Consider the following 56212-nt stretch of genomic DNA (forward strand, 5'->3'; position numbering starts at 1 on the left):
ATGAGATGCAGCCCCGCCACGGCGCGGGAACGGCTGACGGCGATCTGCACCGCCTGCGCCGCCTGGCCCCGGGCCGCGAAGGCCGCCAGCGCGGCGGCCAGCGTTTCCGGCGCGATGGCGGACACGCAGATGCGCGCGGCGGGGTTCTTTTCCAGCGCGGCGGCCAGGATGGCATCCATATTGCCTTTTGTACCGCCCACAAACACCGCGTCCGGGGCGGGCAGGTCGGCCAGGGCGGCGGGGGCCAGCCCTTCCCGCAGATGCAGGTTCCAGGCGCCGAACCGCCGCCGGTTCAGACGGATCAGGTCGCAGGCGGCGGCATTCTGCTCCACCGCCCAGACCGCGCCGCCCCGGGCGGCCAGCGCCAGCTCGATGCTGACGCTGCCGGTGCCCGCGCCCACGTCCCAGCAGGTTTCGCCGGGCTGCACCCGCAGACGGCTCATAGCCGCGGCCCGCACCTCCCGCTTGGTCATGGGCACCTTGCCCCGGCAGAACAGCTCGTCCGGCACGCCGGGGCCCATCACGCCCGGGCGGGGCGCGGCCTCGGCCAGCAGCACGCTCAGACCGTCAAAGGACATGGCAACGCAATCGGCGGCGGTGGTATGGGTAATGCGCTCGCCGGGCAGGCCCAGCCGCTCCCCCACCGTGACCGGCAGGTCGGGCAGGCCGGCGTCCCGCAGACGGGCCGCCACCCAGGACGGGCCCTGGGTGCCGCCGGTGAGGAAGAACACCGGCTTGCCTTCGGCCAGTTCCGCCGCCGGGTCGCACAGCACGCCGTGGGCGGACACCAGCCGCCAGTTCTGCCAGGGGCGGCCCAGGCGCGCGGCCAGCAGCTGCACGCTGGACACACCGGGCAGCACCCGGGCAGGGATCTCCGCCGCCTGCAGCAGGGGCAGCAGCCCCGCCGCGCCGGAGTAAAACCCGGTGTCCCCGCTGAGCACCACCCCGGCGCGCACGGCGCCCGCCTGCCGGGCGGCCAGCAGCGCGTCCCGCACGGCGGCGGGACGGGTGGCGGCAGTGCGCCGGGCGGTGCAGCCGGCGGGCAGCGCGGCCAGCAGCCGCTCGGCCCCTACCAGCCAGTCCGCCCCGGTCAGGGACGCGGCGGCTTCGGCGGTGAGGGTTTCGGCCCCGCCCGCCCCCATGGCGATCAGATCGACCTGCATTGTATCATCTCCCTGCATTGCTCGCGCACTTCTTCATAGCTATACTCCGGGCCGTCCTGCGCAGGGCGGCCCAGCACCACCAGACGGGCGCCGGTGGCCCGGGCGGCTTCGGCCTTATCGGCAAAGCCGCCCGCCGCGCCCCCGTCCTTGGTGACCAGCCAGGCAATGCGGTACTCCCGCAGCATGGCTTCATTAAAGGCCCGGGAAAAGGGGCCCTGCAAGGCCAGGATGTGGCTGTGTGCCAGGCCCGCCGCCTCGCAGGCGGCCAGGCTGGCTGCCGTGGGCAGCACCCGGGCCCAGACCCGGCTTGCCAGGTCACGGTAGCAGCCCACCGTGTTGGCCCCGGTGGCCAGCAGGATATTGCCCGCCTGCCCCGCCAGAAAGCGGGCGGCAGCATCGGCATCCGGCAGCAGCACGCTGCCCGGGGGCAGGGTGCTTTCCGGCCGGGCCAGCCGCAGCCGCCGCACCCCAGCCTGTTCGCAGGCGGCGCGGATGTTGGCGCTGGCCGCGGCGGCGTAGGGGTGGGTGGCGTCCACGCAGAGGTCCTGCCCGGCCAGGGCCGCGGCCATAGCCGGGACCTCCATGCGGCCGGTGAGGACGGTAAGGCCGGGGATAGCCGCCAGCTCCTCCGCGCCCAGGGGTGTGGCCACGCTTACCGTGACCGCCGCCCCCATGGCTGCCAGATCCGCCGCCAGCAGCCGCCCCTCGGTGGTGCCGCCAAACAGAAAGATCTTCATTCCTTGGCCTCGTAGCCCCGGGGGGTGACCATCTTGTCCCCCAGCTGCCGGGTGGCGGCATTGCCGATGAACACGGTGGTGAACATATCCACCGATTCCTCCCGCAGCCGGGCCAGGGTCATCACCCGGCTTTCCTGCCCGTCCCGGCCGATGTTGCGCACCCAGCCGCAGACGGTGTCCGGGCTTTTGCCCGCCGCCAGCAGGATGTCACAGGCGCGGCGCAGATAATCCGCCCGCTTGCGGGAGGAGGGGTTATACAGGCAGACCGCAAAGTCGCCCTCCCCCGCGCAGCGCAGCCGGGTTTCGATGGTGGGCCAGGGGGTGAGCAGGTCGGACAGGCTGATCACGCATAAATCGTGCATGAGCGGCGCGCCCAGCACCGCCGCGCCGGCGGTGGCGGCGGTCACGCCCGGCACCACCTCCAGCTCCACGCCGGGGAACTCGCCGGCCAATTGGTAGATTGGGCCGGCCATGCCGTAAACGCCCGCGTCCCCGCTGCACACCATCGCCACGGTGCGCCCGGCGGCGGCGATTTCCAGCGCCCGGCGGCACCGCTCGATCTCCCGGGTCATGGGGGTGGTGTACACCTCCTTGTCCGGGTAGAGGGGACGCACCAGATCGATGTACACGGTATACCCGCAGAGCACGTCCGCCTTTTCCATGGCGGCCCGGGCCGCCGCGGTCATTCCTTCCGGGCCGCCGGGGCCCAGGCCAACAATATACAGTTTATTCATCCTGCCACCGCCAATCCGGGGCAAAGGGCGCCAGGGCCAGTGCCATGGTCACGCCGTTGCCCGCCTGTTTTTGAAGATAGAGTTTTCCGCCCGCGGCCAGCACGGCGGCCCGCTCGCAGACGTTGTCCACGCCGGTGACCCGGCGCACAAAATCCGAGGAGGTAAACGCCCCCGGCGCGTTTTGCAGCTGCTGCGCCGAAAACACGGTCAGCGGCCAGCCGTGGGCCCGGCAGAACGCCGCCAGCCCCGGCTCGTTTTGTTTCAGGTCGATGGTCGCCACTTCCCGGATGGCCGCGGCGCACACATCCCCCGCCGCCAGCAGGGCGGCCAGGGCCTGTTCCAGGGATTCCCGGGACGTGCCCCGGCGGCAGCCCACGCCCAGCACCCCGATGGGGGGGATCAAACGCAGCGCGCCGGTATCGGCACCGGAAAGGCCCAGCGACACATCCGCGGCGCTTTGCCCATCGGTCAGGGTCACCCCTTCGGGGGGCGTACCGGCAACCGGCCAGCGGCTGGCCACCGTGACCGTTCCCCCGGCCAGCAGTTTGCCGGAAACGGTGCGGATGCGGCCCACGTCCAGCAGGCGAAAGCCCTGCACCCGGGCCCACTCGTCCACCGCGAACCGCCCGTTCACGTCGGTGGCGGTGGTGATGACCGGGGTGCCGCCGCAGGCGGCGGCGATGCGCCGGGCCAGCCGGTTGGCGCCGCCCAGGTGGCCGCTGGCCAGCGGGATGGCAAACCGCCCCGCTTCGTCCACCGCCACCACCGCCGGGTCGGTGGCTTTGCTTTGCAGGTGGGGCGCGATGGCCCGCACCGCGATGCCCACCGCCCCCACAAACACCAGCGCGTCGGCACTGGCAAAGGCGTCGGCGGTCCAGCCCACCAGGGTGACGGCGCCGCCGCAGCGGACGGCCTCGCCCCCGAGAAGCCCGGCCAGCCGCTGCGCCAGCGCCAGCCCCTTATCGGTAAAGGCCAGCAGCCGGACGGTCATTTCGACGCCTCCCGGAATCCGGTGGCAAAGCCCGGATCATACAGGCAGCTGCGGTCGTATTCCGTGCCCAGGAAATCCCCCACCAGCACCAGGGCGGTGTGGGTGATGCCATGGGCTGCGCCGGTTTCGGCCAGGCGGCCCAGCGGGCAGCGCAGGACCTTTTCCTCCGGCCAGGTGGCCTTATAGACCAGGGCGGCGGGGGTGGTTTCGGTGTACGCGCCTTTCAGCAGTTCGGTCTGCAGCGCGGGCAACATCCCCGCCGAGAGGAACACCACCATGGTGGCCCCATGGGCGGCCAGGGCGGCGATGCTTTCCCGTTCGGGCACCGGGGTGCGCCCGGCCATGCGGGTGATGATGACCGACTGGCTGACCCCGGGCAGGGTATACTCGGCCGAGAGGGCCGCCGCCGCGCCGCAGAAGCTGGACACGCCGGGGGTGTCGTCGTAGGGGATGTGTTCCGCGTCCAGCACGTCCATCTGTTCCCGGATGGCCCCGTACAGGCAGGGGTCGCCGGTGTGCAGCCGCACCACGTCCTCCCCCTTGCTTTGCGCGGCGCGGATGACATCCAGCACCTGTTCCAGGGTCATGTGGGCGCTGTTGTAGACGGCGCACCCCTCCCGGCACAGGCCCAGCAGCGCCGGGTTGACCAGGCTGCCCGCGTAGATGACCACATCGGTTTTGCGCAGCAGTTCCTCACCCCGGCGGGTGATCAGATCCGGCGCACCGGGGCCCGCCCCCACAAAATGTACCATGGATCATTCCTCCTCTTTCACAATGATGGTGGCGAAATAGCCCGCGTCCACCGGCGCGGCGTCCTGGGACAGATCGGGCCGGACCATCTCGTCCGGCAATCCGCAGTTGCAGACCATGCCGCTGTGCTCCAGCAGGCCATGGGCGGCCAGGCGCTCCAGCACGGCGGGCATCTGGCGGCCGCTCTTCATCAGCACCTTGGTGCCGGGCAGCGCCAGCGCCTCGTCCAGCGCGTCCAGATCGCCGCCGGGCAGAATGTGCAGCGGGGTGCGGATGCCGGTCAGGCTGGTGTTCAGCCGGGCGGCCACCGCGCAGAAGCTGGTGACGCCGGGGATCATCCGGGTTTCATAGCCCTGTTCTTTCAGAATTTTGGCCAGATAGAGGGCGGTGGCGTAAACCGACACATCCCCCAGGTTCAGCATAGCCACGTCCTGCCCGGCGTCCAGGTACTGCCGCACCTGCGCCGCCGCGGTTTCGTGGGCGGCGTGCTGGGTGGCCTTGTCCCGGGTCATGGTGAAGTGCAGCGGCAGGATGGTCTTGCCGGTCAGGTCCGCCGCCTGCTTGGCGATGGAGAGGGCCAGCATCTCCCCGCTGGAGGTCTGGGGCGCGGCCACCACCGGGCACCGCTCCAGGGTGCGGATGGCTTTCAGGGTGATAAGTTCCGGGTCGCCGGGGCCCACGCCCACGCTGTAATAGACGCCCTTTGCCGGTTTCATTGCAGTTTCATGTTCCATGCCTGTACGATCTCCTTTGCGCCCGCGGTCATGCCCAGCAGGCCGTATTGATTGGTGAAAAGTGCCGCTCCGATCTGATAGGCACCGCCGGCGCGGCGGGCAAGCCGCTGCTGGATGGCTTCCAGCAGGCTGGCCAGCACCGGGCCGCGCAGACCCGCTTTGTCCAGCACCTCCAGCGCCGCGTCCACGGTGGGGGTTGCCAGCAGCGCCCGGCAGGTTTCGGTATCCGCGCCGCAGACGGCGGCGTGGGCGCAGAGCAGTTCGGCCCGGCAATCGGCGGTGCGGCTGTGGGTGTTCATCACGCTGCCCGCCAGCTTGACCAGCTTGCCCGCGTGGCCCACCAGCAGCACCTGGGTAAAGCCCTGCACCGCCGCTTCGTCCAGCGCGTCCCCGATAAAGTTGGAGCAGCAGACCACCGGCACCGGGGCCGGGCCCAAAGCCTGCAGAAAGGCTTCCCCGTAATGGCCGGGGGTCAAAATCACCCGGTTTTCTCCCCGGGCGGCTGCCTGCCGCAGATCCAGGGCGATGGTGTCCAGCAATGCCCGTTCGCTCATGGGCTCCACAATGCCGGTGGTGCCCAGGATCGAGATGCCGCCCACAATGCCCATATGGGGGTTGAAGGTCTTTTGGGCCAGCTGCTCCCCCCCGGGCACACAGATGGTCACTGCCAGGCCGCCCGTTTCGCCGCAGGCGGCGCGCACCGCCTCCACCTCGGCGGCAATCATCGCCCGGGGCACCCGGTTGATGGCCGCCGCGCCGGGGGGCTGATCCAGCCCGGGCAGGGTCACGCGGCCCACGCCGGGGCCGCCGTCAATGGTGATGTCCGCCCCGGCTGCCCGGGCTACCCGGGCTTCGATCAGCGCGCCATGGGTGGCGTCCGGGTCGTCCCCGCCGTCCTTGACCACAGCGCAGACCGCTTCCGTTCCCTCCATCCCGCACCAGGCGGGCCGCACCGTTACCGTCAGGCCCGCAGGTGTGAGCAGGGAAAGTTTTTCCGGCGCGGCGCCGGTAAGCAACAGCCGGGCCGCGCCCGCCGCCGCCAGCGCCGCGCAGCTGCCGGTGGTATAGCCGCAGCGCAGCAGCTTGTCCCCGCTGCGGACATAGTGTTCAAAGGCCATCGCGCATCAGCTCCTCCAGCCGGGCGGCGTACAGTGCCCGCACCGCTGCCAGCCGGGCCAGGCCCTGCATATGGCAGCGTGCTTGGATGCCCGCCGCGGCAAGACGGCTTTTCCAGCTGTCCGGCTCCTCGCCGGCCATATCGTTGAGGGCGTGGTCCCCGGCCACCAGCATAAAGGGGGCCAGCTGCACCCGGGCGATCCCGTCGGCCTGCAGCTGGGCCAGCACCTCGTCAAAGCCCGGCCAGCCCTCCACCGTGCCCACATAGACCCGGTCCGCCCCCTGCAGGCGGAACGCCGTCTGCAGCGCCGGGTAGACCATATTGGCAAAATGGGCGGTGCCGTGCCCCATGAGCACCAGCGCCCGGCCCTCTTCTATGGGATAGCTTTCGGTCACGCAGGCGGCCAGCGCCCGCAGCGCCGCGTCGTCCGCCATGAGCGGGCGGCCCAGTTTCAGGGTTTCAAACCGGCCGGATACCGCCTGTACCTGTTCCCGGATAGCCTCGTATTCGTAGCCGTACAGCAGGTGGGTGGGCTGCACCAGTACCCGTTCAAAGCCTTCCTCCGCCAGCCGGTCCAGCACCTCGGGCAGGCTGTCCACCGGTTCGCCCCGGGCGGCCAGGATCCGCCGGATGGTGGGGCTGGTATAGGCCCGGCGGAAGGTATATCCCGGGGCGGCGGCGGCCAGTGCCGCCTCCGCGGCCCCGATCTCCTCCCGGGCGCGGGCCACGCTGCTGCCGAAGCTGACAGCGATCAGTGCTTGTTTCATCCTGCGTCTCCTTTCGGCCCCACGGCCTGTTCCAGCTGCTCCACCGTGCGGGGCAGAGGGTTCAGCCCCAGCGCCCGCCCCGCCCGGAACAGCACCGGCTGTTCCAGGCCGCAGGTAGCCAGCAATGTGCGGTCGGCAAATATGGTTTCCGGCGTGCCGTCGGCGGCCAGCTGCCCGTTGTGGAACAGCAGCACCCGCTCGGCCCAGCGCCAGGCAAAGTCTACATCGTGGGTGGCCACCACCAGCGCCAGCCCCTGCCCGCTCAGCCGGGCCAGGTTCTGTTCCAGCAGGCGGGCGTGGGCCGGGTCCAGGCTGGCGGCGGGCTCGTCCAGCAGCAGAAGCCGCGGGTCCATGGCCAGCACATCGGCCAGGGTCACCCGCTTTTTCTCCCCGCCGGACAGGTACTGGGGCGCCCGCTGCCGGTAAGCCTCCAGCCCGAACGCTGCCAGCGCCTCGTCCACCCGGTGGGCCACCTCGTCCTCGGGCAGGCGCAGGTTCATGGGGCCAAAGCTGACCTCCTGCTCCACGGTGCCCGCCAGCAGCTGCACGTCCGGATCCTGGAACACCAGGCCCACGCCCCGGCGCAGACGGTTCAGATCCGCTGCCCGGCGCACCGGCACCCCTTCGAATATGACCTGCCCGGCCCGGGGCTGCAACACCCCGTTGGCCAGCAGAAAAAAGGTGGACTTGCCCGCGCCGTTATTGCCCAGCACCGCCACGCGCTCCCCGGCGGCCACCGAAACGGTCAGCCCCCGCAGCGCGTCCCGGCCGGGCTCGTAGGCGTAGGACACATCCTCAAATCGCAACAGTTCCTGCAAAAATGGTTCTCCTCTCTCAGTCGCCCAGCCAGAGTGCCAGCAGCATCGCCGCTGCCGGGGCGGCAAACGGGATCAGGTGGGCCGGCCGCATCGGCTTTGGGCGCACAAGGAAGCGGATATCCCCTTCCCAGCCGCGGCTTTCCATCGCCTGCTGGCAGACCCGCGCCCGGCCGAAGCTGCGTCCCAGCAGGTTGGCATACACAAGGCCGGTGGTGCGCAGGCTGCGGCCCGCCCCCTCATACCCCAGCCGGCTGGCGGCGGAGATATGCATCCGGGCGGCGGTGTCCAGCATGACAAAGATATACCGGTAGATCAGCACCGCCAGATCCAGCACCGGCCCGGGCACATGCACCCGGCGCAGCACCTCCAGCACCTCCGGCAGCGGGGTGGACAGGCTCAGCCAATACAGGCAGCCCAGCGCGCCCAGCGCCCGGGCTACCACCAGGCGGGCCGTGGCCTGCGCCGACGCGTCCAGCACCAGCCAGCCGCCAAAGAAAGGCACGCTGACCAGCCCGCCGGGGGCCGGGGCCCAGTGCCAGAGCAGCGCCGCGGCACTGAGCAACAGAAAGGCTGCCGGCAATGCCAGCAGCCCCAGATACCGGCGTACCCCCGCGCCCCCGGCCATGCACAGCAGGGCGGTATACACAAACAGCCCCAGCGGCGGCCAGGAGGTGCGGCAGCACAGGGTCAGGATCAGCAACACGCAGCAGCCCGCGGTTTTCAGCCCCGCGTTCAGCCCCGCCCAGCGGGAGGTATGGGCCAGCCGGTCGATATGGGCGGCGGCGCCATGGCTGTGGCCGCCCAGCGCCAGGGCCAGCCCCAGCGCCACCGACAGGCCCGCCGTCCAGGGCCGGGGCAGGCTGCCCGCCAGCAGGCTGGCGCCCACCAGCGCCGCCAGCACCCCGGCCAGCAGGCTCATCGGCTCAGGAATCGGAATCCGGCGCATATTTCTTGCGGGCGGTGTAGTAGCCAAAGCCAAAGGCCAGGATGCCTACGCCGATACCGGTCTGCAAACAGAACAGCAGGCTCTCAATTTCACCGGGCAGCTCGCCCCCCAGGGCGGTTTCCAGCGGCGGGGTGAACCAGGGCTCGTATTCCTCGCCCCGGATCTCGTTTACCATCTGGCTGCCCGCGTCATCGGTGCCGCTGAACTCCGCGCCCCGGGCCACCGCAAAGGGCAGCACGGTCATGACCACCACGATCAGAATCAGGATCAGGGCGGTTTTGATGTTCTTAATCATGGCGCACCTCCTCCAAAAAACCGATCTGGCGCAGCTCCGGGGCCGCGCAGCTTTCCAGGCCCATGATGACCAGCACGGTCAGGATGCCCTCGATGATGGCCAGGGGCAGCTGGGTGGGGGCAAACACACCCAGGAACTGCACCGCGCTGCCCAGCACGCCGCCCTCGGCCGCGGGATAGGCCAGCGCCAGCTGCAGGCTGGTGACACAATAGGTAAGCAGGTCGCCCAGCGCGGCGGCCAGGAAGATGGACACTTTGCGCCCGGCGCGCAGCCGGCGGCAGAGCTTGTAGATGCCCCAGGCGGCCAGAGGCCCGGCCACCGCCATGCTGAAGGTGTTCGCGCCCAGGGTGGTAAGCCCGCCATGGGCCAGCAGCAGCGCCTGGAACACCAGCACCACCAGCCCCAGCACGGTGGCGCTGGCAGGCCCGAACAGAATGGCCGCCAGGCCGGTGCCGGTCATGTGGCTGCAGCTGCCGAATACCGACGGGATCTTCAGCGACGATACCACGAAGATAAATGCCCCGGCCATGGCCAGCAGCAGCATCTGCTGCCTGGCGGCCTTTTTCAGCCGGATCACGCCCGCCGCCAGAAACGGCAGGCAGATGGCCCCCCATGCGATGCAGAATACGGGGGGCAGATAGCCTTCCATGATGTGCATAGCGTGGGCATACTGCGGTACAATCAGCACACCCGCCGCCGCCAGGGAAAGCGCCATGAATCGTTTTTCCTGTCTTGTCATACTGGTCCCTCCTGTGGGTCCGTTTTTGTGTGTCGCGCCAAAAAGGAAAGGCCTTTTCCACATACAATGGAAAAGGCCTGGTAAACAAAGCGTCCTTAAAACGGCGCACCCTGGTTTTTGCGCGGCATACGTTTTGTCCGTCCGCCCCGCGCCCCCTGCCCTTCCGGCAGTATACGTTGCAGGGCAGGTCTTCCGGCTGCGGCCTGTCAGCCCCGGCTTCGTCTTCCCGTGTGTACCCACAGTGACGGCCGCCTTACCTTATAAGGCGGCACAAGCCGGAACCAGGCCGTTACGGCGGCGGTCCCGCACAGGTCTTGCACCTGTTTCCCTATTCTCCCGGCCGCCTTGCGGCGGCAGGCACCCTGCAATCTTTGTTTCCTAAACAGTAGCACGATGCGGGGGCTTCCGTCAAGAGCCTGTGCCTATCCGGACAAAAAACCACCGGAATGTTCCGATTTCTACAAAAATGTTCCCCGGTGCCGCTCCGGCTCCGGTACAAACGCCGCACAAAAGGGCTTGACAAGCGCCGCTTTATCGGGTAAAATCATTGCATTGAACAATCCAAATGCGTGGACGGAGATAAAGCAGGATCGGCCCGACCTGCAGAGAGCTGCCGGCAGGTGCAAGGCAGCGGCGGGTTTTCTGTGTACTGGCTCCCGAGCAGCATGGCTGAACCCTTTCTGTGGGCAGTAGGCCGTGACGGAACCCCACCGTTACAGGGGGAGTGGTTCGCCGTATTTATTTCCGGCCGACCATGCCGAGCGGCCCCTTTGCAGGGGCAATGAGAGTGGTACCGCGGGCGCCTTTGTAGAATTTACAGGCTCTCGTCTCTCGAAGGACCAGGCGTTCTTCGGGAGACGGGGGCTTTTTTCGTACCCGGCTTTCGGCACGCCGCACATCGCACAGAAAAAGGAGAGAATGCACCATGATGGACGTAACGAAGTATCACATTGGCTACTACAACCCGCCCAAGACCGAGTACCGCTGGGTACACAAGGATCACATTGAAAAAGCCCCGGCCTGGTGCAGCGTGGATCTGCGGGACGGCAACCAGAGCCTGATCGTGCCCATGAGCCTGGAAGAAAAGCTGGAGTTCTTCAACCTGCTGGTGAAGATCGGCTTCAAGGAGATCGAGGTGGGCTTCCCCGCCGCCAGCGAGACCGAGTTTGAATTCCTGCGCACCCTGATCGAGCGGGACATGATCCCGGACGATGTGACCGTTCAGGTGCTGACCCAGTGCCGCGACCACATCATCCGCAAGACCTTTGAGGCGGTGAAGGGCGCGCCCAGCGCGGTGATCCACTTCTACAACTCCACCAGCGTGGCCCAGCGGGAGCAGGTGTTCAAGAAGAGCAAGGAAGAGGTCAAGAAGATCGCCACCGACGGCGCGAAGCTGGTCAAGCAGCTGGCCGGTGAGTACGAGGGCAACTTCCGCTTTGAGTACAGCCCCGAGAGCTTTACCGGCACCGAGCCGGAGTACGCGCTGGAAGTTTGCAACGCGGTGCTGGACATCATGCAGCCCACCCCCGACAAGCCCATGATCATCAACCTGCCGGTGACCGTGGCCATGAGCATGAGCCACATCTACGCCAACCAGATCGAGTACATGAGCGACAACCTGAAATACCGGGACAGCGTGGTGCTGAGCCTGCATCCCCACAACGACCGGGGCTGTGCGGTGGCCGACACCGAACTGGCGCTGCTGGCCGGGGCCGACCGGGTGGAGGGCACCCTGTTCGGCAACGGGGAGCGCACCGGCAACGTGGAAATCATCACCCTGGCCATGAACCTGTACAGCCACGGCGTTGACCCGAAGCTGGACTTCTCCGACATGCCCGCCATCGTGGAACTGTACGAGCGGGTGACCCGGATGCACGTCTACGAGCGTACCCCCTACGCCGGCGCGCTGGTGTTCGCGGCCTTCAGCGGCAGCCATCAGGACGCCATCGCCAAGGGCATGGCCTGGCGGGCGGAGCACGATCTGCACGAGTGGACGGTGCCCTATATCCCGGTGGATCCCACCGACATCGGCCGCACCTACGACGCGGACGTTATCCGCATCAACAGCCAGAGCGGCAAGGGCGGCATCGGCTATCTGCTGGAGCACCGCTACGGCTACAATCTGCCCCCGAAGATGCGGGAGCATTTCGGCTACACCGTCAAGAGCATCTCGGATCACGCCCACAAGGAGCTTACCGCCCCGGAGGTGTTCCAGGTGTTCCAGAACAGCTACCTGAACAAGACCAGCCCGCTGAACGTGGCCGAGGCCCACTACATCCAGAAAAACGGCATCTACGCGGTGGTCACCCTGGAGACGGGCGGCGAGCACCGGGAGTACAGCGCCAGCGGCAACGGCCGTCTGGACGCGGTGAGCAACGCCATCAAGGCGGGCACCGGGATGGACTTCTCCATTGAAGCCTACACCGAGCACAGCCTGACCACCGGTTCCACCAGCCAGGCAGCCACCTACGTAGGGCTGAAATGGGGCGACGGCACCGTGACCTGGGGCGCGGGCACCGACAACGACATCATTGTGGCCAGCGTGAAGGCCCTGGTAAGCGCCATCAACAACAAGTAAGCGCAGCGGCCGCGGGCCGTTTTGCGGAGAGGAGAGTATACAAATGGGCATGACCATGACGCAGAAGATCCTTGCCGCCCACGCGGGGCTGGACGAGGTCAAAGCCGGCCAGCTGATCAACGCCCGGCTGGATCAGGTTCTGGGCAACGACATCACCACCCCGGTGGCCATCAACGAGTTTGAAAAGGCGGGCTTCACCGGCGTGTTCGACCGCAGCCGCATCAACATCGTGCTGGACCACTTTGTTCCCAACAAGGACATCAAGAGCGCCCAGCAGTCCAAGCAGTGCCGGGAGTTTGCCAACAAATACGACATCATCAACTTCTTTGATGTGGGCAAGATGGGCATTGAGCACGCGCTGCTGCCGGAACAGGGCATCGTGACCGCCGGCGACTGCATCATCGGCGCGGACAGCCACACCTGCACCTACGGGGCGGTAGGCGCGTTTTCCACCGGCGTGGGCAGCACCGACATGGCCGCGGGCATGGCTACCGGCATGGCCTGGTTCAAGGTGCCCGCCGCCATCCGGTTCAACCTGACCGGTAAGCTGGGCCCCCGGGTCAGCGGCAAGGACGTGATCCTGCACATCATCGGCATGATCGGGGTAGACGGCGCGCTGTACAAGAGCATGGAGTTCACCGGCCCCGGCGTGGCCACCCTGTCCATGGATGACCGGCTGTGCATCTGCAACATGGCCATTGAGGCGGGCGCCAAGAACGGCATCTTCCCGGTGGACGAGGTAACCACCGCCTACCTGACCGGCCGCAGCCGCCGGGAATGGACGGTCTACGAGGCCGACCCGGACGCGGAGTACGAGCAGACCGTTGAAATTGACCTGGCCGCCATCGAGCCCACCGTGTCCTGGCCGCATCTGCCGGAGAACACTCACACCGCCAAGGAGAGCGAGGCCATCGCCATCGACCAGGTGGTGATCGGCAGCTGCACCAACGGCCGGCTGGAGGATATGCAGGCCGCCTACGAGATCCTGAAGGGCAAGACCATTGCCCCGGGCGTGCGGGGCATCATCATCCCCGGCACCATGCAGGTGTACAAGGCCTGCCTGCAGAACGGCTGGCTGGAAGCCTTTATCGACGCGGGCTGCATCGTGTCCACCCCCACCTGCGGGCCCTGCCTGGGCGGGTACATGGGCATCCTGGCGGAGGGTGAGCGCTGCATCTCCACCACCAACCGGAACTTTGTGGGCCGCATGGGCCACGTAAAGAGCGAGGTCTATCTGGCCAGCCCGGCCACCGCCGCCGCCAGCGCGCTGACCGGCCACATCACCGATCCCAGGGAGGTAGAGTAAATGAACGCACAGGGCACCGTTTTCAAATATCCCGATAACGTGGATACCGACGTGATCATCCCCGCCCGGTATCTGAACAGCCAGGACGCGGCCGAACTGGCCCGCCACTGCATGGAGGACATCGACCCGGATTTCGTGAACAAGGTCAAGCCCGGGGACATCATGGTGGGCGGCTGGAACTTCGGCTGCGGCTCCAGCCGGGAGCACGCGCCCCTGGTGATCAAGACCAGCGGCACCGCCTGCGTGATTGCCAAGAGCTTTGCCCGCATCTTCTACCGCAACGCCATCAACATCGGCCTGCCCATTCTGGAATGTGAGGCCGCGGCCGACGCCATCGAGGCAGGCGACGAGGTGGCGGTGGATTTTGACACCGGCGTGATCACCAATCTGAGCAAGGGCGAGACCTACCAGGCCCAGCCCTTCCCCCCGTTCATCCAGGATATCATCCGGGCGGGCGGACTGATGAACAGCATCCGGCAGAAAGGCGGTAACAAGGCATGAACAAGACGATTGCGGTGATCCGGGGCGACGGCATCGGCCCCGAGATCGTGAACGAAGCCATCAAGGTACTGGACGCGGTGGCCGCCAAACACGGCCATACCTTCACCTATGACGAAGTAGATATGGGCGGCGTGGCCATCGACAAATGGGGCGATCCCCTGCCCCAGGCCATGCTGGACAAGTGCCTGGCCGCCGACAGCGTGCTGCTGGGCGCGGTGGGCGGCCCCAAGTGGGAAGGTCTGCCCGGACCCCAGCGGCCGGAAAAAGGCCTGCTGCGCCTGCGGGCGGGCATGGGGCTGTACTCCAACCTGCGCCCGGCCAAACTCTGGCCCCAGCTGGCCGACGCCAGCCCGCTGAAGCCCTCCATCGTGGAAAAGGGCATCGACTTCATGGTGGTGCGGGAACTGATCAGCGGCATCTATTTCGGTGAGCACAAGACGGTGGAACAGAACGGCGAACAGGTGGCCACCGACGTGATGCTCTACGCGGAGCATGAGATCGAGCGGATCGGCCGCATCGCCTTTGAGACCGCCCGCAAGCGCCGCCATAAGGTGACCTGCGTGGACAAGGCCAACGTGCTGGACACCAGCCGCCTGTGGCGCGCCGTGATGCACCGGCTGCAGCCGGAGTATCCGGATGTGGAATACAGCGAGATGTTCGTGGACAACGCCGCCATGCAGGTGGTAAAGGATCCCAGCCAGTTCGACGTGATCGTGACCGGCAACATGTTCGGCGACATCCTGTCCGACGAGGCCAGCATGATCACCGGCAGCATCGGCATGATCCCCTCCTCCAGCCTGGGGGACGGCACCCGGGGCATGTACGAGCCGATCCACGGTTCTGCCCCGGACATTGCCGGGCAGGACAAGGCCAACCCCATCGGCACCATCCTGTCCGCCGCCATGATGCTGCGGTACAGCTTCGACATGGCCGCCGAGGCGGACGAGATCGAGGCGGCGGTGAACAAGGCCCTGGACGACGGGCTGCGCACCGCCGACATGATGGCGGAAGGCTGCACCCTGGTGGGCTGTGCCGCCATGGGCGATGCGGTCACCGCCCGGCTGTAAGCAGACAGTTTTTTGCTCTTTTTGGCGCGGCAGTCCTCGCAGGCTGCCGCGCCTTTGTTATTTTATCTACAAAGCGCACAAAAATGATTGTGCAAAGTCACTTTTTTGCACACAACTTTGAAATTCGCGTAAAAGCCCTTTTCCGGCGGGAACGATTCCGGTATAATAGGAATGTATCCGTTTATTATTTTTTCGCCACGCGGCAGGCTTGCGTCGGGCCCCGGCGTTTTTTCTTGTTCGTACAACGAGGTTCCCGCTCTATGAACAAATCTTCCTACCCGCTGGAGATTCAGGCCGAAATTGACGGAATCGTCGCCCGCTGGCAGGTGCTGCATCAGCGGCTGATCTGGACCCTGGTAGCCATTGCGTCGGCGGTGGAGCTGATCTATCTGGTGGCGCTCAACCGTATTGACGGTTTTCTCAGCATTGGATTGGGGCTGTATTTTCTCAAGTATGTCATGGCGCCCATTTTGATGAGCCTGGCGCTGGCGCTGGCCAGCAGCTGGGTCAGCCGGTGCGGCCGGTTCTCGGTCAAAGCACGCTGCTATGCCACCACCCTGGCCATGACGGCGGTCTGTCTGGTGCTGTACACCATCCACAACCTGTTCCCCGTGCTGCGGATGCTGTTTATCCTGTCGATCCTGCTCACCGCCACCTATGGCGACATGGCCCTGACCACCGTGGCTGCCCTGGCCAACGCCGCCGCACTGATACTGGGCGACCTGGTGTTCTGCTGGGATGCAGGCCGTCAGCCTGTAACCAGCGACCCGGTGGCTCTGCTGGAGTTCTTCCTGGCGCTGGTGCTGCTGGTGGGCAGCTATCTGAGCTGCCGGGCCATCATCTATTATGAGCGTGAGAAGAACCAGGCCACCGCCCGCCAGCAGATGGAGCAGCGCCGCCTGCGCCAGGAACTGAGCCGGGATTCCCTCACCGGGCTGGGCAACCGCAAAGCCCTGCGGGAGGCGCTGGATCGGATGGTGGAGGACGCCCGCCCGCGGGTGTTTGCCATGATCGACCTGGACCACTTCAAGCAGCTGAACGACACCTACGGCCACCTGGAGGGTGACCGGTGCCTGCACGTTTTTTCCCAGCTTCTGGAGGAAGTGTGTGCCGGCTCTCCGGCGTTCCGGTACGGCGGCGACGAGTTCTGCGTACTCTTTGATCTGGATGACCCGGAGCAGGCCGCCGCGCTCTGCCGGGAACTGGACAAGCGGCTGGAACAGCGCCGGGATCTGGTCACCCGGGTGCGGTGCAGCTTCGGTCTGGCCCGGTTCGAGCCCGGCATGACCGCCCACGAACTGCTGCAGCGGGCGGACGAGGCCCTGTACCGCTGCAAAAACCTGCCGGAACCTTTGTGTATCTATTCCTGATGCAGCAAAAATGCCCCCGCCGGGGAACGCTGTCCGTTCCCTGCGGGGGCCTTTTGTCGGTTATACAGGCACGGCCGCCAACACCTGGCCAATAGGGGCCGCGATCACCAGATCGGCCCGGGCGTCCTGGGGGGTGGGGGTCTTGTTGATCACCACCATCCGGCCCCGGTACCGCTCCACCAGCCCCGCCGCCGGGTAGACCGCCAGCGAGGTTCCGCCCACGATCAGCAGATCGGCCCCGGCGATATCCGCCATCGCCCCGGCCGGCACCCGCTGGTCCAGCGCTTCCTCATACAGCACCACGTCCGGCCGGATCATGCCGCCGCAGCTGCACCGGGGCACGCCTTCGCTTTCCAGAATGGTCTGCAGCGGATACGCCTTGCCGCAGCGCACACAATGGTTGCGGTGCACGCTGCCGTGCAGCTCCCACACCCGGCGGCTGCCCGCCGCCTGGTGCAGCCCGTCGATGTTCTGGGTGACCACACTGGTGAGTTTACCCTCCGCTTCCCACCGGGCCAGCGCCAGATGGGCCGGGTTGGGTTTTGCGTCGGGGGCCAGCATCCGCTGCCGGTAAAAGCGGAAAAACTCCTCCGGCATCCGGGTCAGAAAGGTATGGCTCACGATCTGTTCCGGCGGCCAGGGCCACTCCTGCGCGTACAGCCCGTCCTGGCTGCGGAAGTCCGGGATGCCGCTCTCGGTGGAAACCCCTGCCCCGCCGAAAAACACCGCCGACCGGCTGGCTTTGAGCCAGTTGCCCAGCTGCTGTATTGCCTGCGTATCCATCATGGACGCACCGCCTCCTTTTTTCTTCAGTATACCACGGCGGTGCCGGCGGGGAAAGAGCCGTCTTGCGCCGGGGTGCGGGGGGTGCTACAATGAGAAAAAAACACGGAGGGATCCCCCATGATGGATACCAAGGAAGCTATGCAGCGGATGGCCGAAGGCCGGCTGTACCTCTCGATGGACGAGGGCATTCTGGCAGTGCAGCTGGACTGCCTGGAAAAGCTCTATGACTTCAATGCCACCCGTCCCCACGATCTGGAAAAGCGGCGGGAGATGCTGGCCGGGATGCTGGCCGAGATCGGTGAGAACTGTTATGTGGAGCCTCCCCTGCACGCCAACTGGGGTGGGGCGCACGTACATTTTGGCAGCAACGTATACGCCAACTTCGGCCTGACCCTGGTGGACGACGGTCATATTTACGTGGGTGACAACGTGAAGTTTGGTCCTCATGTGACCATTGCCACGGCGGGCCATCCCATTGACCCGGAACTGCGTCCCACCGGCCTGCAGTACAACGCAGATGTACACATTGGTTCCGGTGTGTGGGTCGGGGCCGGGGCGGTGATCCTGCCCGGCGTGACCATCGGCGACAACACGGTGGTGGGCGCGGGCAGCGTGGTCACCAAAGACCTGCCCGCTAATGTGGTAGCCGTAGGCAACCCCTGCCGGGTGATGCGGCCCATCGGCTCCAAGGACAAGGAAACCTATTTCCGCGGCCGTCCCATCGACGTGACGCTGGAAGATCTGAAATAAACTGCGCCGGGCGGAGAAGGGTTCTCCGCCCGGCGTGTTTTTACACCTCCCTTACTGCCAGCCGGGCTATCGGCTCCGCGCAGGATTTTCCTCCCTCCTGTTTCAATTCCCGCCAGGTGCGCCGGATCAGCACCGCGGCAATGATAAAGGTCAATATATCCGACACCGGCATGGAGTACAGCACCCCGTCCAGCCCGAAAACCGGGGCAGCAGCAGGGCAAATCCCACACCGAACACAACCTCCCGCACCATGGACAGGGCAGTGGAGGCCAGTGCCTTACCCAGGGACTGCAGGTAAATGAACGTTCCCTTGTTGATGCAGGCAAATACCATCATGCACAGATAGATCCGGAAAGATCGGACGGCAAACTGCGTATAGTACACGCTCTCGTTGGCCGCGCCGAACAGGTCGATCAGCTGTACCGGCAGCAGTTCCACCACTAGCAGCGCCACCGCGCCCACCGCAGCTTCCGCCGCCAGCACCAGCCCCGCCGCGATGCTCAGGGTCACGGCACAGCCCACGCTCTGCCCGGCGGTGCGGCGTTCCCCTGCGCCCAGGCAGATGCTTACAAAGGCGCAGCAGCCGTCCCCGATCAGCACGGCCACCGCCAACGCCACCACCGTCAGCGGAAATACCACCGTATTGGCCGCATTGCCGTAAGAGCCCAGATATACGGCATTGCCGATAAAGATCTGGTCCACAATATTGTACAAAGCCGCTACCAGCAGCGATATGACACAGGGCACTGCGTAACGGACCATCAGCCGTCCCACCGGCTGTTCGGTCAAAAAGGAATTGCTTGTTTCCTGCATGGGTCTCTACCTTCAAAAAAAGCGGGTGGCCGTTTGCTGGATTTACGCCTGCGGCCACTCGCTTTTGTGTTTATTGTTTCGGTTCCAGATAATCGCCCACCGGGCTCTGGTTGTATTGCTTGATGATCCGGATGATCACCGAGCCGTCCGGCTGGGTGGTTTCCTCCTCAATCCGGTAGCGGGTCCGGCTGGCATCCAGCGACTCCTTGTACCGCTTCACCTCTTCCTGCACCATCCGCGCCGCATAGCTGCGGGGCTGGTCCTCCTTGAGCTGAAAATGCAGGGTCTGGCAGATGCAGGCCGCCTTGATCCGTTTCATTTCTCATCCACCTCCAGAATAAAATAAAAAACGTGCAGCGTCCAACCGGATTTACGCGGTAAAAACGCTACACGTTGTAACTTTATTTTACAAAGAAATCTGCCGGAATGCAAAGGCGATTTTCCACAAAAATGCCGGTTTCGTTTCTGCCCGGATTGGGGCAAAGCGCGCACAGCCTCACCGCAGCATGGCGCTGCGGTTCACCACACCGGCGCTGTACAAAAACAGCACGTCCTGATCGGTGAAGGTCACATACTGGGGCAGCAGGCTGCTGGCCAGGTAGCGGATATCCACCAGGGTAACGGTGCGGTACTGCTCCAGCAGCAGCGGCGCCAGCGCGCTGGCAAAGCTGTCCCGGAAGATGATCAGTTCCCGGTCGGTTTTGGCCTCCGGGCTGGTAATCGTGATCAGCGGGCTGGCCCCGTGAAGGAACAGATCATAGGGGGTCCCGGTTTCCAGCGCACTCTCTGTATACACGGCGGTGTCGTCCGGGTTCTGGATGTCCTCCGCCCGGGCCGCGTCGGTGGCGGCGCTGGTAAGCCAGGTCACCGTTTCGGAGGGCGTGTCCGCCGGGATGCGGTCCCGGTAGGCCCCCACAAAACCGTCCGCAGTATGGGCGGTGAAATCCCCCATACTTATCGAAAAGCCCATAGCCTGGCCCAGCGCGTCCAGCACCCCCTGCAGGGATTCCTGCCGCCAGTGACCGTCGGTCTTGTAGTAATCCTCCCGGGTCAGGGTACCGGTCAAATCGATCTGCTGCCAGCCGTCCAGCCCCTGCGCCGCCGTTTCAAACAGCAGCGCATAGTCGGTATCGGTCCAGCCCTCGTCCTGCAGATAGTAGCCCTTGTCCGGCACGATGGCCCAGAACACCCGGTTCTGATCGGTCAGGTACTGCTCCCACAGGCTCTGCAGCTTGGCGGCAAAATTCCCGGCCGAGCGCACATCCGTCTCGCCCAGATCCTCCGCCCACCAGCCGTCCACCTGATACATGCCGTCGGCGTTGGGGGTGTGGCTCAGCTGACGCCACAGGGCCATGGCCGGGCGCCACAGCACCACCCCCGCCACAACAACGCAGGCCGCCGTCAGGGCGGCGGCCCGCAGAAGTTTCTTGTTCATTACGCCTGGGCCAGCGCCTCAAAGCTGGCGGTCAGGGCGTCGGCGGTGGCCTGGTCGGCCATCACCATAAAGACCACGTCGCCGATCACGGCGGTGTTCACGGTCTCGGCCTCCACGCAGATCCACTTGCGGGGGTCAACCTTCTCCTTCACGCTGTCGGCCAGGGCCTGGGCGCCCTCGGCATCGTTGGCGCGCAGAACCACCATGGAGTAGGCAATGCTGCCCACCATGGACTCGGACACAGCGCCCTCTTTATACTCGCTGCGCTCCACACCGGTCATATAGACGGAGTTGTCCTCGGTCAGTTCGCTGGTGGTGAGCATCATGGGGTACTCCAGATCTTCCGGCGCGCCGGCGTAGATCTTGTCCACGATCTCGCTGGGGGTGCCCTCCAGGGTCACGGCGGGGGCGGCGCTGCTGCCGCCGTTGTTGGAAGCGCCGCAGCCAACCAGAGCCAGCAGCACCAGGATCAGAGCCATCAGTACCGAAATCTTCTTCATTGTGTTTTCTCCTTTAATGTTTCTTTCCAAAGCCGCGCGGCAAGCCGCCTTACCGGTAGGGTTCCCGGCCAGGGCGCGGTCCATGCGCCGCGCTTTGCGGTTTCACGGTCAATACGCGCGGCCGGGACGGATTATTGCGCCCTTGGGAAAAATTTCTTGCCGCAGGCAAAAAAATATCCCGGAAACCAGGTTTCCGGGATATTTTTGGTGGGCGGTAAGGAACTCGAATCCCTGACCCCCTGCACGTCAAGCAGGTGCTCTACCAGCTGAGCTAACCGCCCATGTGAATCAGCCTGTTCATTATAGCTGACTCTGGCGAAAAATGCAAGAGGTTTTTGCAATTTTTTTATTTTTATTTTTTCGCCGGTTTTGTGAGGCAGGTCCGGCGCACTTGTAACCGGGGAAACGGGGCGTTATAATAGGGTATAAATATGCAGCCGGCCGGATAGAGGGCCGGTACAGGGAGGGACTTTGGGATGGAACATCCGATTTTTGGTTTTATTGGATGCGGCAACATGGGCGGCGCGCTGGCCCGGGCCGCCTGCGCCGGGCCGGCAGGTCCCGGGCAGGTACTGCTGGCCGATCACAGCAAAGCCCAGACGCTGGCCCAGGAACTGGGCTGCACCGCGTGCACCAACGAAGAGGCGACCCGGCAGAGTGATTTTCTGTTTCTGGGAGTCAAGCCCCAGATGATGCGGGACATGCTGGCCCAGCTGCAGCCGGTATTGGCCCAGCGGGCCGGGCAGCTGGTGCTGGTGAGCATGGCCGCCGGGCTGACCGTGGCCACCATCCGGGAGATGGCGGGCGGCGATTACCCGGTGATCCGGATCATGCCCAACACCCCGGTACAGGTGGGCGAAGGCATGGTGCAGTACACCGCGCAGGATGTATCCGACGCGCAGCTGCGGGATTTCTTGCAGGCGATGGAGAAGGCGGGCCGGTTTGACCCGCTGGCGGAGCATCTGATCGACGCAGGCAGCGCGGTAAGCGGCTGCGGCCCGGCCTATGTGTGCCTGTTTGCCGAAGCGCTGGCGGACGGCGGCGTGGCCTGCGGCCTGCCCCGGGACAAGGCGCTGGAATACGCGGCCCAGACCCTGGCGGGTACCGCCCGGCTGATTCTGGAAAGCGGCAAGCATCCCGGCCAGCTGAAAGACGCGGTGTGCAGCCCCGGCGGCAGCACCATCCAGGGGGTGCGGGAACTGGAAGCAGGCGGGCTGCGCAGCACCGTGATGGAAGCGGTGCTGGCGGCCTTTGAAAAAAACCGGGAGCTGGGCAAGCAGTAAGGAGTAGCAACCATGCGCATCGTAGTAAAAGTAGGCACCTCCACCCTGGCCCACGCCACCGGCCAGCTGAACATCCGGCACGTGCAGACGCTGGTGCGGGTATTGAGCGACCTGAAAAATGCCGGGCACCAGCTGATTCTGGTGTCCAGCGGCGCCATCGGCATGGGGGTGGGCAAGCTGCTGCTGCCCGGCCGCCCCTCCGATATGGCCACCAAGCAGGCGGCCGCCGCGGTGGGTCAGTGTGAGCTGATGTATACCTATGACAAGCTGTTCGGGGAGTACAACCATACCGTGGCCCAGCTGCTGGTAACCGGCGAGGACATCCAGGACGAAAAGCGGCACAAGAACTTTGAGACCACCCTGAACCGGCTGCTGGAGCTGGGCGCGCTGCCCATCATCAACGAGAACGACACCATCGCCACCCAGGAGATTGAGATTGGCGACAACGACACCCTGGGCGCGGTGGTGGCAGTAAGCGTAGGCGCGGATCTGCTGGTGCTGCTTACCGACATCAACGGTCTGTACACCGCCGATCCCCACACCCATCCGGACGCGCAGCTGATCCCCCGGGTGGACGTGCTGACCCCGGAGATTCTGGCGCTGGCCGGCGGCGCGGGCACCAAGCTGGGCACCGGCGGCATGGCCACCAAGCTGCGGGCCGCCCAGCTGGCGGGCGACGCGGGGGTGGAAATGGTAATTGCCAACGGGGCCAACCCGGAGGTTTTGTACGACATTGTGGACGGCAAGCCGGTGGGAACCCGCTTTGCCGCCCGGAAGGAGGGCTGACCCATGACCACACAGGAGATCCTGCAGGCGGCCAAAGCGGCCAAAGGGGCCTTTGCCGCCGCTGATACCGAAACCCGCAACCGGGCGCTGGAGGAGATGGCCGACGCCCTGCTGGCCGACCGGGAGGCGATCCTGGCGGCCAACGCGCTGGATCTGGAGGCCGCGCAGGGTTCCATCAGCACGGTGATGCAGGACCGGCTGCGGCTGACCGACGCCCGGCTGGAGGAGATGGCCGCCGGGGTGCGTGAGGTAGCGGCTCTGCCCGATCCGGTGGGCCGTGTGCTGGTCCGGGTGGAGCGTCCCAACGGGCTGGTGATTGAAAAGACCGCTGTGCCCATGGGGGTGGTAGCGATCATTTATGAAAGCCGCCCCAACGTGACCAGTGACGCCGCCGCCCTGGCGGTGAAAAGCGGCAACGCCTGCGTGCTGCGTGTGGGCAAAGAGGCCTGGCGCAGCGCCGACGCCATCACCCGGGCGATGCGCCGGGGTCTGGCAGCGGCCGGCCTGCCGGAGGACGGGGTGGCCCTGGTGCAGGACACCACCCGCGCCAGCAGCCGGGAACTGATGGAAGCAGTAGGTCTGGTGGACCTGCTGATCCCCCGGGGCGGGGCCGGGCTGATCAAGGCCTGTGTGGAGCAGGCCAAGGTGCCCTGCATCCAGACCGGCACCGGCATCTGCCATGTGTACGTGGACAAGGCCGCCGACCCGGACATGGCCCTGGATATTCTGGAAAACGCCAAGACCAGCCGCCCCAGCGTATGCAACGCGGCGGAGGTCTGTCTGGTGGACAAGGCGATCGCAGCTGAATTTTTGCCCCGGATGAAACAGCGTCTGGTGGACGACCGGGCGGCGGCGGGCCTGCCGCCGGTGGAACTGCGGCTGGACGAAGCGGCCGCGGCGATCATTCCGGGCACCCCGGCCGGGCCGGATGACTTCGACACCGAGTTTCTGGACTACATTCTGGCGGTGCGGGTTGTGGACGGCGTACAGCAGGCGGTGGCACACATTGCCCGCCATTCCACCGGCCACAGCGAGGCCATTGTGACCGGCGATGAGGCGGCGGCCAATGCCTTTGTGACCGGGGTGGACAGCGCCGCGGTGTATGTGAACGCCTCCACCCGTTTTACCGACGGCGGGGTGTTCGGGCTGGGATGCGAGATGGGCATTTCCACCCAGAAGCTGCATGCCCGGGGGCCCATGGGTCTGGCGGAACTGTGCAGCTACAAATATGTGATTCACGGCAACGGCCAGGTGCGGTAACCGTCCTGGAAACCGCCGTACAGGGGAGGAACCGGCTGGTTCCTCCCCTGTTTTTTGGGCATGTTCTTGTTCTGTCCACAAAACGTTTATTCCCTCTTGACATGGGCCGTGTATAGTAAAAGACAAAGCCTGCCGGAATATCGCGGTGGGGCGCGCGGCATACTGACGCTGTGCACACCGGAACCTCCGGCGGCCTATATCCAAAAAGAAGGATCTTTGTTTATGGAACTGTACCATGCTTTTGTCCGCACCATGGACCCCGCTTTGCCGGTATACAGCGGTGTTCTGGTGGAGGACGGCTATATTCTGCGCACCGGAGACTTTGCCGTGCTGCGCGCCACCCATCCTGACGCGCGGGTGGAAGACTGGGACGGCGCGGCCCTTCTGCCCGGCTTCATAGACGGCCATTCCCATCTGAGCGCGGTGGCCTGGGACCGGCTGCTCTGGGATGCGCGCCCCTCCCCGGAGGGAGTCTGCGACAATCCGGCGGCCCTGCGGGAAAGCGGGCAGGAGTATCTGCGCACCCACACCCTGCCCCACGATACCTGGATGCTGGGCTTTGGCTGCGACAGCGCCCGGCTGGGCCGCCTGCCCACCCGGGAGGATCTGGACGAAATCAGCGGCCAGATCCCCATTCTGCTGACCGCGGAGAGCGGCGAATGGAGTGTGGCCAACAGCCAGGCTTTACGCCTGCTGGGCTACGACCGGCCGGAAGAAGCCCCCTCTCCCCTGCCCGCCGCCCTGTTGGCAGAGCCGGCCATCTCCGCCCGTGTCAAGGGCCCGGGACGTGCCCAGCTGCTGCTGGCGGTGGCGGATGCCGCCCGGCTGTACGCCTCTTTTGGGGTGACCACCATGCAGGACGCCCGTTCCACCGCGGCAGAGCTGAACCTGCTGGCCGAAGCCGGGCACCAGGGGCTGATCGGCGGCGAGGTAGCCTGTTATCTGGACGAGAAAACCGCCCCCGACCATCTGCCCTGCCAGCCTCCCGCGCAAAACCCCTATCACGACCGGTGCCGGATGGCCGGGATCAAGCTTATGCTGGACGGGGCGGTGCACAAAAAGACCGCCTGGCTCAGCCATCCCTACCAGTCCCCGCCCGCGGGCCAGGGGCCGGACTACCGGGGCGCCCCGCTGCGGGAGGATGGGGAGATCACCGAACTGCTGGCCCATTGTATCCGCTGCCACTGGCAGCCGGTGATTCACGCCGACGGAGATGCTGCCATTGACCAGCTGCTGCGCTGCTGGCAGGCGGCCCGGACCGAAACCGGCAGCCGGGAAGAACTGCGGCCGGTGGCGGTACACGCCCAGACCGTGCGCCGGGATCAGCTGGAACAGATGGCGGAGCTTGGCATACTGGCCAGCTTTTCCCACGATCCGGTGTATTACTGGGGCGACTACCACGTACACTCGGTGCTGGGGGCCCAGCGGGCCGCCAGCCTGAGCCCGCTGGCCTGGACGCTGGAAGCCGGGGTAGGCTTTACCCTGCATCAGAACGCACCCGCCGCGCCGCCGCACACCCTGTTTTCGATTCAGAATGCCGCTGTGCGCCGCACCCGCAGCGGCCGTCCGCTGGGGCCGGAGCAGACCGTACCGGTGCAGGCTGCGCTGGAGGCGGTGACCATCCAGGCAGCCCGGCAGCTGTTTGAAGAGGGACGAAAGGGCAGCATCACCCCCGGCAAGCTGGCGGACTTTACCCTACTGGAAGCCGATCCGCTGGCGGTGTCCCCCGACCGGATCGCCGATATCCGGGTGCTGGCCACCGTCAAGGCCGGACGGTTCATCTACCGGACCTGAAGCACAGAAAAATCCCCTCCGGAGAAATCCGGAGGGGATTTTTTGTAGAATCAAATCAATTTTATACAATCAGTATTATTTCTTTTCTTCTTGCTGCGCGGCAGGGGCGGGGCCGGGCCTGCCAGAACCCGGGAAGAGGGTGCGGTAGTCGATACCGCGGCTGCGCAGCCGGGCGTGGGTGGTGGCGCGAAGCAGGCTGTAGCAGACAGAGGCCAGCGGGATCATCACCAGCATACCGGCAATGCCCATCAGGCTGCCGCCCACCGTGACCGCCGCCAGCACCCAGATGGAGGGCAGGCCCACACTGCTGCCCACCACGTGGGGGTAGATCAGGTTGCCCTCGATCTGCTGCAGGCAGAGGAACAGCACCACAAACCAGAGCGCCTGGATGGGATCGTCCACCAGGATCAGGAACGCGCCCACACCGCAGCCGATGAACGCGCCAAAGATGGGGATCAAGGCGGTAAAGGCGATCAGCACGCTGATCAGCAGCACATAGGGCATACGGCACAGGGTCATGGCCACAGCGAACAGGGAACCCAGAATCACCGCTTCGGTGCACTGGCCGGAGATAAACTTGGAGAAGGTGCGGTGGGCCAGGCCGGCCACCTCCACCACCCGGTCGGCCCGGGGGCGGGGCGCAAAGGCGTAGAGCAGCATCCGGGCCTGGGTGCCCAGACGCTCTTTCTGGGTCAGGATATACACCGCAAAGCAGAAACTGACAAAGAAGTCAAACACGCCGCTCATCACGTCGCTGGCGGCATTGATGGTACCGCCCAGAATGGCCACGCCGCCGGTGGTAATCCATTCGGTGGCTTTCTTCACCGCGTCCTGCCAGTTGATGGCGGTCATATCCCCTATCGTTTCATTCAGCGCGGCGGCCAGATCCGGATAGGTATCCATCAGGTCGGAGACCCATTGCTGCGCCGAAGCCCAGAACAAGGGCAGCTGATTGCCGATCTGGGTCACGGTGGTGCCCAGCTGCGGGATCACCAGCCCCAGCACCAGCGCCACCACCGCCACTACCGCCACCAGCACCAGCAGCATGGCCAGCGCCCGGCGGCGGCCGGGCTTCATCTTGGCGGGCAGCAATTTTTCAAAGGCCCGCATGGGTACATTCAGGATAAAGGCGATGGCACCGCCGATCAGAAACGGCCGCAGCAGCCCGGTGACCCAGTTGATCAGGTCCATCAGGGTTTTGTGGTTCTGCAGCGCCCAGTACAGCAGGATGCAGCCCGCCGCCAGCAGCGCGATGGTACGCACCGTGCGTTTATTCAGTTCCATTGGACAATCCTCCCGGCCGGCAGAACCGGCCGTGTTTTATAAAATAGCGGAATCTACTATTCAGTATACCAGATTCCTTGCAAAACGGAATGGTTTTTATTTATTTTCTTCAGCCCAGCGCCTCCAGCGCGTCGTTGAGCAGCTGACGGGTCTCCTCAATGCGGGCGTTGGCCTCCGCCAGCTGGGCCTGACACTCCGAGCAGTCGGTGCCGGAATCATCGGCGATCAGGCGGCAGCGGTCCTCCAGCAGGGCGGTCCACCAGACCGCACCCCCCAGACGGAAGGTCACCCAGACAAAGCCGCCGTATTCCTCCTCGCTCAGGGCTACCGCCGGGTAGGTGCCCAGCGGCAGGTACCCCACCACGTCGTTCACGTCCGGCGAGTTGAAGTATTCGCACCGCTCACTGAACACCTCCAGCAGCTGGTTCTCCAGCGACATCATCACCGGGCCGGAGGGCGCCGGGAACCCGTTGAACCCGCCCTCCTTGATAAAGGGCAGAAAATCCACATAGCTGCGGTTCATATCCACATTGCCCTGAATGCCGCTGACCTGCCCGCTGCTGGAATACTGCCACATGGTATAGCCGCCCTGATAGCCCACATAGCCCCGGTAATCCGCGATCCAGAGCGGATAGTCTTTCAGTGCCTCGGTGTCGATGTAGTTGGTTGCAAAAAAGGTATAGGTATAATATCCCGCATACCAGCCGTTCTGATACAGAATATCCATGGCCAACCGGGTCAGATCGGTGACCTGCTTGCGGGAGAGAGAGACAAAGCTGGAGTCCTCCATATCCACGAACACCGGATATTCCAGCTGATAGCCCTCCAGCGCGGGCAGGAATTTGTTCAGTTCCCGGATCACCGCTTCTTCTGTCTTGGCGTAGGTATAGTAATAGGCCCCCACCTTGAGCCCGGCGGCATGGGCCCCCTCCACGTTCCGCTTGAAGTACGGGTCCACATAGACGCCGCTGCCGTCGGTGGAACCCACCCGCACAATGGCAAACTGCTGCCCGGACGCGGCCACCCGGGCCCAGTCGACCACGCCCTGATAGCGGGACACGTCGATGCCGTTTTCAAAGATCGCTGCCATATCCACTCCCCCTTTTGCCCATTGTATGCGGGCAGGAGGCGGGAGAGTGACCGGACGGGGCAAAAAACTCAGATTACCAGGCCGCCGTTGACCCCCAGCACCTGGCCGGTGATAAAATCCGAATCCGGCCCGGCCAGGAATACCAATGCCCGGGCCACCTCTTCCGGTGTGCCCAGACGGCCCACCGGGGTTTCCTCCGCCAGGGCGGCCTTGTCCTCAGCGGAAAAGCCCGCCATCATATCGGTCTCCACCACGCCGGGAGCTACACAGTTGACGGTGACCCCGCTGGGGCCCACCTCCTTGGCCAGCGCCCGGCCCAGCCCGATCACGCCGGCCTTGGCGGCCGAATAGGCCGCCTCGCAGCTGGCCCCCACCTGGCCCCACATGCTGCTGACCAGCAGGATGCGGCCCCACTTGTTGTGGATCATGGCGGGCAGTGCCGCCCGGCAGCAGTAAAACGCGCCGGACAGGTCCACGTCCAGCACCCGCCGCCAGTCGGCGTCGGTCATATCGGTGAGCAGACCCTGCCAGGCCACCCCTGCGTTGCAGACCAGAATATCCGGAGCGCCCAGGGCCTGCTCCACCGCCGCGAACAGCCCGCGCACCGAATCCGGGTCGGACACGTCCGCCGCGAAGCCCCGCACGCCGGGCAGCTCCTCTTCCAGCGCGGCGGCGGCCTGCGCGCTTTTTTCATAACAAAATGCCACCCGGCAGCCCCGGGCATGGAAAGCCCGCACAGCGGCGGCCCCGATACCCCGGCTTCCTCCGGTGACCAGTACCACAGGTACAGCGGGAATGCTCATGGTTTGTCCTCCTTGTTCTGCTGGCGCTGCATCTTGCGCAGCTGCCAGGCGGTGGGAATGCCCAGGGCCTTCTGCTCGGCCCGGCGGGCCCGCAGGGCGGCGAAAAATTCCGCCAGCAGGGCGGAACACTCCTCTTCCAGCAGGCCCCGCTCCACCCGGGGATGGTGATTGAAAGGCAGCGCGGCCATATCCACCACCGAACCGCAGCAGCCTGCCTTGGTGTCCGCGGCCCCAAAGACCACCCGGGGGATCCGGCTGTTGATGATGGCCCCCATGCACATGGGGCAGGGTTCCAGCGTGACGAACAGCTCGCACTCCCACAGCCGCCAGCCCCCCAGCGCCCGACAGGCCGCGTCGATGGCCAGCAGTTCCGCGTGGTGGGTGGCGTTCTTTTCGGTCTCCCGGGTGTTGTGGGCGGCGGCCACTACCTCTCCGTGCCGGGCCACCACCGCCCCCACCGGCACCTCCCCCAGGGCGGCGGCGGCACGGGCCTCGTTCAGGGCCAGGCACATCAGTTCTGTATCGGTCATGGTTGCGGCTCCTTTTATTACAAAATTCCGGCGCACCGGGCGCTGAACACAGCCCCCAGCGCCAGCATGGCGGCCAGCCAGGCCGGATTGGCCAACAGGCTGCGCAGCTTTACGCCGCTTTTGGGCGGCAGCCGGCGCCGGCGGAACGCCGCGCAGAGGGCCAGCAGGCCCCATACCGGCAATGCGGCGGCCGCCGCCAGCTGGATCGTGCCCGCCAGCCCCGACGGGCCGTACTGCAGCAGCCAGGCGGCCGCAAAGGCCAGCAGGTTGTTGCCCAGATGGGCCAGTATGGCGGGGGCCAGGCTGCCGGTGGCCTCCACCGCCAGACCCATGGCCAGGCCGGTAAGCAGCGCCACCAGGGCCTGGCCGGGGCGGCTGTGCAGCAGCGCAAAGGGCACCGCTGCCGCCAGGGCGGCCGTCAGCCCGCCCCGGGGGCGCAGCATCCCCTGCAGCACCCCGCGGAAGAACAGCTCCTCCCCCACGGCGGGCACCAGGCAGATCTGCAGAAAAGCCAGCAGCAGTGCCGGGCCGCCCCGGGGCAGTTCCAGCATGACCCCGGCCCCCAGGCCCAGCCCATTGGCCAGCAGGTTGGCCAGCATGGCGGCCCCCAGCGCGATGGGGGTCCAGAGTGCCAGCCCGCCGGGCGCGGGGCGCACCAGGCCCAGACGGGCCCGGCCCGGGCGCAGCAGCCCGATGAGCAGGGCGGCGGGAATCGCCAGGCTGCCTGCCGACACCGCCAGCTGAACCGCCAGACCGGCGGTCTGGGTCATGCCGGCGGGGTTGTGCAGGGTAGCGCCGGGCACGGCGGCCCGCAGCGCCAGCGCCGCGAACAGTTGCAGCACCAGGCTTACCGCCAGATACCCCACCGCCCCCAGGCCGATCAGCCCGGCCCGGCGGGCGGTTCGTGCCCGTCCGGAAGTTTCCACGGCTGCGCCCCCCTTTCCTTGTATTTTATCCGGATTCATTGTACCGGAAAACGCGCCTGCCCGCAAGGGCCGGGCGAATCCGGGGCAAAAGGGTACAAAAAAACAGGCAGCCCCCTTGGGCCGCCTGCCGGCGCGAAAAAGCTGCCCCCGCTCAGTGCTGGGGGTTGACGATGGAACGCCACTCCAGGTCGCCGCGCTCCAGGCCGTGGATCAGCACCTCGGCGGTGGCGATGTTGGTGGCAATGGGAATGTTATGCACGTCGCACAGACGCAGCAGGTTCATCTCGTTGGGTTCATGGGGCTTGGCGCTGATCGGATCCCGGAAGAACAGCAGCATATCGATTTCGTTGCAGGCAATCCGGGCCGCGATCTGCTGGTCGCCGCCATGGGCGCCGGACAGGAATCTCTGTATGGACAGGCCGGTGGCCTCTGCCACCATCTTGCCGGTGGTGCCGGTGGCCAGCAGGGTATGGTGGCTGAGCACACGGCAATACGCGATGCAGAACTGAACCATCAGTTCTTTTTTGGAGTCATGGGCAATGAGTGCAATGTTCATGAGCACTCCTCTCCTTTCTCTTATGTGTCCGGCGGAAAAATAAAACGCTCAGGGCGGAATTCGTATAAAAAGTCAGCGCAGCGCCAGCGGAGGCATCCCGCCCAGAATACGGGCGGCGATGTTGTCCACCGCCTGGAAAGCGGTGCTGCCGGGGCCCAGCGCCTGGCCGGAAACGGCGGCGCGGGCAATCAGCGGGGAATCCGGCACCGCACCGATCAGCTGAACGCAGACGGTGTCGATGCATTCGTCCAGATCCCGTACCCCGGTATTGGCAAAGCCGGAAGCCGGGATCCGGTTGACGATCAGGCGGGGGGTGGGGCCGTTTTTCTGCAGGATGGCGTCCGCCACAATGCGGCCATCCCGCAGGGCCACCGGATCGGGGGTAAGCACCAGCAGTGCCAGATTGGCCAGGGGCACCGCGGCGGTAAAGGGTGCGCCCATCCCGGCGGCGGTATCCAGCAGGATAAAGTCAAAGCCGGGACGCATGGCCTGGATCAGGCGGCTCAGCGCCTTGGCCGGCACCTGCCCGCCCTCATAGGGGGCACTGATCACCGACAGGCCCGGATAAACAGGGCTTTCCACCACAGCCTTGTCGCCGGGGCAGCGCCCGCAGAGCACATCCTCGATGTCATAGACGGTTTTTCCGTACACGCCGGCGATGATGTCCACGCTGCGCAGGCCGGAGTCCAGCTCCACGAGGAGCACCCGCTGCCCGGCGGCAGCCAGGCGGCCGCCCACCAGCACCGAAAGGGTGCTCTTGCCGGTGCCGCCCTTACCGGACGCCACCATGATGACCTTTGCGCTCAAACCACCGGCTCCTTTACGGGTGCGGGGCACAGCGCGCGGCGGCTATGCCGTACCCGGGCCCAAAACGCACAAAATAGCGGAAGCAGCCGTCTTCTGAGCCCGCTGCTCCAACTTATATCTATAGTAGCATAAAAGAAAGGTCTTGACAAGAAAATTTTGTGTGCATTGCATACCCGTCATTTTGCAGCCGCCCGAACCGCCGCCGATGGCGAAACTGCGGGCTATCCTGGAAAAAAGAAGTACAGGTGCACCAAAATGCACCTGTACTTTTGTTGCATCGTGGTCACGAAAGCAGCTCGCCTTCCGGGTCGGGCTCAAAGCTGCTGGTACGGTCAAAGTAGTAGGCGTTGAGCACATCCACCATCAACTGTGACGCATTGGAGCCGCTTCCGCCGTATTCCAGCACGATGGCCACCGCGATCTCCGGGTCTTCGGCCGGGCAGAATCCAATCATCACGCCGTTGCAATAGTAGTAGCGGGTGCCGTTGACCACCTTGTACACCTCGCTGCGCTGCGGGCTGCCGGTTTTGGCCGCAATGGTCAACGGATAGTTGCGCAGGGTGCTGTTGCCCTGGGCCATGAGCACCATGCCGTCCTTGACCGCCTCAAAGGCACCGATGTTGTCCTCGATCTGGTCTTCCACCACCGGCTCCACCGTCTCGATGACCTCGCCGGTGTTGGTGTCCATCAGGCCGCTGACCAGGTGGGTCTTGTAGCGGGTGCCGCCGTTGGCAATGGTGGCGGCGTAGGTGGTCAGCTGCACCGGGGTAAAGGCGTTGTTGCCCTGCCCGATGGCGGACTGCACATCCAGGCCCACGGTATAGTTTTCATCCCCGGTGCTGGTCAGGTGGCCCAGGGATTCGCCCACCTCCACGCCGGTGGCCACGCCCAGGCCCAGGCGGTTGGCCATATCGGCACAGGCGGCCAGCCCGGCCCGGCGGCCCACATCGTAGAAGTACACGTTGCAGCTGTGCTGCAAAGCGGTGTACAGGTCCACCTTGTTGCCGGGATGGTAGTGCTGGCAGCGGGGGGTGTAGCTGGGGGCGTAGTAGGTATAGGTGCCGTTGCACTCGATGATGTCGGAGGGGCTTACAATGCCGTTCAGCAGGCCGGTAAGCGCCACCGAGGGTTTATAGGCCGAGCCGGGGGCGTACTGCCCGGTAAAGGCCCGGTTGATCAGCGGCAGCGCCGGGTCGGACGCATAGTCGCTGTAGTTGCTGCGGTACAGGTTCAGATCGTAGCTGGGGTAGTTGCTCACCGCCAGCAGACCGCCGGTATCCACGTCGATGACCACCACGGCCCCGGCGTTGCATTCCTTGCCGGCGTTTTCCGCCTTGGTCTGCTGCAGGGTCAGGATGTTGCGCTCCAGCGCCTCGTCCACCCGTTTCTGGAACTCCCGGTTGATGGTGAGCATCACGGTCTTGCCGGGGGTGGGGGTCACGCCGGTGCGGATCTCCTGGATCTCCCCGTCCCCCACCACGATTTCGGTGGTACCGTCGGTGCCGCGCAGCTCCTCTTCGTAGACCTTTTCCAGGCCGGACTGGCCGATCAGGTCGTTCATGTTATAGCCGGCATCCCGCAGCGGATAGCTCACGTTGCCGTCCTCGTCCTCCACCCGCCACTGTTCGGCGGTGATGGAGCCCACGCTGCCCAGGATGTGGGGCAGGATGGTGCCGTCCGGATAGTTGCGGCGGCTGGTCCCAATGACCTGCACGCCGGGCAGATTCATGCTGCGCTCCTTGATGGTAGCCATGGTCACCGAGCCGATGTCGGTGGCAAAGACAAAGTTGTTGCGCACGCTGAATTCTTCCAGCGTCATCTGATAGCGCACACCGGCAATCCGCCGCTGCCACAGGGGTTCGTAGTCTTCCAGCCCGTATTTTTCCACCAGAACGGCCATCACCTGGTCGGCGGTGCCGTACTGCTGCTTGCCCAGGCTGTCTTTCAAAGCGGCCAGGCGGGCCTCCTGGCTTTCATTGCCGGGCTCGTTGGTAAATTCATAGTGGCCGTTTTCATCCGGCTCACTGATAAGCATGGTGTCGTTCCACTCTTCGCCGGAGGCTTCCAGAATCTCGATCAGCTGGCGGATGATCTCGTTCAGGTCGGTGTCCCCCATCATGAGCTGGTTCAGCTCGATCTGGTAGACCGTCTCGTTGGTGGCCAGGCTGCGGCCGTAGCAGTCCACGATCTCGCCCCGGGCAGCCGTGGCGGAAAAGGAGTAGGTACTGGTACTTTCCGCGTGGGAAAGATATTCGTCACCGTCGATCAGCTGCCACTGGACCAGCCGCAGCAGAAAAGCGCAGAGCACCACGCACAAAAATCCGATCAGGATATAGATCCGGTTGCGGACCTGCTTGTCGTTCAAGGGAATCACCGCCTTTCACAAAGCGCGCAACGGTTCATTCGGTGCGGGTGAACCGCTCAAAGACCCACCGCACCGCCAGGAAAGAGAGCGGCGCGGCTGCGCTGGTAAAGATCACAATGGGCAGAATCACGGTGCCGTAATACCAGGCAGCCCGGGAATAGCCACGCATCAGATAGTTGAACAGAAAATCTACCCCGGTGACCAGCGCCACCGCCGCGGCACACAGCAGGATGAAGTTCATGTGGTTGACCCGCAGGAACAGCTGCACCAGCACCGAGGTCATGAAACAGACCACCAGCAGCTGGATGGCCAGCAGCCCGGCTACCCGGCCGGCGGTCAGGTCCCACAAAAGGCCGCCCACCGCGCCGAACAGCGCGCCCCGGAACTCGCCCTCGTAGATGGATACCGCCATGCACAGGGGCAGGATAAAGAGCGGCCGGGCCCCGGCGATGGTGAGAACCCCGGGCAGGGTCTGCATCACCGCGGCCAGCAGCAGCAGCAGGCTGTAGCAGGACCATTTGCCTGCCAGCAGCATATGTTTTTTGCGCCGTGTCTCCATGGTTGCTCCTTACAAACGGAATGGGCCGGTCACCCGGTCTCGTCGGTGATCACGAATACATGGGTCAGGCTCAGGATATCCGCGCCGGGCTGCACCACCGCAATGGTGGACTGGCCGCTGACCTCGGGCACCAGCTGATCCACCGTGCCCACCAGGATATCGGCGGGAATCTCGCCGCCCAGGCCGGTGGTGATGACCTCATCCCCCACGCTGGCCAGGGTGTCCCGGGTCAGGTTGTTCAGGGTGCACTGGCCCTGGGCCACATAGTCCGCGCTGCCGGACAGGATGCCGTTGTCCCGGGTGCGGCTGATAATGGCCGCCGCGTTGAAGCTGGGGCTCAGGATGGTAAGCACCTTGGAGCTGGTCAGGTTCGCCTCGGTCACCCGGCCTACCAGATATCCCTTGTCGCTGACCACCACGTCCCCTTTTTCCACCCCGTCGGTGGTACCCAGGTCGATGGTAAAGCTGCCGAACTGGTCCAGCGCGTCCCGGCCGATCACAAAGGCGGACGCATAGGTATATTCCGGGTGTTCCTGCTGGATCTGGTACAGGTCCCGGAAGGCCTGGTTCTCGGCCTGGAGTTTTTCATAATCCACCAGCTGACGGCGCAGCTCGGCGTTTTCTTCCTCCAGGGCTTCGTTTTCGGCCACAATGCTGTCGATGCTGGTGTATTTTTCCCACAGGTCGGCCAGGCCGCCGCTGCCCAGGGCGGCGATCTTCTGGAATGGGGTCAGGATCGCCCCCAGCAGCTCCTGCGGGGCGGCGGTAAGCCGGTTGTTGGCGCCGGCCCAGGCCATGATGCCCGCCAGCACCACCAGCACGCAGAGCAGGATCTTGAATTTTACGGTGGAAAAGAAATCCTTCATCAGGCCACCTCACGGTCGGTTGGATAGGCAAACAAGACGCGGGCCGCCGCGGGGATGCCCCGCGGCCGCCCGCGCCGAACACCGGTGCTTCCGGTTTGTTTACAGGTGAGAGGAATTGTCGTCCAGCACGTCCTGCAGGATGTCGATGTGATCCAGCACGGCGCCGGTGCCGGCGGCCACGCAGTCCAGCGGGCTTTCGGCCACATGCACGTCGATGCCGGTCTCGGACTGCACCAGCTGGTCAATGCCGCGCAGCAGCGCGCCGCCGCCGGTCAGCATGATGCCGTGGTCGATGATGTCGGCGCTCAGCTCAGGCGGGGTGCGCTCCAGGGTCTCCTTGACCGCTTCCACAACCCGGGCCAGGCTCTCGGACAGGGCCTCGCGCACCTCTTCAGAATGGATGGTGATGTTCTTGGGCAGGCCGTCCACCAGGTTGCGGCCCTTGATCTCCATCTCCATCTCGGCGTCCAGAGGATAGGCGCTGCCGATCTCGATCTTGACCTGCTCGGCGGTGCGCTCGCCCACCAGCAGATTGTACTTGCGCTTGATGTACGCGATGATGGCCTGGTCAAACTCGTCGCCGCCCACGCGCACGCTGCGGGCCGCTACGATGCCGCCCAGGCTGATCACGGCCACCTCGCTGGTGCCGCCGCCGATGTCCACCACCATGCTGCCGGAAGGCTCGCTGATGGGCAGACCGGCGCCGATGGCCGCGGCCATGGGCTCCTCGATCAGGTTGACCTGCTTGGCGCCCGCGTTGAACGCGGCGTCCTTCACGGCGCGGCGCTCCACCTCGGTAACGCCGGAGGGGATGCAGATGACCACGCGGGGCCGCACAAACAGGCTGTTGCCGCAGACCTTTTTGATGAACTGGCCCAGCATGTTGGCGGTGATCTCAAAGTCGGCGATAACGCCGTCCTTCAGAGGACGCACGGCCACGATGTTGCCGGGGGTACGGCCGATCACAGCCTTGGCCTCATGGCCTACGCTGCGCACGTCGTTGGTCTTGGTGTCTACCGCCACAACGCTGGGCTCCCGCATAACGATGCCCTTGCCTTTCAGATAGACCAGGGTGTTGGCGGTGCCCAGGTCAATCCCGATGTCCCTGCTGAAAAATGCCATACTCTCTTACTCCTTTATCTTCCCTGCTGTGCCCGTTTGCTGCAGTATATGCAAGTACGCAGAATTTTACGTTCCTATTATAACCGCAAGTTTCCGGTTTCTCAACGGCGACGGAAGGTTTTTTGCATTTTATTCACTTTTTCGCCCTGTCAGCACGCCCAATTCGTCCAATTTGCGGGCCAGGCGGGACACAGGCAGCCCCATCACGTTGTAGTAGCAGCCCTCGATCTCCTCACAGAACAGCGCCGCGGCCCCCTGGATGCCGTAGCCGCCGGCCTTGTCGTAGGGCTCGTCGGTGGCGATGTAGGCCTCAATCTGGGCCTCGGTCAGGGGGAAGAACCGCACCCGGGTGGTGGCGGTGAAGGTGTGGGAGGAGCCGTTTGCCCACACGCAGACGCCGGTGTGGACGTAGTGGTCGGCCCCGGCCAGGGCGGTGAGCATGGCGCGGGCGTCCTCCTTGCTGTGGGGCTTGCCGAACACCTTGCCCTTGTACTCCACCACCGTGTCACAGCCGATCACCACCTCGCCGGGGAAACGCCCGGCCACGGCCATGCACTTGCCGAAAGCCAGGTTCTCGGCGGTCTGTTTGGGGGTGGGCGCGGTGAGCACGCTCTCGTCAAAATCGCTGACCTCCACCCGGAAGTCCGGGGTGATCATGGACAGAAGCTCCCGGCGGCGGGGGCTGCCGGATGCGAGGATCATAGACATAAACGAAACACTCCTTGGGTTTATTTCAGCCGCGGGGCGGCCGGGGATGATTTTTTACCGGATGTTGCTGCGGTTATACAGGAAAATCGCCGCGCCGATGGTAAAGATCTGGGCCACGCTGATGCCCATGTAGAAATCCAGCGACAGGCGGATGACGCTCAGGTCCATGGCGGGGGTCAGCCGGATGCCCTGGGAATAGGCCAGCCAGCTCAGCCCCCGCACGCCGGTGCACAGCTGGGCGATCATGGCGCCCAGGATAATGCCGGACAGGATGTAAAAGCAAAGAAGCAGCGTCTTTTTCATGGTTTCCTCTCCTCACAGGTTGTTACAGGCGGCCGGTGGAGCCGAAGCCCCCTTCGCCGCGGCCGGTCGCCTCCAGGGTTTCGGCGGGCACAAAGGCCGCCTGCGCCACCGGCACGATCATGATCTGGGCCACCCGCTCGCCGGGCTGGAGGGTATAGGCCTCCTCCCCCAGGTTGACCAGGCCCACCCCGATCTCGCCCCGGTAGTCGGAGTCAATGACCCCCACCCCGTTGGACAGGGTGATCCCCTTGCGGATGCCCAGCCCGCTGCGGGCGAACACCAGGGCCACCCATTCCGGGCCGGGCAGCTCGATGGCCAGGCCGGTGGGAACCAGGGCCCGGCCGCCGGGCTGCAGGGTAAGGGGCTCGTCCAGCACGGCGCACAGGTCGGCGGCCGCCGCGCCGGGGGTGGCGTAGCGGGGCTCCTGGGCCCCGGGACGGGTCAGGCGGTATCGGATCTGCATGGATGTCCTCCTTGGTATCAGTTGGTGCCCTTGTAGTACAGGCCCCGGGTGAACTCCCCGTCAAAGGGGGCCCCGGCGGCCAGCAGCTCCAGCACGCGGGCGGCGCGGGGCGCGTCCTCCAGCGTAAACCAGGCCAGCGCCGTGTTCACCGGCATCTCGCCCAGCCGCTCGCCCATGTACAGGGGCACGGGATTGTAAACGGTACGCACGCCCCGCAGCCCGCCGCTGCACCGCACCGGGAACTTGCGTCCCTTGCGGTCGGTGAGCTCGCCCTGGCCGCTGCAGCCCGCGCAGTTGTGTACATTGTGCAGCGGGCAGGCCCGGGTGAGCATCAGCGGCATATGCCCGTAGGCAAAGGCCATGGTGGGCACGCCCGGCTCGATGGCCGCCATCTGGGGCAGGGTCAGTTCCGGCAGCAGGGTCATGCCGGACAGCCCCAGCCGCACATATTCCGCCGCGGCCAGGGGGTTGGTGATATTCAGGCCGAAGCCGCCGTACATCGTCCAGCCTTTGGCCAGCCGCAGCTGGGCGATGTTCTGCAGCAGTACCCCGGCAAAGCCCGCGTCCTTCCAGCGGGCCAGCAGGCGGGCGGTCTGTTCTTCCCCGTCGCCGAATATGGCCCGGGGCAGTTCCAGAATCACGGCGGAACGCTTGTCCGGCGGCACCTGCCCGGCCTGGGCGATGGGCAGGATCACCCGGGCACAGCGGGCCCAGACGGTCGCGGGCATCTGCTCCGCGCGCTCAAAGCGGGCCCAGAGAGCCTGCCGGGGCGGGATCGGGTGCTTCTGCGGCGCGGGCAGCACCGACGCGGCGCAGGGCCAGGGCCGGGGGGCTTCCCGCCGGGCCAGCAGCTGTTCCAGCACGGTGCGGCGCAGCTCGTTCCACTCGCCGGCGGGCAGATAGCCGGGGGCCTCGCTGCCCTCGGCCAGGGTCAGGCCGCGCACAAAGAACGGGGTGCCGCCGGTGCGGGACAGGGCTTTTTCAATGCCGGGCATCGGGTCTTTCTGGGCGGGTTCCGGCGCGCCGGGACGGGATGCGCGGACGGTATGGCCGTCGTCATCCCGGGCGGTAAGGGTCACCCCGTCCGCCCCGCAGGCCAGCACAAGATCCACCGGCACCCGGGGCATCTCCCGCCGAAACAGCTCCCGCAGCGCGGGCAGGGCGGCCTTGGTGGCAGCGGAATCCTCCGCGGTGCGCACCCCGAACATACGGCCGTCGATCCGGCCGGTCAGGTAGCCATCGGTAAAGCCGGAGCGGGAAAACGCCGCTTCCAGCCGGGCTTTGTCGTAAGGTTCGCCCGCCAGCGCCCGGCGGCAGGCATCCACCGCGGCGGCCACGTACTCGGGGGTGCGCAGCCGGCCCTCAATTTTAGCGCTGCCCACCCCGGCGGCCTGCAGCCGCGGCAAAGCGTCCAGCGCGCTCATATCCTTCAGGGACAGGTGTGCCGCGCCGGAACCGTCGACGGCAAAGGGCAGGCGGCAGGGCCCGGCACAGCTGCCCCGGTTGCCGCTGCGGCCGCCCAGAAAAGCGCTCAGGTAACACTGGCCGGACACCGACATGCACAGCGCCCCGTGCACGAACACCTCGGTGGGGATGGGGCTGGCGGCGGTGATAGCCTCGATCTCGGCAAGGCTCAGTTCCCGGGCCAGGATGGCGCAGGAAAAGCCCATATCCGCCAGCTGCTTTGCCCCCTCCAGCGTGTGCACCGACATCTGGGTGGATCCCCGCAGCGCCAGGCCGGGGGCCATCTGTTTGACCAGAGCGGCCACCGCCAGGTCCTGCACGATGACACCGTCCGCCCCGGCGGCGGCCACATCCGCCACCGCCCGGGCAACCTCCGGCAGTTCGGCGGCGTACAGGGTGGTGTTCAGGGTGACCCACACCCGCACACCCCGCCCATGGCAGAACGAAACCGCCCGGGCCAGGGCCTCGGGCGTGAAATTTCCCGCCGAGCGGCGGGCGTTGAAAGCGGTAAGCCCCAGATACACAGCATCCGCGCCGCTGAAAACGGCGGCGCGGAGCATCTCCTCATTGCCGGCGGGGGCCAGGATCTCCAGAGGGGCCATCAGCTTTTCTGCTCCTTGAGATACTGCAGTTCACGGCGCAGGCGCTCCACCTCGCGGCGGGCTTCCTCGGCGCTGAGCTTGGCTTTGGCGGCGTCCTCCAGGTATTCCTTGATCTGGCCGCGCATATTGTCCGCCCCGCTGGTGGCCTTGTTCAGCCGGTCCAGATAGTCCATGGCGGCCAGCACCGCGGCGCTGGTCACGCTGGCGGTGGGGCACTCGGTCAGAACGTTGCTCATGTCCTCATCCAGCTGCTTGGCCAGCTCCAGCACATACTGCTCGCTGTCTTCGGTGCCCAGAATATATTGCGAACCGCACACGGTAATGCGTACTTTGCTTACAGACATAGTCGGTTACTCCCTTTTCTGCTTTGTTTTCATTATATTATAGTATAAACCGCCCGCATAAAAAAGCCCAATTTTCGTTTTTCAGCAGATTTGCCTGCCAAAACCGCGGCGCAAAGCCGTTAAATCGCATTTTTTCCTTGAAACAGGCGGCTAAAGCGGGTATAATTATCGTGTTGTGTGTAGCAAAAAACGCGGCGGCCGGTCCGAGGGAAGCGGCCCCGTATGTTTGGAGGAAGTATTGGATGATCCATTATACCAAGCGTGAATTTGATCGTCTTCTGAAAGACAAGCTGACCAGCGAGTACGGCGTTACCCTGGATGTAGCGTCCAACCAGCAGGTTTACCGCTGCCTGGCCCTGATCAGCCGCCAGCTGATGAGCGATCAGCACAAGAAATACCAGAGCAAGGTGTTCGGCACCGGCTCCAAGCAGGTGTACTACCTGTGCATGGAGTTCCTGATGGGCCGCAGCCTCAAGACCAGCCTGTTCAACCTGGGGCTGAACGAGGTGGCTGAGGCCGTTCTGGCCGACGCCGGCATCAAGCTGGAAAATATCTATGAGGAAGAGCCCGACGCCGGTCTGGGCAACGGCGGTCTGGGCCGTCTGGCCGCCTGCTATCTGGACGGCATGGCCACCACCGGCATCCCCGGCACCGGCTACTCCATCCTGTACGAGTACGGCATCTTCAAGCAGAAGATCGTGGACGGCTGGCAGCAGGAGCGCGCCGACAACTGGCTGCCCGGCGGCCAGGTATGGCTGCGCAGCCATCCGGACCAGGCCATCGAGATCAAGTTTGACGGCCATATCCAGGAAACCTGGGACAACGGGTTCCATCATGTGACCCATCGGGATTACAACAGCGTACTGGCCGTGCCCAGCGACATGTATGTGCAGGGCTACAACAGCACCGGCGTAAGCAAGCTGCGCCTGTGGCAGGCCAAGGCCCCGGACTTTGATATGAACAGCTTCAACGCGGGCGAGTATGGCAGCGCCATCACCAAGAACGCCTCCGCCGAGCTGATCAGCAAGATCCTGTACCCCAACGACAACCATCTGGAGGGCAAGATCCTGCGGCTGCGCCAGCAGTATTTCCTGTCCGCCGCCTCCATCGGCGACATCATCCAGAACCACCTGAGCCAGTACAGCACCCTGAACAACCTGCCGGACAAGGTGGCCATTCAGCTGAACGACACCCATCCCACCCTGGCTATCCCCGAGCTGATGCGCATCCTGCTGGATGAGTGCGGCTACGACTGGGAGGCTGCTTTCGATATCTGCCAGCGCACCTTCGCTTACACCAACCACACCGTCATGAGCGAGGCGCTGGAGAAGTGGAGCATCGACATCTTCAAGATGACCCTGCCCCGCATCTACACCATCGTGCAGGAGATGGACCGCCGCTGCCGCGCTGCGCTGGAGCAGGCGTTCCCCGGCGACCAGGGCAAGATCGACTACATGGCCATCCTGGGCGACGGCCAGGTGCGCATGGCCAACATCTGCTGCTACACCTGCCACTCCATCAACGGCGTGAGCAAGTTGCACAGCGAGATCATCAAGAAGAGCGTCTTCCACGACTATTACCTGTATAAGCCGAACGCCTTCAAGAACGTGACCAACGGCATCGCCTACCGGCGCTGGCTGCTGGCCTCCAACCCCCGGCTGACCAATCTGCTGTGCGAGACCATCGGCGAAGGCTTCAAGACCGACGCCGCCCAGCTGTCCAAGCTGGCCCGCTTCAAGGACGACAAGAAGGTTCTGGAAGCCCTGGACAAGGTCAAGGCCGACAACAAGGCCGGCTTTGCCGCCTATCTGGAAAAGACCACCGGCCAGGTGATCGACCCCTCCAGCATCTTCGACTGCCAGGTCAAGCGGATGCACGAGTACAAGCGCCAGCATCTGAACGCGCTGAACATCGCCGCTCAGTACCTGTATCTGAAGAACAATCCCAACGCCGACTTTGCCCCCAAGACCTACATCTTCGGCGCCAAGGCGGCCCCCGGCTACTACATGGCCAAGCAGATGATCCGCCTGATCTGCAAGCTGGGCAAGCTGATCGACGAGGATCCCGCTGTGCGCCAGAAGCTGCGGGTGGTGTATCTGGAAGACTACTGCGTGAGCCTGTCCGAGCGGCTGATGCCCGCCAGCGAGGTGAGCGAGCAGATCAGCCTGGCCGGCACCGAGGCGTCCGGCACCGGCAACATGAAGTTCATGCTGAACGGCGCGATCACCCTGGGCACCCTGGACGGCGCCAACGTGGAGATCGCCCAGGCCGCCGGCATGGAGAACGAGATCATCTTCGGCATGCTGACCGAGGAAGTGGAACATCTGAAGCAGATGGGCTACCATCCCAGCATGTTTATCCGCAACGACGACGAAGCCATGCAGGTGCTGAACTTCCTGGAAAAGGGCTTCGGCGGCGACGACTTCCACGAGATCGTCAACAACCTGCGTACCGCTGACCCCTACATGGTCATGGCCGACTTCAAGGCCTACCGTCAGGCCCAGCAGAAGGTGCAGCAGCTCTACGCCGACCGTACCCTGTGGAACAAGATGAGCCTGGCCAACATCGCGGGCAGCGGCATCTTCAGCGCCGACCGCAGCGTGATGGATTACGCCAACGACATCTGGCACACCAAGCCGGTGCGCTGAGTTTCCGGTTTCCCTGGCATTCCGCCACGCCCTGCGCGCCCACCGGCCGCGGCGGCGTGGCGTTGCCGTTTTTACGGCGCATATTCTTGACACAATGGGGTGTTTTTGACTATGGACCGTTTGTTCAACAGTTTTCTTGACGCATACAAATCGCCTTTCGGCGCCGTGCCGGCGGGCACACCGGTGCGCCTTTCCCTGACCATTCCGGAAAGCTACGGTTTTGTGGAGCCCCGGGTGGTGGTGGCCCGGGACCGGGGCGAAACCACCGAATACCGGATGGAGTACCGGGGCGTGGAAAATGGCATCCACCAGTTTTCCTATACCCTGACCCTGCCGCGGGTGGGACTGTACTTCTACCATTTTGACCTGTACAGCGATTTCCGCAAGCTGAGCCGGGGCGCGCTGGGCGAGGCTTTGGTGACCCGGGACCGGCCGGTCCCCTGGCAGCTGACCGTCTACGAGCCCGGCTTCACCACGCCGGACTGGCTCAAGGGCGGGGTGCTGTACCAGATCTTCCCCGACCGGTTCTGCGAAGGGGTCAAGGATAAGCCCATGCCCTTTGCCGACCGGATCTACCGGGAAAACAAGCATGGCGAACCCTATTTCTGGCCCACCGAGACCGGCGGCTATCTGAACGCCGACTACTTTGGCGGGGATTTTGAGGGCATCCGCCAGAAGCTGCCCTACCTGAAGGACATGGGGGTCAGCTGCATCTATCTGAACCCCATCTTTGAGGCCCATGCCAACCACCGGTACAACACCGCCGACTACCTGAACGCCGACCCGCTGCTGGGCACCAACGAGGAGTTCGTCACCCTATGCGCCGAGGCGAAAAAGCTGGGCATCCGGATCATTCTGGACGGGGTGTTCAGCCACACCGGGTCGGACAGCCGGTATTTCAACAAGGAGGGCCGGTACGGCATCGGCGGGGCCTACCACGACCCCAACAGCCCCTACCGCAGCTGGTACGACTTTGGCCGGCAGTACCCCAGCGGATACCGGTGCTGGTGGGGCTTTGACACCCTGCCGGAGGTAAACGAGTTTGACCCCGCCTACCAGGAATTCATCTGCGGCACCGGCGGGGTCATCGACACCTGGATGCGCCGGGGCGCCAGCGGTTTCCGGCTGGATGTGGCCGACGAGCTGCCGGACAGCTTTATTGAAAAGATCCGCCTGGCCGTAAAGGCCCACGGGCAGGACAGCTACCTGCTGGGCGAAGTGTGGGAGGACGCCTCCACAAAGGAGGCCTACGGCCAGCGGCGCACCTACCTGCTGGGCCGCGGGCTGGACGCAGTGATGAACTACCCGTTCAAGAACGCGATCCTGGACTATCTGCGCACCGGTTCGGCCCACAACGCCGCCGAGCAGATCATGTCCATCTGCGAGCACTACCCCGCCCCCGCCCTGAACGTGCTGATGAACTTCATGTCCACCCACGACACCGAGCGGGCCATCACCGCCCTGGCGGGCGATCCGCTGGGCCAGCACGACCGCTACTGGCAGAGCGGGCGGCGGATTCCGCCTCAGCGGTACGACCGGGGGGTCAAGCTGCTGATTCTGGCCTACGCGCTGCTGTATATGCTGCCCGGCGTGCCCTGCATCTACTACGGGGACGAGGTGGCCATGCAGGGGTACAAGGATCCGTTCAACCGGGCCTACTTTGACTGGGACAGCCAGGAAAAACGCATCCGCCCGGTGCTGCGCAACCTGGCCCGGATGCGCCGGGACTGCGACGCCTTTACCGACGGCACCCTGGAACTGGTCAAGGCCCAGGGCGGGCTGCTGCACCTGCGCCGCCGCGGCCGCACCCAGACGGCCGAGATAATCTTCAACTGTTCCAACGCGCTGATTGCCGAGCAAGCCTTCGGCAAGGCCGCCGAGGTGAATCCCTGGGGCTTTACTGTGCTGGTGGAGGATAACGAGGATCTGTGATTTTTTAAACGGACGTGTTCCGGAACACGTCCGTTTTTTTCGCCCGTTTTTCTGTCCCGGCAGGCCGGTTTTTCCCCAGTAAGAATTGTATGTTTTGCGACTTGTATTCCGCCGCCGGATTGCCTACAATAATTCGCAAGGCCCTTTCACACGCCAACGCCGCCCTTTGTGCGGCAAGGAGAGCAACACCATGGAGATCCTACTGGAAACTTTGACCCTGCCCGGCGCGGCCCTTGGCCCGCAGAACCCGCTGCCCCGCTTCCGGGACCCGCAGCATGACCGGGCCCCCGCCAGCGACGGCACCCTGACCGACGAGCAGCTGGCCGGATTCGGCAAGCACACCGGCGCCCGGCTGCTGCCCTACTGCGCCCAGGACCGCTTTTCCTTTGACAAGCCGATGCGGGATTACCCGGTCATCCGCATGGAAAACGACCGGCTGCGGGCGCTGTTCCTGCCCGGATTCGGCGGGCGGCTCTGGTCGCTGTACGACAAGAAGCTGGGCCGGGAACTGCTGTTCCGCAATCCGGTGATCCAGCCCGCCAACCTGGCGCTGCGCTGCGCCTGGATGAGCGGCGGCATCGAGTGGAACGTGGGCCAGCTGGGCCACGCCTATTCCACCTGCGACGATGTGTTCTTTGCCCGCTGCACCGGCCCGGACGGCCGGCCGTTCCTGCGGATGTACGATTACCTGCGCACCACCGGTCTGGTCTGGCAGGTGGATTTCCACTTCCCGGAAGAGGACAGCGCTTTCCTGGCCGCCCATGTGCGGGTGATCAACCCCACCGACCGGGTCGCCCCCCTCTACTGGTGGACCAACATCGCTGTGCCCGAGACCGGCGCCCGGGTGCTGAGCGGCTGCGGCGATGTGATCTACATCAACCCCAACACCCTGACCAAGGAGGGCACCGTGCACGGCTACGGCGCGGCCCGGATGCCCCATCTGCCCCCGCTGGGCAACGCGGATGTGAGCTATCCGGAGAACTTCCCCTACTCCAACGAGTATTTCTTCCAGAACCCGCCCACGGATCCGGCCCCCTGGGAGGCCTCTCTCTACCGGGACGGCTTCGCCTTTGTGGAGCGCAGCACCCAGCCGCTGCGCATCCGGAAAATGTTCTGCTGGGGCATGCACAAGGGCGGCCGCAACTGGCAGGATCATCTGGCCCTGCCCGGCCAGGGCGCCTATATGGAGATCCAGGCGGGGCTCTCCCCCACCCAGTGCCACGGGGCGGACATGGCCCCCGGCGCGGTGCTGCGGTTCACCCAGTGTTTCGGCAGCATGGAGCTGGATCCGGCCCTCTGGAGCGAGCCTGACTGGGATGCGGCCGTCCGCTGCGCCGGGGAAGAAGCTGAGCAGGTACTGCCCGCCGCCCGTCTGGCGGAGTGGGACCAGGCTTTCACCGCGCTGGAGGACGCGCCGCAGGCCGAACTGCTGCACGCGGGCCACGGCTGGGGCGCGCTGGAACAGCGGCGCCGCGCCCGGATGGGCGAGCCCCCGCTGCCCGGCTGGCCGGAGGACGGCACCCACACCGTGTTCTCCCCGGAAGAGCAGCCCTGGGCCGAACTGCTTGCCGACAGCCGGATGACCCCGCTGGAGCCGGGGCAGCTGCCGGTGAGCTGGATGACCGACCCGGCCTGGCGGCCGCTTCTCACCGACGCCTACCGCACCGATCCCTCCAACGCGGCGGTGGCCGCCGCCCTGGGCGTGCTGGAGTACGAAAACGAAAACTGGGACGAGGCCGCTGCCATCTGGCGGGAGAACTGGAACATGCAGCCCACCGCCATCGTCTGCCGCTGCCTGGCCCAGAACAGCCTGCGCAAGGGCAAGGAGCCCCAGGCCCGGGAACTGATACGCCAGGCCATGGCGCTGCAGGGGGATGCGCCCCATCCCGCCCTGGCCGCCGAGTACCTGACCATGCTGCAGGCCCAGAGCCGCTGGCAGGAACTGTGGGACGCCTTCTCCGCTTTGCCCAAAGCTGTGCAGCAGGATGAGCGGGTGACCATTCTGGCCGCCACCGCCGCCGGGCATCTGCAGAACGACGAGTTCCTGGACCGGGTGTTTGCCCATAAATTTGCCGTGATCCGGGAGGGCGAAACCCAGCTGACCGACGTGTGGTTTGCTGCCATGGCCCGCCGCAAGGCCGCTGCCGAGGGCCGGGATGACCTGGCCGCTGTGGAGCAGGAGGTGCGTGCCACGATGGCGCCGCCGGATACCATTGATTTCCGACTGACCGGCCGCTGAGCCGGCTGCCGGGGGATGTGTACGCATCCCCCGGTTTTGTTTTGCCCAAAAAGTTGTAAACCCCTCCCGGCATTTTATGTTGACGATGGTTTGCGCCGCCCGGTATAATGGCACCGTTACCCAACGCTGTGAAAGGAGGCCGCCCCATGCCCACCACCCGACAGGCCCTGTTGGCGCTGCTCTGCGAACAGCCGGGGCAGGACATATCCGGCCAGGCCCTGGCCGACCGACTGGGGGTAAGCCGGGCCGCGGTGCACAAGGCGGCGGCGGCTTTGCAGAAGCAGGGATACGCCATCCAGGCGGTGAGCGGCCGGGGCTACCGGCTGACCGCCGAAAGCGACTGCCTGACCCGGGAGGAACTGGAACTGCTGTGGCCTCACCGGCCCTGCCGGGTTTTGCCGCAGGTGGATTCCACCAACCGGGAAATGCGTCGGATGATTCTGGAGGGCGCATCCCACGGCACACTGGTGGTGGCCGGGGCCCAGACCGAGGGCCGGGGCCGGGCCGGGCGGGTGTTCGTCAGCCCGCCCGGCGGGGTGTATCTGAGCCTGCTGCTCTGCCCGCAGCCGGACGCGCCCGGCGACGTGACCGCGGTGACCGCCGCGGCAGCTGTGGCGGCGGCCCGGGCGGTGGAAACGCTGTGCGGACGGCAGCTGCGGATCAAATGGGTGAACGACCTGTACTGGCAGGGCCGCAAGGTGGGCGGCATCCTGACCGAGGGGCTGCTGGATATGGAAAGCGGCCGGCCCAGCCATGTGGTGGTGGGCATCGGGCTGAACCTGCGCACCCCCGCCGGCCTGCTGGCCGACGCGCCGGAGGCGGGCAGCCTGTTCCCGGACGGGGCGGCCCCCTGCGGCCGGGCCCGGCTGGCGGCGGCCATCGCCGGAGAGCTGCTGCGCTGGGACGGCTCCCCCGCCTGGTGGGAGGAATACCGGGCCCGCAGCCTGGTGCTGGGGCACTGGCTTACCGTGACCGAACCCACCGGCCATACCTACACCGCCCTGGCCCAGGCCATTGACGATGAGGGGCGGCTGGTGGTGCAGCTGCCCGGCGGCGGCGTGCGGGCACTGCGCAGCGGCGAAGTGCGCACCCGCCCCGCGCCCCGGCCCGGCGAATCATTTTAATTGCATGGAGGAATCCCGATGAAAACCGCAAACAAAACCCGTCAGCTTACCACTGCGGCCCTGTGTGCCGCCCTGCTCTGTGTGGTCTCTCCCTGGAGCATTGTGATCGGCCCCATCAGCCTGACCCTGGCGGTGTTCGGGGTATTCTTTGCCGGGGCGATGCTGGCCTCTCCCGGCATGGCCGCGGCCGCGGTGCTGGTGTATATGGCGCTGGGCGCGGTGGGCCTGCCGGTGTTCAGCAACAACATGGGCGGCGCCCAGGTGCTGGTGGGGGTCACCGCTGGATTCCTGTGGGCGTATCCGGTGATGGCGGCCATCCTGGCAGCGGCCTGCCGCCGCTGGCAGGGTCTGCTGCCCCGGCTGGGCGCGGTGCTGCTGGGCCAGCTGGTGTGCTATACGCTGGGCACCGCCTGGTTCATGTTTGTGATGAAGATGGGCCTTCTGCCCAGCCTGACCGCCTGCGTCTTTCCCTTTATCCTGCCGGATTTTCTCAAAGGTCTGGCGGCGGTGCTGCTGGCCCGGGGCCTTCGTGCCCGGCTGGGCTGAACCGCCTGTTTTTCCCGCCCCGGACGGCCTATCCGTCCGGGGCGGTTCTTGCTTCCAAACGCGCGTTGACAGACCGGAAACGGGGTGGTATAGTAGGTGGGTAAAAAATGCGGAATTGTTACGATATGCGCGGAGGAGGACAGGGCATGACACTGGATCAGTTGCATGTGGGGGAAAGCGGCGTCATCCGGGCCGTAGGCGGCCAAGGGGCGCTGCGGCGGCACTTTTTTGATATGGGGCTCACCCCCGGCACCTGGGTGACCCTGCGCAAAACGGCCCCCATGGGGGACCCGGTGGAGCTGGAACTGCGGGGGTATGAACTGACCCTGCGGCTGGCCGACGCCGCCGATATCACCATTGAAAAGATGGACCTGCCCCTGCGGCGGGAGGCCGGCGCCATCCATCCGGAGGACACCGACCACCCCGGCCACGGCGAGGCGGCATTTGCCCCCCGCAAGGGCGGCCGGGAGCTGCCGGACGGCGCCCCGCTGACCTTTGCCCTGGCGGGCAACCAGAACTGCGGCAAGACCACCCTGTTCAACCAGCTGACCGGCTCCAACCAGCATGTGGGCAACTTCCCCGGCGTGACGGTGGACCGGAAGGACGGCCAGATCCGCAAGCATCCGGAGGCCACGGTGGTGGACCTGCCGGGCATCTATTCCCTGTCCCCCTACTCCAACGAGGAGATCGTGACCCGGGATTTTCTGATCGGGCAGCATCCCCAGGGCATCATCAACATTGTGGACGCCACCAACATCGAACGCAATCTGTACCTGACCCTGCAGCTGATCGAGCTGGACATCCCCATGGTGCTGGCGCTGAACATGATGGACGAGGTGCGCAGCGGCGGCGGCACCATCCTGGTGAACCGGCTGGAGGCGGAACTGGGCATCCCGGTGGTGCCCATCAGCGCCGCCAAGAATGAAGGCATCGACGAGCTGATTGCCCATGCCCTGCTGGTGGCCCGCCAGCAGCAGAAGCCCGGGCGGCTGGATTTCTGTTCCGGCGCGGTACACCGGTGCATCCACGCTATCAGCCACCTGATTGAAGACCACGCCGAGCGTGCGCAGGTTCCGCCCCGGTTCGCCGCCACCAAGCTGGTGGAGGGCGACGCGCCCATGCTGGAAAAGCTGGCCCTGAGCACCAACGAGAAGGAGCTCATGGAGCACGCCATCACCGAGATGGAGGACGAACTGGGCACCGACCGGGAGGCCGCTCTGGCCGATATGCGGTACAGCTTTATTGAACAGCTGTGCGTCCACACGGTGGTCAAGCCGGCGGAAAGCAAGGAAAAGGCCCGCAGCGTGGCCATGGACAAGGTGCTGACCAACAAATACCTGGCCCTGCCCATCTTCCTGGCCATCATGGGCTTTGTGTTCTGGGCCACCTTCGGGCCGGTGGGCAGCACCCTGAGCGATCTGTTCAGCGCGGGGATTGACTGGGTCACCGCCCGGTGCAGCGACGCATTGATCGCTTATGGCATCAACCCGGTGGTGCACAGCCTGGTGATCGACGGCATCTTTGCCGGCGTGGGCAGCGTGCTAAGCTTCCTGCCCCTGATCGTGGTGCTGTTCTTCTTCCTGTCTTTGCTGGAGGATTCCGGCTACATGGCCCGGGTGGCTTTCGTCATGGACAAGCTGCTGCGCAAGCTGGGTCTGAGCGGCCGCAGCTTTGTGCCCATGCTGATCGGTTTCGGCTGCAGCGTGCCCGCCATCATGGCCACCCGCACCCTGTCCAGCGAACGGGACCGGAAGATGACCATTCTGCTGACCCCCTTCATGAGCTGCAGCGCCAAAATCCCCATCTACGCCATGTTCACCGCCGCTTTCTTTGCCAAATTCCAGGCGGGGGTGATGATCGGGCTGTACCTGCTGGGCATCCTGGTGGGTGTGGTGTTCAGCCTGATCCTGAAAGCCACCGTTTTCAAGGGCGAACCGGTGCCTTTTGTGATGGAGCTGCCCAACTACCGGCTGCCCAGCGCCAAAAACGTGGGCCAGCTGATCTGGGACAAGGCCAAGGATTTTCTGACCCGCGCCTTTACCGTGATCTTCCTGGCGTCCATCCTGATCTGGTTTTTGCAGACCTTTGACGCCCGGCTGAACGTGGTCACCGACTCGTCCCAGAGCCTGCTGGCCATGCTGGGCGGGCTGCTGGCCCCGCTGTTTGCCCCCCTGGGCTTCGGCGACTGGCGGGTGGCCACCGCGCTGGTCACCGGCTTTACCGCCAAGGAGGCGGTGGTCAGCAACCTGGCGGTGCTCACCGGCTCCACCATGGCCACCCTGCCCCAGAACCTGAGCAGCCTGTTTACCCCCTTCACCGCCTTTGTGTTCCTGGTGTTCACCCTGCTGTACACCCCCTGCGTGGCGGCCATCGCCGCCGTGCGCCGGGAGATGGGCAGCGTCCGGGCCGCGCTGGTTGTGGTGGTGGAACAGTGCGCCATCGCCTGGGTGGTGGCGTTCCTGGTGCGCTGTATCGGGATGCTTTTCATCGGATAAACGGAGGTTTTTTATATGGGTACCTGGATTGTTCTGGGCGTTGTGATTGTGGCGGCCATTGCCGCGCTGGTTTTTATCTGCAAAAACGGCGGCTGGGGCGGCTGCGGCGGTGACTGCGCCCACTGCGCCGGCTGCGACGCACAGAAAAAGCAACAGAACGGGCAGTAACCGCCCATACACAAGCCCGCCGGAGCGTTGGCTCCGGCGGGCTTTTTCGTCGCATTTTTGTCCTCTATTGGCGTACATTTGTAACTTGAGTGAATCCACACGGGTGCGGGCGGCTCATTTTTGTGCAAAAGCCGCACTGTACCACAGTGCCGAAATAGAGTATAATACTCTGTATAAACCGCCGCGAGGCGAAAAAAAGGAGAGTTTGATCATGGCACGAGTGTACAACTTCAGCGCAGGCCCTTCCATGCTGCCCGAACCGGTCCTGGAGATCGCACGGGATCAGCTGCTGGAATACGGATGTTCCGGCCAGTCCGTCATGGAGATGAGCCATCGAAGCAGTACCTTCGATGCCATCATCAAGGACACCGAAGCGGCGCTGCGCCGGGTGCTGAACATTCCGGACAACTACAAGGTAGGCTTTATCCAGGGCGGCGCCTCCACCCAGTTCGCGATGGTGCCGATGAACCTGATGACCACCGGCCACGCCGACTACATTGTTACCGGCAACTTCTCGAACCGGGCCGCCAAGGAGGCCGCCAAGTTCGGCCAGGTGGACGTGGTAGCCTCCAGCAAGGACAAGAACTTCACCTACATTCCCGACCCGGACACCATCGCCTATACCCCGGGCGCCAGCTACGTGCATATCTGCGAGAACAACACCATCTTCGGCACCCGCTACACCAAGCTGCCCCAGGTGCCCGGCGTACCGCTGGTGGCAGATATGTCCAGCTGCATCCTGAGCCGTCCCACCGATGTGAGCCAGTACGGGCTGATCTACTTCGGCGTGCAGAAGAACGTAGCCCCCGCCGGCATGGCCATTGCCATCGTGCGGGAGGATCTGCTGGGCAACGCGGGCCCCGCGGTGCCGGATATGCTCAACTACAAGACCCTGATCGACGCGGACAGCATGTACAACACCCCGCCCTGCTGGTGCATCTACATGACCGGCCTGGTGCTGGACTGGATCGAGAACCAGGTGGGCGGTCTGGCCGAGATGGAAAAGCGCAACAACGCCAAGGCGGCGGTACTGTACGATTATCTGGACAGCCAGGAGTTCTACAAAAATCCGGTGGAAAAGGAATTCCGCAGCATCATGAACGTGACCTTTACCAGCCCCACCCCCGAGCTGGACAAGAAATTCTGCGCCGAAGCCGCAGCCGCCGGGTTCGTGAACCTGAAGGGCCACCGTCTGGTGGGCGGCATGCGCGCCTCCATCTACAACGCCATGCCTGCTGAGGGCGTGGCCAAGCTGGTGCAGTTCATGGAAGACTTCCGCAAGGCAAACGCGTAAAAACCGTGAAAAGTTCGGCGGCGCCGATTGACAGCCCGGCGCCGCCGTCATACTATAAAGGAGTGTGGATCATGTATACCATCAAGACCCTCAACAGCATTTCGGCCGCCGGTCTTGGGCGGCTTTCGGCCAATCTGTTCCGTGTGGACAACGACTGCGAAGAGCCCCAGGGCATCCTGGTGCGCAGCGCCAAGATGCACGATATGCCCCTGCCCGGCAGCCTGCTGGCCATCGCCCGGGCGGGCGCCGGTGTGAACAACATCCCGCTGGACAAGTGCAGCGAACAGGGCATTGTGGTATTCAACACCCCGGGCGCCAACAGCAACGCGGTGGCGGAGCTGGCGGTGGGCGGCCTGGTGCTGGCCAGCCGCAACCTGGCCCCGGCGCTGGCCTGGGCCGCCGGGCTGAAAGGCCAGGGCGACGCGGTGGGCGCGCTGGTGGAAAAGGGCAAAAGCCAGTTTGTGGGCCCGGAACTGCGGGGCAAGACCCTGGGCGTGATCGGCCTGGGCGCCATCGGCGTCAAGGTGGCCAACGCGGCGGTGCATCTGGGCATGGATGTGTACGGCTATGACCCCTACATCTCGGTGGAGGCCGCCTGGAATCTGAGCCGGAGTGTTGTACACTGCGTAAACCTCAACGATATTATTACAAAATGTGATTATATCACCCTGCATCTGCCCCTGAACGCCCAGACCCGCGGTTTCCTGAACGGCAACACGCTGGCCAGCTGCAAGCAGGGCGTGCGGGTGCTGAACTTCGCCCGGGGCGAGCTGGTGGACAACGCCGCCATGCTCAGCGCGCTGGAACAGGGCAAGGTGGCCACCTACGTGACCGACTTCCCCTGCGAGGAACTGCTGGGCGTGCCCGGCGTGGTGGCCCTGCCCCATCTGGGCGCCTCCACCCCCGAGAGCGAGGACAACTGCGCCGTGATGGCCGCCGAAGAGATCGCGGATTACCTGCTCAACGGCAACATCACCAACAGCGTAAACCTGCCCAACGTAAGCCAGCCCCGGGCCGCGGGGCGACGCATCTGCGTGATCCACAAGAACGAACCCGGCCTGATCAGCGCCATCACGGCGGTGACCACCCAGGCCGGCCTGAACATCGAGAACATGGTGAACAAGAGCAAAAAGGAAATGGCCTACACCATGCTGGACGCCACCGGCCCCATCGGCCGGGATCTGGAACAGCAGATGGCCGCCATTCCGGCCGTGGTGCGGGTGCGCATCCTGTAAAGCCGATTGCCTGTTCACCGGAAAGTGTGAACTGTGCAAGACGAATCCAACATACGGCCACGGGCCAAAAAGCGCTGGCTGGTGCTGCTGGTTCTCCCCCCGGCGGCACTGGCTGCGCTTGGCCTGATCTTCTGGGGCCAGCTGCGGGGGCTTACCGCCGCCGAGCTGCTGAACTATCTGCCCGCCAGCGTGCCGCTGGCCGCCCTTTCCCTGATCGGGCTGCACGGGCTGAAATCCCTGAGCCTGGTGTTTCCGCTGGCGGTGCTGCAGGTGGCGGGCGGTCTGCTGCTGCCCACCGGCTGGGCCTTTGCGGTGAACCTGGCGGGCATGCTGGTCAGCCTGTCCCTGCCCTACGGGGTGGGGCGCTTTACCGGCAACCAGCTGTGGCGCTGGCTTTGTGCCCGGTTTCCCCGGATACAGGCCATCGAGCGGTTTGAAGCCGGCAACAACCTGCTGTTTGCCGCCATCCTGCGGCTGGTGGATGTGCTGCCCTTTGACCTGGTAAGCTGGTATCTGGGCAGCACCGGCGTGGCCTACGGGCCTTATCTGGCCGGTTCGGTGATCGGCAACCTGGCCGACATGGTCATGAACACCTGGCTTGGCATCGCGCTCAGCGACGGGCTGGACTGGCGGCAGCTGCTGCTGTGGCTGGTGCTCAAGATCATCAGCCTGCTGGCCGCCCGCGCGCTGAACCGCCGGGTAAACGAGCGCTGCCGCAAACCCACTGAAACATGAAAACGGAACTGCCTGCGGGCAGTTCCGTTTTTTGTCTGTCGGTGCCGGTTATGGCTCCGTCTGATATTTGGGGCTGTCGGCATAGACAGGCCGACCCCCGGAATAGACGCCCGGGCGGCGCATCTGGCCAAAGCCGGTCACCGCTTCCCGGCATCCGTCCACCGCCGGGTCGGCGTAGGTGCAGTACCAGTTCTGCAGCCGGTCCAGCATCCGGGCCTGGATCTCCGCGTACTCCGGGCGGCCGGCCAGGTTCTCCCGCTCGCCCGGGTCCCGGGCCAGGCAATAGAGTTCGTGGGGGCCGTAGGGGTAGCGGTGGATGTACTTCCACTCCCGGTTGCGGATCATCCGGCTGCTGCCGTACTCATCCAGAATCACCACATGGTTGTCCGCCTCGGCGCCGTTCACCAGCACGTCGGCAAAGCTGTGCCCCGGCAGGTCGGCGGGCAGGTCGCCCCGCAGGTCCAGCAGCTCGTTCAGGGTCTGGATGATGTCGTAATGGCTGCACATGCTTTCGGTGACCCGGCCTGCCCGGACATGGCCCGGCCAGCGGGCGATAAAGGGCACCTTGACCGCCGTGTCGAACAGATTGAACGGGAAGGTGCCGTTGCCCTTGCCCCAGATGCCGTGATGACCCATGTTCATGCCGTTGTCGGCGGTGAAGATCACCAGGGTGTTTTCCGCCTGGCCCCGTTCTTCCAGCCGGTCCAGCAGCCGGCCCACCCCCGCGTCCATGGCCGTGACCGCCGCGTAATACCCCCGCAGCAGCCGTTTGCGCTCCTCCCCGGTGCCCCCGGGGGCGGTGGGGATGCGGTCGGGGTGCAGCGGCTCGTCCGGGGTGGCGGTAAAGGCGCAGTTCCGGTACAGGTCGATGTATTCCTTCGGGTGCTGATCCTCATCCCAGGGGTCGTGGGGCGCGGTATAGTGCACGCTGATATAGAAGGGATTTTCGCTGCCGGACAGCGCATCCAGATACTCCAGCGCCCG

Annotated in this window: 53 protein-coding genes, 1 tRNA gene, 1 pseudogene, 1 riboswitch and 1 other annotated feature (2 of these 57 running past the window's edge); of the genes and pseudogenes, 20 read left to right on the forward strand and 35 right to left on the reverse strand. The window is 65.1% G+C overall.

What is annotated here, in order from left to right:
• The 12 genes in view from cbiE to B5E65_RS09690 are tightly spaced (at most 16 nt apart) and all read right to left on the reverse strand, a layout consistent with a single transcriptional unit that may run on beyond the window.
• Positions 1–1163 carry the 5' portion of a precorrin-6y C5,15-methyltransferase (decarboxylating) subunit CbiE gene (gene cbiE / locus B5E65_RS09635; protein ID WP_087171563.1) on the reverse strand. 46 nt of this gene lie to the left of the window's left edge, so only the first 1163 of its 1209 coding nucleotides appear in the window; the start codon lies at positions 1161–1163; its stop codon lies beyond the left edge, outside the window.
• A complete protein-coding gene (cobK, locus tag B5E65_RS09640; RefSeq protein WP_087171564.1) occupies positions 1148–1900 on the reverse strand; it encodes a precorrin-6A reductase in 753 nt (250 codons plus the stop codon). The genes cbiE and cobK overlap by 16 nt, the downstream gene beginning before the upstream one ends.
• Complete coding sequence (gene cobJ / locus B5E65_RS09645; RefSeq protein WP_087171565.1) at positions 1897–2634, reverse strand: precorrin-3B C(17)-methyltransferase; 738 nt, start codon at positions 2632–2634, stop codon at positions 1897–1899. The genes cobK and cobJ overlap by 4 nt, the downstream gene beginning before the upstream one ends.
• Positions 2627–3625: a cobalt-precorrin 5A hydrolase gene (locus B5E65_RS09650; RefSeq protein ID WP_087171566.1), complete on the reverse strand. Its 999-nt coding sequence runs from the start codon at positions 3623–3625 to the stop codon at positions 2627–2629. Before B5E65_RS09650 ends, cobJ begins: the two co-directional genes overlap by 8 nt.
• Positions 3622–4377, reverse strand: a complete 756-nt coding sequence (cobM, locus tag B5E65_RS09655) for a precorrin-4 C(11)-methyltransferase (RefSeq protein WP_087171567.1) — start codon at positions 4375–4377, stop codon at positions 3622–3624. The genes B5E65_RS09650 and cobM overlap by 4 nt, the downstream gene beginning before the upstream one ends.
• A 3-nt stretch (positions 4378–4380) precedes the next feature.
• Positions 4381–5109: a precorrin-2 C(20)-methyltransferase gene (gene cobI / locus B5E65_RS09660; RefSeq protein ID WP_343286398.1), complete on the reverse strand. Its 729-nt coding sequence runs from the start codon at positions 5107–5109 to the stop codon at positions 4381–4383.
• Positions 5088–6227, reverse strand: a complete 1140-nt coding sequence (cbiD, locus tag B5E65_RS09665) for a cobalt-precorrin-5B (C(1))-methyltransferase CbiD (protein ID WP_087171569.1) — start codon at positions 6225–6227, stop codon at positions 5088–5090. Before cbiD ends, cobI begins: the two co-directional genes overlap by 22 nt.
• Positions 6217–6993 carry a sirohydrochlorin cobaltochelatase gene (locus tag B5E65_RS09670; RefSeq protein WP_087171570.1) on the reverse strand — a complete coding sequence of 259 codons (777 nt, stop codon included), beginning with the start codon at positions 6991–6993 and terminating at the stop codon, positions 6217–6219. Before B5E65_RS09670 ends, cbiD begins: the two co-directional genes overlap by 11 nt.
• The gene (locus tag B5E65_RS09675; RefSeq protein WP_087171571.1) at positions 6990–7811 is read right to left on the reverse strand and encodes an energy-coupling factor ABC transporter ATP-binding protein; all 822 of its coding nucleotides are present in this window, start codon (positions 7809–7811) and stop codon (positions 6990–6992) included. The genes B5E65_RS09670 and B5E65_RS09675 overlap by 4 nt, the downstream gene beginning before the upstream one ends.
• A 16-nt stretch (positions 7812–7827) precedes the next feature.
• On the reverse strand, positions 7828–8757 hold the full coding sequence (cbiQ, locus tag B5E65_RS09680; RefSeq protein WP_087171572.1) for a cobalt ECF transporter T component CbiQ: 930 nt from the start codon (positions 8755–8757) through the stop codon (positions 7828–7830).
• Complete coding sequence (locus B5E65_RS09685) at positions 8735–9052, reverse strand: energy-coupling factor ABC transporter substrate-binding protein (protein WP_087171573.1); 318 nt, start codon at positions 9050–9052, stop codon at positions 8735–8737. Before B5E65_RS09685 ends, cbiQ begins: the two co-directional genes overlap by 23 nt.
• Positions 9045–9791, reverse strand: a complete 747-nt coding sequence (locus B5E65_RS09690; protein WP_087171574.1) for an energy-coupling factor ABC transporter permease — start codon at positions 9789–9791, stop codon at positions 9045–9047. Before B5E65_RS09690 ends, B5E65_RS09685 begins: the two co-directional genes overlap by 8 nt.
• Positions 9792–9956: 165 nt before the next feature.
• A riboswitch (cobalamin riboswitch) is annotated at positions 9957–10171 on the reverse strand.
• A gap of 181 nt (positions 10172–10352) precedes the next feature.
• Positions 10353–10626 (forward strand) — a binding site (T-box leader).
• A gap of 90 nt (positions 10627–10716) precedes the next feature.
• On the opposite strand from B5E65_RS09690, the gene B5E65_RS09695 reads away from it, so the two are divergent.
• The 5 genes from B5E65_RS09695 (at position 10717) to B5E65_RS09715 (ending at position 16613) form a co-directional block, all read left to right on the forward strand.
• The gene (locus tag B5E65_RS09695; protein WP_087171575.1) at positions 10717–12369 is read left to right on the forward strand and encodes a 2-isopropylmalate synthase; all 1653 of its coding nucleotides are present in this window, start codon (positions 10717–10719) and stop codon (positions 12367–12369) included.
• 43 nt (positions 12370–12412) lie between these two features.
• Positions 12413–13675 (forward strand): 3-isopropylmalate dehydratase large subunit, encoded by a 1263-nt coding sequence (gene leuC / locus B5E65_RS09700; protein WP_087171576.1) that lies wholly within the window; start codon positions 12413–12415, stop codon positions 13673–13675.
• Complete coding sequence (gene leuD, locus B5E65_RS09705; RefSeq protein ID WP_087171577.1) at positions 13676–14176, forward strand: 3-isopropylmalate dehydratase small subunit; 501 nt, start codon at positions 13676–13678, stop codon at positions 14174–14176.
• Positions 14173–15243: a 3-isopropylmalate dehydrogenase gene (leuB, locus tag B5E65_RS09710; RefSeq protein WP_087171578.1), complete on the forward strand. Its 1071-nt coding sequence runs from the start codon at positions 14173–14175 to the stop codon at positions 15241–15243. Before leuD ends, leuB begins: the two co-directional genes overlap by 4 nt.
• Before the next feature lie 260 nt (positions 15244–15503).
• Positions 15504–16613 (forward strand): GGDEF domain-containing protein, encoded by a 1110-nt coding sequence (locus tag B5E65_RS09715; RefSeq protein WP_158098559.1) that lies wholly within the window; start codon positions 15504–15506, stop codon positions 16611–16613.
• Positions 16614–16673: 60 nt separating this feature from the next.
• Here B5E65_RS09715 and B5E65_RS09720 read toward each other — a convergent pair whose 3' ends face one another.
• On the reverse strand, positions 16674–17396 hold the full coding sequence (locus B5E65_RS09720) for an NAD-dependent protein deacylase (RefSeq protein WP_343286399.1): 723 nt from the start codon (positions 17394–17396) through the stop codon (positions 16674–16676).
• A 123-nt stretch (positions 17397–17519) separates the two neighbouring features.
• Between B5E65_RS09720 and B5E65_RS09725 the strand changes: the two genes are divergently transcribed.
• Entirely contained in the window at positions 17520–18149 is a 630-nt protein-coding gene (locus tag B5E65_RS09725; RefSeq protein ID WP_206406299.1) for a sugar O-acetyltransferase, read from the forward strand.
• A 40-nt stretch (positions 18150–18189) separates the two neighbouring features.
• Here the strand turns inward: B5E65_RS09725 and B5E65_RS09730 are convergent.
• From B5E65_RS09730 to B5E65_RS09750, 5 genes and pseudogenes are all read right to left on the reverse strand, one after another.
• A pseudogene (locus B5E65_RS09730) lies at positions 18190–18962 on the reverse strand (MATE family efflux transporter).
• A 70-nt stretch (positions 18963–19032) separates the two neighbouring features.
• Positions 19033–19281: a hypothetical protein gene (locus tag B5E65_RS09735; protein WP_087171582.1), complete on the reverse strand. Its 249-nt coding sequence runs from the start codon at positions 19279–19281 to the stop codon at positions 19033–19035.
• A gap of 177 nt (positions 19282–19458) precedes the next feature.
• The gene (locus tag B5E65_RS09740) at positions 19459–20397 is read right to left on the reverse strand and encodes a DHHW family protein (RefSeq protein WP_087171583.1); all 939 of its coding nucleotides are present in this window, start codon (positions 20395–20397) and stop codon (positions 19459–19461) included.
• Positions 20397–20897: a hypothetical protein gene (locus B5E65_RS09745; protein WP_087171584.1), complete on the reverse strand. Its 501-nt coding sequence runs from the start codon at positions 20895–20897 to the stop codon at positions 20397–20399. Before B5E65_RS09745 ends, B5E65_RS09740 begins: the two co-directional genes overlap by 1 nt.
• A gap of 205 nt (positions 20898–21102) precedes the next feature.
• Positions 21103–21178, reverse strand: a tRNA-Val gene (locus B5E65_RS09750).
• 195 nt (positions 21179–21373) lie between these two features.
• Here B5E65_RS09750 and proC point away from each other — a divergent pair.
• From proC to B5E65_RS09770, 4 genes are all read left to right on the forward strand, one after another.
• Complete coding sequence (gene proC, locus B5E65_RS09755; protein ID WP_087171585.1) at positions 21374–22180, forward strand: pyrroline-5-carboxylate reductase; 807 nt, start codon at positions 21374–21376, stop codon at positions 22178–22180.
• Between the two features lie 12 nt (positions 22181–22192).
• Complete coding sequence (gene proB / locus B5E65_RS09760) at positions 22193–22966, forward strand: glutamate 5-kinase (protein WP_087171586.1); 774 nt, start codon at positions 22193–22195, stop codon at positions 22964–22966.
• A gap of 3 nt (positions 22967–22969) precedes the next feature.
• The gene (locus B5E65_RS09765) at positions 22970–24226 is read left to right on the forward strand and encodes a glutamate-5-semialdehyde dehydrogenase (RefSeq protein WP_087171587.1); all 1257 of its coding nucleotides are present in this window, start codon (positions 22970–22972) and stop codon (positions 24224–24226) included.
• A gap of 222 nt (positions 24227–24448) precedes the next feature.
• On the forward strand, positions 24449–26020 hold the full coding sequence (locus tag B5E65_RS09770) for an amidohydrolase (protein ID WP_158098560.1): 1572 nt from the start codon (positions 24449–24451) through the stop codon (positions 26018–26020).
• Between the two features lie 75 nt (positions 26021–26095).
• Here B5E65_RS09770 and B5E65_RS09775 read toward each other — a convergent pair whose 3' ends face one another.
• From B5E65_RS09775 to B5E65_RS09850, 16 genes are all read right to left on the reverse strand, one after another.
• Positions 26096–27304 carry an AI-2E family transporter gene (locus B5E65_RS09775; RefSeq protein WP_087171589.1) on the reverse strand — a complete coding sequence of 403 codons (1209 nt, stop codon included), beginning with the start codon at positions 27302–27304 and terminating at the stop codon, positions 26096–26098.
• A 109-nt stretch (positions 27305–27413) separates the two neighbouring features.
• Complete coding sequence (locus B5E65_RS09780) at positions 27414–28394, reverse strand: glycoside hydrolase family 25 protein (RefSeq protein ID WP_087171590.1); 981 nt, start codon at positions 28392–28394, stop codon at positions 27414–27416.
• Between the two features lie 68 nt (positions 28395–28462).
• Positions 28463–29197 (reverse strand): elongation factor P 5-aminopentanone reductase, encoded by a 735-nt coding sequence (ymfI, locus tag B5E65_RS09785; protein ID WP_087171591.1) that lies wholly within the window; start codon positions 29195–29197, stop codon positions 28463–28465.
• On the reverse strand, positions 29194–29727 hold the full coding sequence (locus B5E65_RS09790) for a nucleoside deaminase (RefSeq protein ID WP_087171592.1): 534 nt from the start codon (positions 29725–29727) through the stop codon (positions 29194–29196). Before B5E65_RS09790 ends, ymfI begins: the two co-directional genes overlap by 4 nt.
• Positions 29728–29744: 17 nt before the next feature.
• The gene (locus B5E65_RS09795; protein WP_087171593.1) at positions 29745–30653 is read right to left on the reverse strand and encodes a CPBP family intramembrane glutamic endopeptidase; all 909 of its coding nucleotides are present in this window, start codon (positions 30651–30653) and stop codon (positions 29745–29747) included.
• Positions 30654–30804: 151 nt separating this feature from the next.
• Positions 30805–31209, reverse strand: a complete 405-nt coding sequence (gene mgsA, locus B5E65_RS09800) for a methylglyoxal synthase (protein WP_087171594.1) — start codon at positions 31207–31209, stop codon at positions 30805–30807.
• Between the two features lie 72 nt (positions 31210–31281).
• Positions 31282–32016, reverse strand: a complete 735-nt coding sequence (locus tag B5E65_RS09805; protein WP_242957522.1) for an AAA family ATPase — start codon at positions 32014–32016, stop codon at positions 31282–31284.
• A 283-nt stretch (positions 32017–32299) separates the two neighbouring features.
• Positions 32300–34381 (reverse strand): penicillin-binding transpeptidase domain-containing protein, encoded by a 2082-nt coding sequence (locus tag B5E65_RS09810; RefSeq protein WP_158098561.1) that lies wholly within the window; start codon positions 34379–34381, stop codon positions 32300–32302.
• 34 nt (positions 34382–34415) lie between these two features.
• Positions 34416–34940 (reverse strand): rod shape-determining protein MreD, encoded by a 525-nt coding sequence (gene mreD / locus B5E65_RS09815; protein WP_087171596.1) that lies wholly within the window; start codon positions 34938–34940, stop codon positions 34416–34418.
• A 29-nt stretch (positions 34941–34969) separates the two neighbouring features.
• Complete coding sequence (gene mreC, locus B5E65_RS09820) at positions 34970–35806, reverse strand: rod shape-determining protein MreC (protein ID WP_087171597.1); 837 nt, start codon at positions 35804–35806, stop codon at positions 34970–34972.
• 99 nt (positions 35807–35905) lie between these two features.
• The gene (mreB, locus tag B5E65_RS09825) at positions 35906–36928 is read right to left on the reverse strand and encodes a rod shape-determining protein (protein WP_087171598.1); all 1023 of its coding nucleotides are present in this window, start codon (positions 36926–36928) and stop codon (positions 35906–35908) included.
• Between the two features lie 129 nt (positions 36929–37057).
• Positions 37058–37636: a Maf family protein gene (locus B5E65_RS09830; protein WP_087171599.1), complete on the reverse strand. Its 579-nt coding sequence runs from the start codon at positions 37634–37636 to the stop codon at positions 37058–37060.
• A gap of 54 nt (positions 37637–37690) precedes the next feature.
• Positions 37691–37939: a DUF4321 domain-containing protein gene (locus B5E65_RS09835; RefSeq protein WP_087171600.1), complete on the reverse strand. Its 249-nt coding sequence runs from the start codon at positions 37937–37939 to the stop codon at positions 37691–37693.
• A 22-nt stretch (positions 37940–37961) separates the two neighbouring features.
• Entirely contained in the window at positions 37962–38402 is a 441-nt protein-coding gene (gene dut / locus B5E65_RS09840) for a dUTP diphosphatase (protein ID WP_087171601.1), read from the reverse strand.
• 17 nt (positions 38403–38419) lie between these two features.
• Positions 38420–40468 carry a U32 family peptidase gene (locus B5E65_RS09845; protein WP_087171602.1) on the reverse strand — a complete coding sequence of 683 codons (2049 nt, stop codon included), beginning with the start codon at positions 40466–40468 and terminating at the stop codon, positions 38420–38422.
• Positions 40468–40812, reverse strand: coding sequence for a cell division protein ZapA (locus B5E65_RS09850; RefSeq protein WP_087171603.1), 345 nt, complete (start codon positions 40810–40812; stop codon positions 40468–40470). The genes B5E65_RS09845 and B5E65_RS09850 overlap by 1 nt, the downstream gene beginning before the upstream one ends.
• Positions 40813–41054: 242 nt before the next feature.
• Between B5E65_RS09850 and B5E65_RS09855 the strand changes: the two genes are divergently transcribed.
• The 10 genes from B5E65_RS09855 to B5E65_RS09900 all read left to right on the forward strand — a co-directional run bounded on the left by B5E65_RS09855 (position 41055) and on the right by B5E65_RS09900 (position 55228).
• Positions 41055–43460, forward strand: a complete 2406-nt coding sequence (locus tag B5E65_RS09855; protein ID WP_087171604.1) for a glycogen/starch/alpha-glucan phosphorylase — start codon at positions 41055–41057, stop codon at positions 43458–43460.
• A 111-nt stretch (positions 43461–43571) separates the two neighbouring features.
• Entirely contained in the window at positions 43572–45392 is a 1821-nt protein-coding gene (locus B5E65_RS09860) for a glycoside hydrolase family 13 protein (protein WP_087171605.1), read from the forward strand.
• A gap of 190 nt (positions 45393–45582) precedes the next feature.
• Positions 45583–47631 carry a DUF5107 domain-containing protein gene (locus B5E65_RS09865; protein ID WP_087171606.1) on the forward strand — a complete coding sequence of 683 codons (2049 nt, stop codon included), beginning with the start codon at positions 45583–45585 and terminating at the stop codon, positions 47629–47631.
• A gap of 146 nt (positions 47632–47777) precedes the next feature.
• Positions 47778–48755 carry a biotin--[acetyl-CoA-carboxylase] ligase gene (locus B5E65_RS09870; protein ID WP_087171607.1) on the forward strand — a complete coding sequence of 326 codons (978 nt, stop codon included), beginning with the start codon at positions 47778–47780 and terminating at the stop codon, positions 48753–48755.
• Between the two features lie 18 nt (positions 48756–48773).
• Positions 48774–49301: a biotin transporter BioY gene (locus B5E65_RS09875; protein WP_087171608.1), complete on the forward strand. Its 528-nt coding sequence runs from the start codon at positions 48774–48776 to the stop codon at positions 49299–49301.
• A 146-nt stretch (positions 49302–49447) separates the two neighbouring features.
• Entirely contained in the window at positions 49448–51796 is a 2349-nt protein-coding gene (feoB, locus tag B5E65_RS09880) for a ferrous iron transport protein B (RefSeq protein WP_087171609.1), read from the forward strand.
• A gap of 15 nt (positions 51797–51811) precedes the next feature.
• On the forward strand, positions 51812–51964 hold the full coding sequence (locus B5E65_RS09885; protein ID WP_087171610.1) for a FeoB-associated Cys-rich membrane protein: 153 nt from the start codon (positions 51812–51814) through the stop codon (positions 51962–51964).
• Positions 51965–52175: 211 nt separating this feature from the next.
• Positions 52176–53258: a 3-phosphoserine/phosphohydroxythreonine transaminase gene (gene serC, locus B5E65_RS09890; RefSeq protein ID WP_087171611.1), complete on the forward strand. Its 1083-nt coding sequence runs from the start codon at positions 52176–52178 to the stop codon at positions 53256–53258.
• Positions 53259–53329: 71 nt separating this feature from the next.
• Positions 53330–54493 (forward strand): phosphoglycerate dehydrogenase, encoded by a 1164-nt coding sequence (locus B5E65_RS09895; RefSeq protein ID WP_087171612.1) that lies wholly within the window; start codon positions 53330–53332, stop codon positions 54491–54493.
• 33 nt (positions 54494–54526) lie between these two features.
• Positions 54527–55228, forward strand: coding sequence for a TVP38/TMEM64 family protein (locus B5E65_RS09900; RefSeq protein ID WP_087171613.1), 702 nt, complete (start codon positions 54527–54529; stop codon positions 55226–55228).
• A 48-nt stretch (positions 55229–55276) separates the two neighbouring features.
• Here B5E65_RS09900 and B5E65_RS09905 read toward each other — a convergent pair whose 3' ends face one another.
• Positions 55277–56212 carry the 3' portion of a sulfatase family protein gene (locus tag B5E65_RS09905; protein WP_087171614.1) on the reverse strand. It continues 528 nt past the right edge of the window, so the window shows 936 of its 1464 coding nt (coding positions 529–1464); the start codon falls outside the window, past its right edge — the gene reads right to left on this strand; the stop codon is at positions 55277–55279.

Origin of the sequence: Gemmiger sp. An120 (assembly GCF_002160955.1) — a bacterium.
Classification (GTDB): domain Bacteria; phylum Bacillota; class Clostridia; order Oscillospirales; family Ruminococcaceae; genus Gemmiger_A; species Gemmiger_A avium.

Excerpts from the sequence above, each read along its gene's own strand:
- B5E65_RS09725 (WP_206406299.1), top strand. The coding sequence starts at position 17,520 with ATGGATACCAAGGAAGCTATGCAGCGGATGGCCGAAGGCCGGCTGTAC.
- B5E65_RS09850 (WP_087171603.1), bottom strand. The coding sequence starts at position 40,812 with ATGTCTGTAAGCAAAGTACGCATTACCGTGTGCGGTTCGCAATATATT.
- B5E65_RS09670 (WP_087171570.1), bottom strand. The coding sequence starts at position 6,993 with ATGAAACAAGCACTGATCGCTGTCAGCTTCGGCAGCAGCGTGGCCCGC.
- ymfI (WP_087171591.1), bottom strand. The coding sequence starts at position 29,197 with ATGAGCATTCCCGCTGTACCTGTGGTACTGGTCACCGGAGGAAGCCGG.
- B5E65_RS09780 (WP_087171590.1), bottom strand. The coding sequence starts at position 28,394 with ATGGCAGCGATCTTTGAAAACGGCATCGACGTGTCCCGCTATCAGGGC.
- B5E65_RS09770 (WP_158098560.1), top strand. The coding sequence starts at position 24,449 with ATGGAACTGTACCATGCTTTTGTCCGCACCATGGACCCCGCTTTGCCG.
- dut (WP_087171601.1), bottom strand. The coding sequence starts at position 38,402 with ATGCAGATCCGATACCGCCTGACCCGTCCCGGGGCCCAGGAGCCCCGC.
- B5E65_RS09720 (WP_343286399.1), bottom strand. The coding sequence starts at position 17,396 with ATGGATACGCAGGCAATACAGCAGCTGGGCAACTGGCTCAAAGCCAGC.
- B5E65_RS09735 (WP_087171582.1), bottom strand. The coding sequence starts at position 19,281 with ATGAAACGGATCAAGGCGGCCTGCATCTGCCAGACCCTGCATTTTCAG.
- B5E65_RS09715 (WP_158098559.1), top strand. The coding sequence starts at position 15,504 with ATGAACAAATCTTCCTACCCGCTGGAGATTCAGGCCGAAATTGACGGA.
- B5E65_RS09775 (WP_087171589.1), bottom strand. The coding sequence starts at position 27,304 with ATGGAACTGAATAAACGCACGGTGCGTACCATCGCGCTGCTGGCGGCG.
- cobJ (WP_087171565.1), bottom strand. The coding sequence starts at position 2,634 with ATGAATAAACTGTATATTGTTGGCCTGGGCCCCGGCGGCCCGGAAGGA.
- proC (WP_087171585.1), top strand. The coding sequence starts at position 21,374 with ATGGAACATCCGATTTTTGGTTTTATTGGATGCGGCAACATGGGCGGC.
- B5E65_RS09690 (WP_087171574.1), bottom strand. The coding sequence starts at position 9,791 with ATGACAAGACAGGAAAAACGATTCATGGCGCTTTCCCTGGCGGCGGCG.
- proB (WP_087171586.1), top strand. The coding sequence starts at position 22,193 with ATGCGCATCGTAGTAAAAGTAGGCACCTCCACCCTGGCCCACGCCACC.
- B5E65_RS09855 (WP_087171604.1), top strand. The coding sequence starts at position 41,055 with ATGATCCATTATACCAAGCGTGAATTTGATCGTCTTCTGAAAGACAAG.
- B5E65_RS09740 (WP_087171583.1), bottom strand. The coding sequence starts at position 20,397 with ATGAACAAGAAACTTCTGCGGGCCGCCGCCCTGACGGCGGCCTGCGTT.
- B5E65_RS09685 (WP_087171573.1), bottom strand. The coding sequence starts at position 9,052 with ATGATTAAGAACATCAAAACCGCCCTGATCCTGATTCTGATCGTGGTG.
- mreC (WP_087171597.1), bottom strand. The coding sequence starts at position 35,806 with ATGAAGGATTTCTTTTCCACCGTAAAATTCAAGATCCTGCTCTGCGTG.
- leuB (WP_087171578.1), top strand. The coding sequence starts at position 14,173 with ATGAACAAGACGATTGCGGTGATCCGGGGCGACGGCATCGGCCCCGAG.
- B5E65_RS09865 (WP_087171606.1), top strand. The coding sequence starts at position 45,583 with ATGGAGATCCTACTGGAAACTTTGACCCTGCCCGGCGCGGCCCTTGGC.
- mreB (WP_087171598.1), bottom strand. The coding sequence starts at position 36,928 with ATGGCATTTTTCAGCAGGGACATCGGGATTGACCTGGGCACCGCCAAC.
- mreD (WP_087171596.1), bottom strand. The coding sequence starts at position 34,940 with ATGGAGACACGGCGCAAAAAACATATGCTGCTGGCAGGCAAATGGTCC.
- B5E65_RS09835 (WP_087171600.1), bottom strand. The coding sequence starts at position 37,939 with ATGAAAAAGACGCTGCTTCTTTGCTTTTACATCCTGTCCGGCATTATC.
- B5E65_RS09860 (WP_087171605.1), top strand. The coding sequence starts at position 43,572 with ATGGACCGTTTGTTCAACAGTTTTCTTGACGCATACAAATCGCCTTTC.
- B5E65_RS09885 (WP_087171610.1), top strand. The coding sequence starts at position 51,812 with ATGGGTACCTGGATTGTTCTGGGCGTTGTGATTGTGGCGGCCATTGCC.
- B5E65_RS09830 (WP_087171599.1), bottom strand. The coding sequence starts at position 37,636 with ATGTCTATGATCCTCGCATCCGGCAGCCCCCGCCGCCGGGAGCTTCTG.
- leuC (WP_087171576.1), top strand. The coding sequence starts at position 12,413 with ATGGGCATGACCATGACGCAGAAGATCCTTGCCGCCCACGCGGGGCTG.
- leuD (WP_087171577.1), top strand. The coding sequence starts at position 13,676 with ATGAACGCACAGGGCACCGTTTTCAAATATCCCGATAACGTGGATACC.
- B5E65_RS09650 (WP_087171566.1), bottom strand. The coding sequence starts at position 3,625 with ATGACCGTCCGGCTGCTGGCCTTTACCGATAAGGGGCTGGCGCTGGCG.
- serC (WP_087171611.1), top strand. The coding sequence starts at position 52,176 with ATGGCACGAGTGTACAACTTCAGCGCAGGCCCTTCCATGCTGCCCGAA.
- B5E65_RS09875 (WP_087171608.1), top strand. The coding sequence starts at position 48,774 with ATGAAAACCGCAAACAAAACCCGTCAGCTTACCACTGCGGCCCTGTGT.
- mgsA (WP_087171594.1), bottom strand. The coding sequence starts at position 31,209 with ATGAACATTGCACTCATTGCCCATGACTCCAAAAAAGAACTGATGGTT.
- B5E65_RS09870 (WP_087171607.1), top strand. The coding sequence starts at position 47,778 with ATGCCCACCACCCGACAGGCCCTGTTGGCGCTGCTCTGCGAACAGCCG.
- cobI (WP_343286398.1), bottom strand. The coding sequence starts at position 5,109 with ATGGAACATGAAACTGCAATGAAACCGGCAAAGGGCGTCTATTACAGC.
- B5E65_RS09695 (WP_087171575.1), top strand. The coding sequence starts at position 10,717 with ATGATGGACGTAACGAAGTATCACATTGGCTACTACAACCCGCCCAAG.
- cbiD (WP_087171569.1), bottom strand. The coding sequence starts at position 6,227 with ATGGCCTTTGAACACTATGTCCGCAGCGGGGACAAGCTGCTGCGCTGC.
- B5E65_RS09745 (WP_087171584.1), bottom strand. The coding sequence starts at position 20,897 with ATGAAGAAGATTTCGGTACTGATGGCTCTGATCCTGGTGCTGCTGGCT.
- B5E65_RS09845 (WP_087171602.1), bottom strand. The coding sequence starts at position 40,468 with ATGGCCCCTCTGGAGATCCTGGCCCCCGCCGGCAATGAGGAGATGCTC.
- cobM (WP_087171567.1), bottom strand. The coding sequence starts at position 4,377 with ATGGTACATTTTGTGGGGGCGGGCCCCGGTGCGCCGGATCTGATCACC.
- B5E65_RS09895 (WP_087171612.1), top strand. The coding sequence starts at position 53,330 with ATGTATACCATCAAGACCCTCAACAGCATTTCGGCCGCCGGTCTTGGG.
- cobK (WP_087171564.1), bottom strand. The coding sequence starts at position 1,900 with ATGAAGATCTTTCTGTTTGGCGGCACCACCGAGGGGCGGCTGCTGGCG.
- B5E65_RS09790 (WP_087171592.1), bottom strand. The coding sequence starts at position 29,727 with ATGACCGATACAGAACTGATGTGCCTGGCCCTGAACGAGGCCCGTGCC.
- cbiQ (WP_087171572.1), bottom strand. The coding sequence starts at position 8,757 with ATGCGCCGGATTCCGATTCCTGAGCCGATGAGCCTGCTGGCCGGGGTG.
- feoB (WP_087171609.1), top strand. The coding sequence starts at position 49,448 with ATGACACTGGATCAGTTGCATGTGGGGGAAAGCGGCGTCATCCGGGCC.
- B5E65_RS09765 (WP_087171587.1), top strand. The coding sequence starts at position 22,970 with ATGACCACACAGGAGATCCTGCAGGCGGCCAAAGCGGCCAAAGGGGCC.